The sequence below is a fragment of the Paraburkholderia sp. SIMBA_030 genome, from assembly GCF_046535245.1.
Lineage (GTDB): Bacteria > Pseudomonadota > Gammaproteobacteria > Burkholderiales > Burkholderiaceae > Paraburkholderia.
In genome coordinates, this window is the sequence record NZ_JAWRXB010000008.1 from 225,747 (window position 1) to 283,417 (window position 57,671).

Genomic DNA, 57,671 nt, shown 5'->3' on the forward strand with positions numbered 1-57,671 from the left:
CGCGCCTGTGCGGACAGATCCAGCAGACCGATGGTCGACGCGACCGCCGAGTTCTTGAAGATATTCAGAAACTCGGACGTGAGCGGCGGCACGATGATCCGGTACGCGACCGGCAGCAGCACATAACGGTACGTCTGCCATTGCGTGAAACCCATCGCCAGACCCGCGGCGCGCTGGCCGTGCGGCAACGCGTTGATGCCCGAGCGCACCTGCTCGCACACCCGCGCGGCGGTGAAGAACCCAAGACACACGATCGACGACGAGAAGAACTGCGCGCTCGGCGGCAATTGCTTGTACCAGCTGCCGATCGACACCGGCAGCAACTCCGGTATCACCAGATACCAGATGAAGAACTGCACGATCAGCGGAATGTTACGGAAAATCGCGACGTAGACCGTACCGATGCCCGACGCCCATTTGTTCGGCACCGTACGCAGCACACCGAAGAGCGATCCGACGATCAGCGCGATCACCCATGCCGACAGCGACACGGTAATCGTCACCCAGAAGCCGGACATCAGCCAGCCCAGATAGGTGGTCGGCTCGCCGGTGGAGACCGGACTCAGCAGAATGCCCCAGTTCCAGTGATATGACATGAGCAAGACTCCAGCAAAAAGAAACGGAAGAAGCGCGCGGCCCCTTCCGTTTCGTTCAGCGTTTCAAAATAAACAGCTAAGGTTTAGTCGATAGCCTTGTCATTCGGGCTCTTGTAGAGCGCCTTGATGTCGTCACTTTCCGGGAAGTTCAGGTTCAAGCCCTTCGGCGGAATCGGCGATTCGAACCACTTCTTGTAGATCTGATCGGCTTCGCCCGAGGTTTCGACCTTCGCGATCGCGTCGTCGACCACCTTCTTGAACTCCGGATCGTTCTTACGAATCATGCAGCCGTACGCTTCATGCGATTGCGGCGTGCCGACGATCACGAAATCGCCCGGGTTGTTCGACTTGGCACGCTCGCCGGCCAGCAGCGCATCGTCCATCATGAACGCGGCAGCGCGGCCGGTGGAAAGCGTCAGGAACGACTCGCCGTGGTCCTTCGCGCTGATGATGTTCATGCCCATGCTTTTGTCCTGGTTCATCTTGCGCAGGATACGCTCGGACGTGGTGCCGGCAGTCGTCACGACCGTCTTGCCCTTCAGGTCGGCCCAGTCCTTGACGCCCGAATCCTTCTTGGTCATCAAGCGCGTGCCGATCACGAAGATCGTGTTCGAGAACGCAGCTTGTTGCTGGCGTTCAGCGTTGTTGGTGGTCGAGCCGCATTCCATGTCGACGGTGCCGTTCTGCACCAGCGGAATACGGTTTTGCGACGTGACAGGCGTGAGCTTGACCTTCAGGTTAGGCATATTCAGCTTGGCCTTGACCGCGTCCACCACCTTCAGCGCGAATTCCTGCGAGTAACCGATGACGTTCTGCCTGTCGTCGTAATACGAAAACGGGATCGACGATTCGCGATGACCCAGCGAAATCACGCCCGTGTCCTTGATCTTTTTCAGCGTACCGGCGTCTTGCGCATGCGCGCCAACCGTAAACAGTCCGAGAGTCGCGAGCAGCAGTGCAGCCTTTTTAACCTTCATTGTGATCTCCTTGGCAAGAACCGGCGCCAGTTTAGCAAAGTAATTATTCTGAAAGTATGGCTATAAACCATGTTTGTTGCGCGCAAGCCGCTACAGGTTTACAGCGCTTCCGGCCGGTCAGTCAACCTTTTACGAATATGCAAAGGCGGGCGGCATCGATACGATGCCGCCCGCCGGTCGTACACGCAGTCTTGTGAACCGCGTCAAAGCAAGGATTCGAGCGACCCGCAGGGTGGCGGACCAGCCGTTTCACGCAAACAGGTCAGGGATACAGGCCACGCATTTCGCGGGCTTGCAGGATGCGCTTACAGGCCACGATAAACGCCGCGGTCCGCACCGACACATTCTGCTCGCTCGACACTTGCCACACGGCGGCAAATGCTTCACGCATCACGCGCTCGAGGCGCTGGTTGATCTCGTCTTCGGTCCAGAAGAAGCTCGAGAAGTCCTGCACCCATTCGAAGTACGACACCGTCACGCCGCCCGCGTTGGCGACCACGTCCGGAATCACGAGGATGCCGCGGTCGTGCAGAATGTCGTCCGCTGCCGTGGTGGTCGGGCCGTTGGCGCCTTCCACGATGATCTTCGTCTTGATCTTGCCGGCGTTCTTTTCGGTGATCTGGTTTTCCAGCGCGGCCGGAATCAGGATGTCCGATTCGACGGTCCAGAATTCTTCGTTCGTCACCGCGTCGGCTTCCGGGAAACCGCCGACACCGCCCGTCTTCGCGACGTGCTCGAGCAATGCGCCCGCGTCGATACCGGTCGACTTGTACAGCGAACCGGTGTGATCCTGCACGGCGACCACTTTGGCGCCCGCCTCCTGGAACAGACGCGCGGCAATCCCGCCGACGTTACCGAAGCCTTGCACCGCGATGCGCGCACCTTCGATGTCGAAGCCGATGCGGCGCGCCGCTTCGCAACCGACCACGAACACGCCGCGGCCCGTCGCTTCGCGGCGGCCCAGCGAACCGCCGAGCGTGATCGGCTTGCCGGTCACGACGCCCGTGGCCGTTTGGCCCTGGTTCATCGAGTACGTGTCCATCATCCACGCCATGATCTGGTCGTTCGTGTTCACGTCCGGCGCGGGAATGTCGGTGTTCGGTCCGATGATGATGCCGATTTCGCTCGTGTAGCGGCGCGTCATGCGCTCCAGCTCGCCACGCGACAGCGTGCGCGGATCGACGCGGATCCCGCCCTTCGCGCCGCCGTACGGCACGTTCACCGCCGCGTTCTTGACCGACATCCACGCCGACAGCGCCATCACTTCCGACAGCGTCACGTCCTGGTGATAGCGCACGCCGCCCTTGCCCGGACCACGCGACACGTTGTGCTGCACGCGATAGCCTTCGAAGTGCGCGACCGTGCCGTTATCGAGTTCGATAGGCACGTCGACGATCAGAATGCGCTTCGGGCGCTTCAGGGTTTCGAGCCAGCGGGACAGCGAGCCGAGGTACGGCGCGACGCGGTCGACCTGGCGCAGGTAGTTGCCCCACGGGCCGAGGTCTTCGCTATTGAGGTAGGACGGGACGGACTGCAACGATGATGCGGATTGTGCGACTGGCTGCTGGGAAGACATGAACGCTCCGGCGTTGATCGAATGCCGCCATTGTCGAAAAACGCCGATTTGAAATCCAATGCCGTTTCCTTATCCGATTATGTTTTTTTTGCATAACCGTCAAGAACTCGCAATTTGACGTCGTACGCGGGCAGTTTCAGACAGCACGCTGCGCCAGTTCCTCCGACACCAGGTCCCACAACTGACGCACGAGTATCTGCCGCGCATCATCGCTTTTCGCCGCCAGCTTGTCGCGATACAGGCGGATCTCCATGGTCAGCGTGAACTGTCCTTCCGGCGTGCAGCGTGTCGCGCGATCCAGCCGGATCAGCTTGCCATCGGCGACCGCGTCTTCCACCGCGCTGTGCGGCAGGAACGCGATACCGTGGCCGGCCAGCGCCATCGCCTTGAGCCCTTCGGCCATGTCGGTTTCGTACAGCCGGTCGAGATAAAGGCGCTCGGGCGCGTTGGTGAGGATCACCTCGGTCATGCGGCCGAGGTACGCGTTCGGCGTGTACGACAGATACGGCGTCGGCGCGTCGGCGCTGCCGGGCAGCGTGTGACGCGGCCGGCCCGCGCGGCCCGGCGCCGAGAACGGGCTGATCGGCTCGTTGCCGAGCGTCAGCATGTCGTAGCGCGCCGGATCGAGCGCGACCGGGTGGCTGGGATGGTGATAGCCCATCATCAGGTCGCAGCCGCCTTCCACCAGCGACAAAGCCGCGTCATGCACGTTCAGCGCGCGCAGCCGCGTGTGGATCGGCCCCATCTGCGCTTCGATGCGCTGCAGCCAGCGCGGAAAATAAGTCAGCGACAACGTGTGCGGCACCGCGAACTCGATGGTCGCCTGCGGCGTCGCCGTGTGTCCGCGCAGCAGCGCGCGCGCCTCGTGGAACTGCGACAGCATCGCGAGCGCCTGCTCGTTGAACACCTGGCCGGCTGCGGTCAGCCGCGTCGGGTAGACCGAACGGTCGATCAATTCAGTGCCGAGCCATGCTTCCAGCGCCTGGATGCGCCGCGAAAATGCCGGCTGCGTGACGTGCCGCAATTCGGCCGAGCGGCTGAAACTGCGCGTCTCCGCGAGTGAAACGAAGTCCTCGAGCCATTTCAGTTCCATGCGAAAGCCTGCTGCCAGCGGGGAGAGGAGAAGTCAGCATTCTAGCGGCGCGGCCAGGGCGCCGTGGCGTCGCTGGAGCATTAGCGCAACATTGGCGCAACATTGGCGCGACATTGGCGGGGCATTAGCGCGGCATTGGCGCGGCATTAACGCGGGCTCGCAGCAGATCTCGCGCGGAGCGCGCGCAGGCCGGGTTCGTCGCCGGATCGATCCCGAGATCGGGCAAACAGCCGCTCGGTGGTAAAATTCGCGGTTCCCTCCGTTCCCGATCCGCTCACTGAGCGCTCAACGCCCCGACCCGCCTCCATCATGTCCGACACCCGCCCCGACACCCTGTTCGCGCTGACCGCGCTCTCCCCGCTCGACGGCCGCTATGCGTCGAAAACCGAAGCCCTGCGCGACTGGCTCTCGGAAGCCGCGTTCATGCGCCATCGCGTGACGGTTGAAATCCACTGGCTGATCGCCTTGTCGCGCGCCGGTTTCGCCGAAGTGCCGCGCTTTTCCGACGCGTCCGAACAGTTCCTGCTGCAACTGGCCGAGCGTTTCACCGCGCACGACGCCGCGCGCATCAAGGACATCGAACGCGTGACGAATCACGACGTGAAGGCGGTCGAGTACTGGCTGAAGGAATCGGTGAAGGGTCAGCAAGAACTGGACCGCGCAAGCGAGTTCATCCACTTCGCGTGCACCTCGGAAGACATCAACAACACGTCGCACGGCCTGATGCTGGCCGGCGCACGCAAGCACGTCATTCTGCCGGCGCTGCGCGCGGTGCATCAGCGCCTCGTCGCGCTGGCGCACGCGCATGCCGAACAGCCGATGCTGTCGCGCACGCACGGCCAACCGGCCAGCCCGACCACGCTCGGCAAGGAAATCGCCAACGTCGCCGCGCGTCTGGAACGCGCGATCGACCGCGTCGCGAAGGTGGAACTGCTGGGCAAGATGAACGGCGCGGTCGGCAACTTCAACGCGCATCTGTCCGCGTATCCGGAGTTCGACTGGGAAGCGTTCTCGCGTGAAGTGGTCGAACAGCGCCTGAAGCTCACGTTCAATCCGTACACGATCCAGATCGAGCCGCACGATTACATGGCCGAACTGTTCGACGCCGTATCGCGCGCCAACACGATCCTGCTCGACCTCGATCGCGACGTGTGGGGCTACATCTCGGTCGGTTACTTCAGACAGCGGACCAAGGCAGGCGAAATCGGTTCGTCGACGATGCCGCACAAGGTCAATCCGATCGACTTCGAAAACTCGGAAGGCAACCTCGGCCTCGCCAACGCAACGCTGCGCCATCTGGCCGACAAGCTGCCGGTGTCGCGCTGGCAGCGCGACCTGACCGATTCGACGGTGCTGCGCAATATGGGCGTCGCGTTCGGCTACTCGCTGCTCGCGTACGACTCGCTAATTCGTGGTCTCGACAAGCTTGAAGTCAACGCGCAGCGTCTGAACGAAGATCTCGACAACTGCTGGGAAGTGCTGGCCGAGCCGGTGCAAACGGTGATGCGCCGTTACGGCATCGAGAACCCGTATGAGCAGTTGAAGGAACTGACGCGCGGCAAGGGCATCACGCGCGAAGCGTTGCAGACCTTCGTTACCGGCCTGGCTATTCCGCAGGACGCGAAGGATCGCTTGCTCGCGATGACGCCGGCGTCGTATATCGGCAAGGCGGTGGAACTGGCGAAGCGGATCGCTTAAGCTCAGTCGTTGCCTCGTTGCCTCAGGCATCGTTCAGGCAAGCACGAAAAAGGCGCTCCGGGGAGCGCCTTTTTTCATCCTGCCGCGTGAGCGACGAAAACGCTCAACGCGTCTTCATCTGCTTCAAGACCTCGTCGACGATCTCTTCCGGCGACAATTCGACGCTCACCGTAATCGCCTCATCGGCGCCCGGTTCTTCGAGCGTGTCGAGCTGGCTTTGCAGCAGCGACGGATCGAAGAAATGGCCGGTACGCGTGGTCAACCGGTCGCGCAGCACCTCGTACGAACCCTTCAGATAGACGAAGCACACGTCCTTGTCACCGTTGCCGCCGCCACGCAGAACGTCGCGGTACGAGCGCTTGAGCGACGAACACGTGAACACCGCCTTCTCGCCAGCCTTCTGCTTCTCTTCAATCGCTGCACGGATGGTTTGCAACCACGGCCAGCGGTCTTCGTCGGTGAGCGGAATGCCGTGGTGCATTTTCTCTTTGTTAGCGGCGCTGTGAAACGCGTCGCCGTCGGTGAATGCGCAGTGCAGGCGCTCAGCCAGCATTTCGCCAATCCTCGTTTTGCCGGCGCCCGACACGCCCATTGCGATCAGAATCATCAACTACTCCTTACACGACCGTCGCGAGCGCGAAAGTCAAAGCCAAACCCAACACGGAAATGATGGTTTCGCAGAGCGACCACGTCTTGAACGTCTGCCCCACCGTCATTCCAAAGTACTCCTTGATCAGCCAGAAGCCGCCGTCGTTGACGTGCGAGAAGATCAGCGAACCCGAACCCGTGGCGAGCACCAGCAATTCCGGCGTCACCTGCACGCCACTGGCCGAGGCGATCGGCGCGACGATGCCGCATGCCGTCGTCATAGCGACCGTAGCCGAGCCGGTCGCGAGACGGATCATCGCCGCGACGATCCAACCGAGCAGCAGCGGCGACAGATGCGCCGAGGTCGCCGCACCGACGATCTCCTTCGAGATGCCGCTATCCATCAGCACGCGCCCGAAGCCGCCGCCGGCACCGACGATCAGCGTGATACCCGCGATCGGCGCAAGACACTCGCCGCAGAACTTCTGGATCTGCTCACGATTGAAGCCGCGCTTCGCCCCGAAGGTCCAGAAGCTGACCAGCACCGCAATCAGCAGCGCCACGTCCGAGTTGCCGACAAAATGCAGCAGATCGTTCGGCAGGGTTTTCGGCGTGAACACCAGATCGGCCCAACTGCCGACCAGCATCAGGATGACCGGCAGCAGGATCGTGAAAAGCGTAATGCCGAACCCGGGCAGCTCACGCTTCACCCCTTCCGTGTGAGACTCGACGAATTGCGCGGCGAGCGGATTGTTCGCCGGCAGCTTGATCTGGCGATGAATCAGCAGTGCGAAAAGCGGACCGGCGACGATCGCGGTCGGCACGCCGACCAGCAATCCATACGCAATCGTCTTGCCGATGTCGGCGTGATATGCCTGCACCGCGAGCATCGCGGCCGGGTGCGGCGGAATCAGCCCGTGCACGACGGACAGCCCCGCGACCATCGGCAAGCCGATCAGCAGCAGCGATTTGCCGGTGCGCTTGGCGACGTTGAACGCGATCGGAATCAGCAGCACGAAACCGACTTCGAAGAACACCGGCAAACCGACGATGATCGCGACGAACATCATCGCCCAGTGAATGTTCTTCTCGCCGAACCAGTCGATCAGCGTGGTGGCGACGCGCTCCGCGCCGCCCGATTCGGCCATCATCTTGCCGAGCATCGTGCCGAGACCGACCACCACCGCGATGTGGCCGAGCGTATTGCCGTTGCCGGTTTCGAACGATTTGACGATCGTGCTCATCGGCATGCCGGCCGCAAGCCCAAGCAGTAGCGAGACGATGATCAGAACGAGAAACGGATAAACCTTGAAGCGCGTGATGAGCAGGATCAGCGCTGCGATGGCGATCACCCCGTAAACCAGCAGCATGCTGCCGTGGACAGCTTCCATGAAGCTCCTCCTTTGTGTTGTTGATTCTCGGCGCCAATGAAACTGGCACTGTGTCTCGCGGCCTGTGACGCTGCCGGTGCCAGGCAGTCGCGCGGACGCTGAATTTTACTGTCTGTTTTGTTTCAAGGCGCGCCAAAAGGGCAGCGCCGCATATTAAAAGGAGCCTCGCCGCGACAGCCTGACGGGCTGCTTCGACGAGGCTCCTCGGCCTGAACCTGGTGACCTGGCGAACGTACGCGCTGCGTCAGCTCAATGCGCGGACGCGGCTAGCTCGCTGGCGGCGCGTGCAAGACGCGTCACTTCATCCCAATTCTGCGCGGCAAGCGCAGCCTTCGGCGTCAACCACGATCCACCCACGCACACGACGTTCGGTTGTGCGAGAAAATTGATGGCGCTTTCGGCCGTAATGCCGCCGGTCGGGCAGAACTTCAACGTCGGGAACGGACCATAGAAGGCTTGCAGCATCGGCACGCCGCCGGCCTGTTGGGCCGGGAAAAACTTGACGATTTCGTAGCCGAGTTCCAGCGCAGCGATGATGTCGCTCGGCGTCATCACGCCCGGCAGCAGCGGCAAACCCGCATCTTGCGCGGCCTTGTGCATGTCTCTCGTCAGACCTGGCGACACGCCGAACTGCGCGCCCGCCTTCTTCGCCTGAGCGCAATGCTCGGGTTTCGTGATCGTGCCGACGCCGACCACGATGTCGTCGGCCAACTGGCTCGCGCGTTCGATCGCTTCCAGACCGGCCGCCGTGCGCAGCGTGATTTCCAGCACCTTCACGCCACCCGCATGCAGCGCGCGCGACACATGTTCGCCCTGTTCGGCCGAGTCGAATGCGAGCACCGGAATCACCGGGCCGAGGCGCACGATATCGCTTACTGTTTTCGACGTCATAGTCAGACTCCTTGTTTCTGCAGCCCGTGGCTGGCTTGAGTGGTGCTTGTGTGTGCTTTGCCGTGCTCGCCGTGGTGCGCGTGGCGCTCGCCGACCATCGGGCCGAACACCGAGGCGCCCTGCTCCGCGGGCGCGGCCGCCGCACGGAACACGCCGAACAATTCGCGGCCGAAGCCGACTTCGTTTTCCGCCTGATGCTGCGGCGCCGCTTCCGGGCGCGCCGCCCATTCGGCTGCATCGATTTCAATGTCCAGCACGCCGGCGTCCGCATCGATCATCAGCATGTCGCCGCTGCGGACTTTCCCGATCGGGCCTTGCAGCAACGCTTCCGGCGACAGGTGAATCACCGCCGGCACCTTGCCCGAGGCGCCGGACATGCGGCCATCGGTGACCAGTGCAACGTGGAAACCATGATCCTGCAACACACCGAGCAACGGCGTCAAACGATGCAGCTCGGGCATGCCGTTTGCGCGGGCGCCCTGGAAGCGCACCACGGCGATGAAGTCGCGTTTCAGTTCGCCGTTGTCGAATGCTTCCTGAACCGCTTCCTGCGAATCGAACACGATCGCCGGCGCCTTCACCTTGCGATGCTGCGCCGCCACCGCTGAAATCTTGATCACGCCGCGGCCGAGCTTGCCTTGCATCAGACGCAAGCCGCCGTCCGGCTGGAACGGCTCCTCGATGCCGCGCAGCACCGCGGTGTCTTCGCTGACCTGCGCGCCCGGCACCCATTGCAGCTTGCCGTCGAGCAGCTTCGGCTCTTCCGTGTAGTGCTTGAGCCCCTTGCCCGCGACGGTGTTCACGTCTTCATGCAGCAAGCCGCCTTCGAGCAGATTGCGAACGAGAAACGCCACCCCGCCAGCCGCGTGGAAGTGGTTCACGTCAGCCTTGCCGTTCGGGTAAATCTTCGCGAGCAGCGGTACGGCTTGCGACAACGTGTCGAAGTCATCCCAATCGATCACGATGCCGGCCGCCCGCGCAATCGCGACCAGATGCAGCGTGTGATTGGTCGAACCGCCCGTGGCCAGCAACGCGACGATGCCGTTGACGATGGCTTTCTCGTCGACCACATGGCCGATTGGCATGTAGTTGCCGCGCTCGACCGTCAGATCGAGCACGCGGCGCGCGGCCTGCGCGGTCAGCGCGTCGCGCAGCGGCGTGTGCGGATGCACGAAGGCCGAGCCCGGCAGATGCAGGCCCATGACTTCCATCAGCATCTGATTGCTGTTCGCGGTGCCGTAGAACGTGCAGGTGCCGTGGCTGTGATACGCGGCGGCTTCCGCTTCGAGCAGCGCGTCGCGGCCGCATTGACCAGTGGCGAACAGCTGCCGGGTCTTGGCTTTGTCGTCGTTCGAGAGGCCGCTTCCCATCGGGCCGGCCGGCACGAAAATCGTCGGCAGATGGCCGAATTGCAACGCGCCGATCAGCAAACCCGGCACGATCTTGTCGCAGATGCCGAGGCACAGCGCCGCGTCGAACATGTTGTGCGTCAGGGCGACCGCGGTGCTCATCGCGATCACTTCGCGCGAGAACAACGACAGTTCCATGCCCGCGTTGCCTTGCGTGACGCCGTCGCACATGGCCGGCACGCCGCCGGCGAATTGCGCGACGCCGCCGTTTTCACGCGCGGCTTCCTTGATGATATCCGGGTAGTTTTTGTACGGCGCGTGCGCGGACAGCATCTCGTTATACGCCGAAACGATGCCGATGTTCGGCTGGCGGATCTGCTTGATGACGAGCTTGTCGTTGCCTTCGAGGCCGGCAAAGCCGTGGGCCAGATTGGCGCACGAGAGCGCGCCGCGCGCCGGGAATTTGCCCTGCGCGTGCTCGATGCGGGCCAGATACGCCTCGCGAGTGGGCTTGCTGCGCTCGACCACGCGTTGCGTGACCTTCAACAATTGCGAATGCGGGGAAACCATCGGAGCTCCTTCGTCGCTGGCGTGAGGCGTACGCGCACTATGCCAGGCAGGTATCGCGGGGATGTCGAAACAGTCGACGTCGCAATCTTAGTAGAAAAACTACACGATCGCAACGACGACTCCTGCTGCACCGCCGCATCCAAGAACTGCCTGCATCGCTTTACTGGCGGCCAATCAGCGATGAACGCACGAAACCTAGGGATTACACCTACAGCACTAAATGTAGTTTTTGTACCTTCGTTAGCAATCAGATATAGTCCACGCATTCTTCAGCATAGTGCGAGTTTTCCGATGATGCTGTCTCAAGTGCAAGAGATGCGCGAGCAGTTGCGCCCGTCCGAGCGCAAGCTGGCCGATTACGTGATCGAAGCGCCGCGCGAGGTGCTCGACCTGTCGATGACCGAGGTGGCCGCGCGCGCCGGCGTCAGCCAGCCGACCATCGCGCGGTTCTGTCATGCGCTCGGCTTTTCGGGCTTTCGCGAGTTCAAGATCCGGCTGGCGCAAGGCATTGCTGCGGAAGTGCCCGCCGTCTACCGCGACGTGCGGCCAGACGAGCCGACGCCGGGCGTCGCCGCGAAGGTATTTGACCGGACCATCGGCGCGCTGATACAGGTGCGCAACAATCTGTCGTCGGACAGCGTGGCGGCGGCGATCGCGCTGTTGGCCCAGGCGCGGCGCATCGAGTTCTACGGCGCGGGAGGTTCGGGGATTGCCGCGCTGGATGTGCAGCACAAGTTTTTTCGCCTGGGTATGCCGAGCGTCGCGTATTCGGATCCGCATACGTTTTTGATGTCTGCGGCGCTGCTGGGTGAAGGCGATGTGGTGGTGGCGATTTCGAATACCGGACGCACGCGCGATATCGTCGACGCAGTGAAGTCCGCTCTGGCGGCGGGCGCGAAAGTGATTGCAATCACGCACGGCAATTCGCCGCTCGCCCGGCTCGCGACGGTGGGCCTGTTCGCGAACGTCGACGAAGACACGGATATCTTTTCGCCGATGACCTCGCGCGTCTCGCATCTGGCGATCGGCGATATTCTCGCGGTGGGCGTGGCGCTCAGCCGGGGACCGGAACTGGTCGAGAAACTGGCGCAGGCGAAGGAAGTATTGTTGCGGCGCCGGATTCAGGGTCCGGCCACGGGTCCGTAGCGCATCGAGCGGACGCTACGAAGATGACGTGACACGCGGACCGGGGCCGGTCCGCGTTTCGTCTCAGAACGGCTTCAAAACAACCAATGCCACGGCCGCCAGCATCCCCAGCACGGGCAGTTCGTTGAACATCCGATACCACTTTTCCGTGCGGCGGTTCTCGCCACGCTCGAAAGTCCGCAGCAGCACGCCGCAGTACGCGTGATAGATGATCAACAACACCACCACGCCCACCTTCGCGTGAATCCAGCCCTGCCCGCGTCCGATACCGACCGCGAGCCACAGCCACAGACCGCATGCGAGCGCCGGCACCGCGATAAACGTCATGAAGCGGAACAGCTTACGCGCCATCGTCAAGAGCCGCGCCGTGGCGGCGGGTTCCGTCTCCATCGCCAGATTGACGAAGATGCGCGGCAAATAGAACAGGCCGGCAAACCAGGAAGCAATCAGAACGATGTGAAACGTTTTTACCCAAAGCATCAGCGGTCCTTGTACTGCTTGTCAGCGTGGAAACGAGCGGGGGCCGCCAGCGCAGTGGACGGACAGCGCTGGACGACCCCAGTGATGGCGATAGCGCGCCGGAAGCAAACTGCTATTGCCGGCCTTCGCCGTGCCCCAGCACAATGTATTTCAGCGACGTCAGCCCTTCCAGCCCCACCGGCCCACGCGCATGCAGCTTGTCGTTCGAGATGCCGATTTCCGCGCCGAGACCGAACTCGAAGCCGTCGGCAAAGCGCGTCGACGCGTTGACCATCACGCTCGCCGAATCGACTTCGCGCAGGAAACGCATCGCGCGGTCGTGGTCTTCGGTGACGATCGCGTCCGTGTGCGCGGAGCTGTAGGTGTTGATGTGCTCGATGGCCGCATCGAGGCCGTCGACCACCTTGATCGCCAGCACCGGCGCGAGATATTCGGTGCACCAGTCTTCCTCGGTTGCATCGACTAGCGGGCCGACGCCGGCCGCCGACAGCACCGCACGCGCGGCAGCGTCCACACGCAGTTCGACTTCCTTGCCGCGGTACAGCTTGCCCAACGGCGGCAGCACTTCAGCCGCAATGCCGCGCGCCACCAGCAGCGTTTCCATCGTGTTGCAGGTGCCGTAGCGGTGCGTCTTGGCGTTATCGCAGACAGTCAGCGCCTTCGCCACATCCGCGCGATCGTCGACATACACATGGCAAATGCCGTCGAGATGCTTGATCATCGGCACGCGCGCTTCGTTCATCAACCGCTCGATCAGGCTCTTGCCGCCGCGCGGCACGATCACGTCGACGTATTCGGTCATCGTGATCAGCTTGCCGACCGCGGCGCGGTCCGAAGTGGCCACCACTTGCACCGCGTCCTGCGGCAAACCGGCGGCATCCAGCCCTTCGCCGATCAGCTTCGCCAGCGCCGTGTTGCATTCCAGCGCTTCGGACCCGCCGCGCAGAATCGTCGCATTGCCGGACTTCAGGCACAGCGCGGCGGCATCGATCGTCACGTTCGGGCGCGACTCGTAGATGATGCCGATCACACCGAGCGGCACACGCATTTGACCGACCTGAATGCCGCTCGGCCGGTACTTCAGATTGCTGATCTCGCCAATCGGATCGGCCAGCGCGGCGACTTGCCGCAAGCCTTCGAGCATCGTCTTCAGCGCCTTGTCCGACAGCGTCAGGCGATCGATGAACGCAATGTCGAGACCTTTGTCGCGTGCCCGCGCGACGTCGCGCGCATTGGCTTCCTTCAGCAGCACGGCATCGCGTTCGATTGCCTGGGCAACGGCCGCGAGCGCGGCATTCTTCGCCGCCGTCGACGCACGCGCCATCGCACGCGAAGCGTGGCGGGCGCGGCGGCCGAGGTCGGTCATGTACTGGTCGATATCCATGTTGATTCTCGTGGTGCCGCGCACGTTCAGGTGCGGCGGACAGGCAGAATGAGCAAAAGATGAAACGATTGTAAGTCGGGTGGCAGCGCTTTGCTCGCGGCGGCGGCTGGAGCGCGCGAGGGGTTTGATCCTCTGGATACTGAACGTCGGTGGTGCGAGACGTCTTCGAGACACTGGCAGTGCGGCTCACGCCTTATCACTCTTGCGCATCGAGCCGCGCCAGGCCGCCGCATCTACCAGGCTCAACCAGGCAGATCAGACTGGCCTTCGCGCCGGTGCAGTCGCCGCTGAGCGAGGTCGCGGTGGCGGCACGGACGCCGCTTTTGCGGGCGAGGCCACCGTCATCGCCAGTTCGAACAGGCCGTCCCACGGATCAGGCGGCGGATCGTTGCGATGATTGCCCGGCGTGCCGCCGGACAATCCCTTCACCTGCCGATCCAGCCGCGCCGCCAAAGCGAGCGCCTTCTCCAGCGCGCCCTCGGTGACGCGCGACAGCGCCGGCCCGATCAGCCGCTCACGCGGCCCCCACACGCGGTTCTCGCGCACCAGCATCGCAAGCGGCTTGCCTGCCGCCACGCCGCGCTTGATCCGCAATAGCGTGCGCACTTCTTCGACAACCGCCCACAGCACCAGCACTGCAGCTTCGCCTTCACCGCGCAGGCCGTCGAGCATGCGTGACAAACGGCCGACATCGCCTGCCAGCATCGCCTCGTTCAGCTTGAAAACGTCGTAACGGGCGACATTCAGCACCGCGTCCTGAACCTGCTCGAAGCTCAATGAACCGGCCGGATACAGCAGCCCGAGCTTCTGGATCTCCTGGTGCGCGGCGAGCAGATTGCCTTCCACGCGCTCGGCGATGAATGCCAACGCGCGCCGCCCTTCTTCACCGGCGGCGACCCGCTGCCCCTGGGCCGCAAGCCGTTGCCCGACCCAATTCGGCAACTGCGCGCGCTCGACCGGATCGATCTTCAACGCGACGCCCGCATCGGCCAGTGCGGTAAACCATGCGGCTTTCTGCGTGGCGGCGTCCAGCCTCGGCAACGTGATCAGCGTCAGCACTTCGTCATTGACGGCAGCGGCGAGCGCCTTCAGCGCGTCCGCGCCTTCTTTGCCCGGCTTACCCGACGGAATGCGCAACTCGACCAGTTGACGGTCGCCGAACAGCGACATCGACTGACTCGCGCCAAGCAGCGAACTCCAGTCGAAGCCGCGTTCGACGGTGAACACCGAGCGGTCGGTGAAGCCGGCCGCGCGCGCCGTCGCACGAATCCGGTCGCACGCCTCCTGCGCGAGCAGGTGCTCGTCGCCGTACACGACGTACAGTCCGGCGAGTCCCTTGGCGAGATGCGCTTCGAGCGCGTCAAGTCGTAGTTGCATGGCTACCGATCAGCGAGGTTGAACAAGTGCGGCAAAAGAAACAAGGTAAGCAAAGCACATCGCTCACAGCGGCGGCGGCGGCAAAGGGGCGCGCGGCGCGACCGCCGGCACTTCCTGGCCCGGCGCCGGATGCAGCGACTTCACGATAGACAGACGGCGCGTGAGCTGATCGATCGCATCGTTTTCCATGTCGGCGAACAGGATCTCGGATTCCGCGCTCTTGGCCTGCGAGTACTGGTCGCTATAGGTCATCGCGCGGTTCAACGCGATCACACTCGGCGGAATCAGCACAGTGCCGTCCTTACCGACCAGCGTGTAGTTCATCGAAAGATTTATTTGATACTCCTCGACGACGCCGAGCGAGTTCAAAGTCAGCGTACTGAGGCCGCGGCCTTCGGTAATCTGCAACGTCGCGTCGGCATTCGAGACCGAACTGACCACCACCGTATCGCTGCCGCCTTGCACCAGACGCGTCAGGCGCGCACCGGCCGCTGCCGAGCCGCCGGAGATATAGAGGCGTTTGAATGCATAGTCCTGCTGGCCGCGCAGCTGGAAGCCGCACGCGGACAACATCAGCACGCTGCAAGCCAGCGTCAAAAACGATCTGCGAGTCACATTGGCTCCTGGTTCGCAGTAGATTGCGCAGCGCAGACAAGCGCCGCCGCATGCGGCGGCGTCCTGCCCGCTGCCATGTTTTCGTGCGCCGTCAAACGACCACGTTCACGAGGCGGCCCGGCACCACGACGATCTTCTTCGGCGCCTTGCCTTCGCTGAACTTCGCGACCATTTCGTGAGCGGCCGCGATCTGTTCGATCGCTTCACGCGACGCGTCCTTCGCCACCGTCAGCGCGCCGCGCACCTTGCCGTTCACCTGCAGCACGAGTTCGATTTCGGCCTGTTCCAGCGCCTGTTCGTCGACCTTCGGCCACGCGGCGTCGAGCAGCGAGCCGAATTCGTCGGCATAACCGAGTTCCTGCCACAACTGGAAGGTCTGATGCGGCACGACCGGGTACAACACGCGCAGCATCACGCTATACGTTTCGCGCAGCACGACCGGTTGTGCGCCCTTCGCGCTGTCGAGCGCGTTGAGCATCTTCATGGCCGCCGACACCACCGTGTTGTACTGCAAACGCTGATAGTCGAAGTCAGCCTGCTTCAGCACGCTGTGGATCTCGCGGCGCAGCACCTTGTCGGCCTCGCCGAACGTCGCGGCGTCCAGCTTGCCGCCCGCGCGCAGCGCTGCTTCGTTCGCGTGACCGAAGCTCCACACGCGGCGCAGGAAGCGGCTTGCGCCTTCCACGCCCGAACCTGACCACTCGAGCTGTTGCTCTGGCGGTGCGGCGAACATCACGAACAGACGTGCGGTATCCGCGCCGTACTGATCGATCAGCAATTGCGGATCGACGCCGTTGTTCTTCGACTTCGACATCTTCTCGACGCCGCCGAGCACCACCGGCTGGCCGTCCGCGTTCAGCACGGCGCCGACCGGGCGGCCCTTGTCGTCGAACGTGACGGTCACGTCGGCCGGGTTGTACCAGGTCTTCTTGCCCGCTTCGTTTTCACGATAGTAGGTTTCGTTGAGCACCATGCCCTGCGTGAGCAGGTTCCTGGCCGGCTCGCCGAACTTGACCAGACCCATGTCGCGCATCACCTTCGCCCAGAAGCGCGAGTACAACAAGTGCAGAATCGCGTGCTCGATGCCGCCGATGTACTGATCCATCGGCGCCCAGTAATCGGTGCGCTCGTCGACCATGGTCTTCGCATCCGGCGCCGCATAGCGGTAGAAATACCACGACGAATCGACGAATGTATCCATCGTGTCGGTTTCGCGCCTGGCCGCGCCGCCGCACGTCGGGCAGGTGCAGTTCACGAACGCTTCGGACTTCGCGAGCGGGTTGCCGGTGCCGTCCGGCACGAGGTCTTCCGGCAGCACAACCGGCAGATCCTGTTCCGGCACCGGCACGTCGCCGCATGTCGGACAGTGGATGATCGGAATCGGCGTGCCCCAGTAACGCTGGCGCGACACGCCCCAGTCACGCAGACGCCACGTGACCTGCTTGTCGCCGAGACCGAGTTCCTTCAGGTCGGCGGCGATCGCGTCGACCGCCTGGGTGTAGTTCAGACCGTCGTACTTGCCGCTGTTGATGCAGACGCCGCCTTCCTTGTCGCCATACCATTCTGCCCAAGCCTCGGTCGAGAATGCCTTGCCTTCGACCGCGACCACCTGCTTGATCGGCAGACCATATTTCTTCACGAACGCGAAGTCGCGCTCGTCGTGCGCCGGCACGCCCATCACCGCGCCTTCGCCGTAGCTCATCAGCACGTAGTTGCCGATCCACACTTCGACCTGTTCCCGCGTCAGAGGATGCGTGACGTAGAAGCCGGTGCCCATGCCCTTCTTTTCCATCGTCGCAACGTCGGCTTCGGCGACGCCGCCGCGCTTGCATTCCTCGATGAACGCTTGCAGTTCCGGCTTGTCCTTCGCCAGACGCGTGGCGAGCGGATGCTCGGCGGCGACCGCGCAGAAGGTCACGCCCATGATCGTGTCGGCGCGCGTGGTGAATACGCGCAACAGCTTCTGCTCGCCGTCGATTTCGTACGGGAAACCGAAGTTCACGCCGAAGCTCTTGCCGATCCAGTTTTGCTGCATGATCTTGACGCGCTCAGGCCAGCCGAGGCCTTCGAGGTCGCTCAGCAGCTCGTCCGCGTACTGCGTGATACGCATGTAGTACATCGGGATTTCGCGCTTTTCGACCAGCGCGCCCGAACGCCAGCCGCGGCCGTCGATCACCTGCTCGTTGGCGAGCACGGTCTGATCGACCGGATCCCAGTTGACGGTGCCGGTTTTCTTGTACGCGATGCCCTTTTCGAGCATCTTCAGGAACAGCCACTGGTTCCACTTGTAGTAATCGGGGTTGCAGGTCGCGACTTCGCGCGACCAGTCGATCGCGAGGCCCATCGACTGCATCTGCTTCTTCATGTAGTCGATGTTGTCGTAGGTCCACTTCGCCGGCGGCACGTTGTTGGCCATAGCGGCGTTTTCCGCCGGCATGCCGAACGCGTCCCAACCCATCGGCATCAGCACGTTGTAGCCGTTCATCCGCAAATAGCGGTACATCACGTCGTTGATCGTGTAGTTGCGCACGTGCCCCATGTGCAGCTTGCCCGACGGGTACGGCAGCATCGAGACGCAATAGAACTTGGGCTTGTCGGTGGTTTCCGTCGTCTTGTACGCGTCGATGGCGCGCCATTGCCCTTGCGCGGCGGATTCGACGTCGGAGGGAACGTATTTTTCGTGCATGGTGTGATGGGATCGCTGGGTTCGGTGCTTTCGCACCGGCCGCTTGGTGCTCTGCTTGATGAAATGGCGTCGTTTCCCCTTCGGCGGGGGAAAGGGCTGATTATACCGTTCGCGGACGGGTGCGCCGCGTGGCGTGGTGCGCGGGTGGGATGGGATCGGGCCATTCCCGGCGGGACCGGGGCCGGGTGCAGCGCAACGGGCTCGGGGGTTCCGGGTAGCGCGGCCGGTTCGGGACTGGCGCGGTGTTGCTATTGGCTCGCGCCCGGCGGCGGCGGATCGGTCACGAAGCCGATCCGTTCCAGCCCCGCCTGCTGCGCCGCGCCCATTACCTGGGCAATCACCTCGTAACGCGTCGAGCGCTCGGCGCGCAGGTGGATCTCGGGCTGCTCGGTCTCTTTGCCTGCTTGCGCGAACCGCGCGCGCATCTGCTCAAGCGTGATGACGTTGCCGTTCCAGTACAGCTTGCCGGCGGCATCGATTGAAAGGGAAATGGTTTGCGGCGTTTGCCGCGCCGCCGCTGAAGCGACCTTCGGCAGATCGAGCCGGATCGCGTGCGTGAATAAAGGCGCGGTAATGATGAAGATCACCAGCAGCACCAGCATCACGTCGATCAACGGCGTCATGTTGATCTCGGCCATCGGCGCGGCCGTCTGCTTTTTTTCCAGTCCGCCGAATGCCATATCGCCTCCTTCTGCCTTGAGCGGCGCGCTTAACGGGCCCGGACCGGGGCTGGCGCCGGTTCCTGGGTTTTGGTCTGGTGCTGATCGGCCGGCGCGCACACGTAGGCGTGCAGATCGTGCGCGAAGCCGTCGAGTTCTTCCGTCAACTGCCGCACCAGACGCCCAAGTACGTTATAGGCAAGCACCGCCGGAATCGCGACCACGAGACCGAAGGCCGTCATGATGAGCGCCTCGCCGACCGGGCCGGCGACATTCTCGATCATCGCCTCACCGCTCGCCGCGATGCTGCTGAGCGCGTGATAGATGCCCCAAACGGTGCCGAGCAAGCCGACGAACGGCGCCGTGCTGCCCACCGAGGCCAGCAGAACCTGGCCGAACTCAAGCCGCCGCTGCGACGCGCCGAGCGCCTGACGCAGCGCCCGCAGCACCCGTTCGCTGCGCTCGACGCGCGCGAGCAGCGCGCCCGGGATGTCCACTTCGACCGCGTGCAGCGCGGCCTCGGCGAGCGGCGTGAAGACGCGCTCGCGATCCACACGCTTGAGCGCCGCGACGCCCTCGGAAAGCGTGGGCGCCTGCCAGAACTGCGCGATCGCGCGCGTGGCCTGATGTTTCGCGCGCCCCAAAATCCAGCTTTTGACGATCAGAAAGCACCAGCTCGCAATCGACATAGCCAGCAGCACATAGGCGACGGCATGCGTGATCGCGTCGCTGGTTTGCAGGTAATGGGTAATGCCGCTGCCTGCCATCTGAGCTCGCCTTCGGAAGTGATTCAGGGGCACAAACGGAGTCTGCAAGAGACCCCGCGACACGCTCAGCGCAGGCCGAGCACGTCCTGCATGTCGAACAGGCCGTTTGCGTGGCCTTCGAGGAAACGCACCGCGCGCAGCGCGCCTTGCGCGTACGACAGGCGGCTCGCCGATTTGTGCGTGATTTCGATGCGCTCGCCGATGCCCGCGAACAGCACCGTATGGTCGCCGACGATATCGCCGCCGCGAATCGCCGAAAAACCGATGGTGGACGGATCGCGTTCGCCGGTCACGCCTTCGCGGCTGTAGACCGCGCAATCGTCGAGATTGCGGCCAAGCGCGTTGGCGATCACTTCACCCATCGTCAGCGCGGTGCCGGACGGAGCGTCGACCTTGTGACGGTGATGCGCCTCGATGATTTCGATGTCGTAGCCGGTCGCGAAGTGCTTCGCGGCGAATTCGAGCAGCTTCAGCGTCACGTTGACGCCGACGCTCATGTTCGACGAGAACATGATGGCGATCTTGTCCGCGGCGGCGTGCAGTCGCGCTTTCTGCTCGTTGTCGAAACCGGTCGTGCCGATCACCATTTTCACGTTGTGGCGCTGTGCGGCTTCCAGATGCATCAGCGTGCCTTCGGGGCGCGTGAAGTCGATCAGGTAGTCCGACTCGGCGAACACGCGCTCGATGTCGTCGGTCAGCGCGACGCCCGTTTGTTTGCCGAGAAACGCACCGGCGTCCTGGCCGAGTTGCGGAGAGCCCGCACGGTCGAGCGCGCCGGACAACGTGGCGCCGGAATCGTTAAGGACGGTTTCGATGAGCATCCGGCCCATACGGCCCGATGCGCCAGCAATGGCAATTTTCATGGCTACGAGGCTTGGCGAAAGCAAAAAGCCGGCAAAAACCGGGCAAAAGCGGCGACGGCGGAAATCTTGCGCAAGCGCCGCACGTAACAGGAAAGGCAGAAAGTCCGACGGGCGCCGCGCACGGCGCGTCGCCCGTGTGCAGTGCCCGTTCGCAGTGCCCTTCTTAAGACACGGACAGCTCGATTAGCCGCCCGTTCCCGACGTTGCGGAAGAAGAAGTCAGCGGCGCGTTATGCGTCGGGCCGCCGTTGCTGCTTTGCGGGCCCGTCGGTCCCACCGGATTTTCCTGCGTGCCCGGAACCTGCGGCGGCGGCGGACGATGGAACTGGAACTGCGGCTGACCCGCGGACGTTGGGCCTTGCGGCGGTATTCCGCCACCGTTGGCGGTCGGCGCGGTCGAGCGCACCGATGACTGCGTTCTGCCCGACGGCGCCTGCACTGCATTGGTCGCACGATTGGCGGCCTGGGCAGCTTCGGCGTTGGCGTCCGTGGACGGTATAGCCGCTGCTGCAGCAGCGTCGGCGGACGGCGAGCGCGTGGTGTCCACCGTAACCGGCGCCGTGGCCACCGGCGCGCTGGCGCCACTTGCGCCGCTCGCCGCGACCGGCACGGCGGCCTTGGCCTTCTTGCCGCGCTTATCGCCGTCGATTTCGGCCAGCAGTTCGAGGTTGGACGGCAGATCGTCGCCGCCCGACCAACTGGCGACGCGGTCGCCCGCGAACATCACCACGAAGTCGCGTTGTTGCACGACGCTAGTCGAGCCGCGCTTGAAATAGAACACATAGTCCCAGCGATCCGCGTGGAACATGTCGGTGAGCAGCGGCGTGCCGAGCAGCTGGCGCACTTGCGCGCGCGACAGGCCGACCTGCATCTGCGCAGCCGCTTCTTTCGAGACGAAATTGCCTTGCACCACGGTGATCCGGTACGGCGTGATGCTTTGTGCAACGCGCTGCGTCAGGCTGTCGTAGGTGGAACATCCGGCAAGAACCGCGACAGTCACAGCAGCGATCAAGGTACCCCGCATGCGGCTCCCCCGGTAGATCAATTGAGATTTTGAAATCATTTCACTCACCGTGCGGGCCCGAGGACGAGCCGCGCGAGTTTCATTCCATCGAAGATGACCAGAACGGCAAAAACACATTACTATGAGAGCCCAGCATTGTACTCTAGGGATCCCTTGTCATGACCAATCCAACCGATCTCAAGAATATCGGGCTCAAGGCGACCCTACCGCGCCTCAAAATCCTTGAGATTTTCCAGCATAGCCCGGTGCGCCACCTGACCGCAGAAGACGTCTACCGCAACCTGCTGCATGAAGAACTCGATATCGGCCTGGCAACCGTGTATCGCGTGCTGACGCAGTTCGAGCAGGCCGGCCTGCTGTCGCGCAGCAACTTCGAATCAGGCAAGGCGGTATTCGAGCTGAACGAAGGGTCGCATCACGATCACCTCGTCTGCCTCGATTGCGGGCTCGTCGAAGAGTTTTTCGACTCCGAAATCGAAAGCCGCCAGCAGTCCATCGCGAGGGAACGCGGCTTCAAGCTGCAGGAGCACGCGCTGGCGCTGTACGGCGCCTGCACCAAGGAGAATTGCCCGCATCGCAAGCATTGACGTGATGCAGGCCGCGTCGGGGTACGCGGTCCAACAGGCAAACGCAAAAAGACCCGGCCGATGAACATCGGCCGGGTCTTTTTTTACACACGATTACAGCATGCTCAGTGCTGCAGCCGTGCTGCGGCTCTGATGCGGTTGCGGCCCTATTCCGCCATTTCGAGGCTCGCTTCGAACCCGAGCCGGTACGGCTCGGACAACGACAATTCGTTGCAGTTGGGTTGTTCGCCGCCGCGATCCACCACGACAAAATCGCTCACCTGCTCGAGCGCGAGCAGCGGATGGTGCCAGACACCTTTCGCATAGTTCACGCCCTGCCAACCGTCGCTCCAGAAGCCCCGCATCTGTGCCGGATCGAACTCGCCCGCCGGGGCGACCACCACCAGATATCGACGTGCCGTTAAGGGAATGAACGCCTGGCTGCCCAGCGGATGCCGCTCCATCATCGCAATGTCGACCGGCAGCGTCCGGGGCTGCGCGCGGAATACGCTGATCAGCGGCCGCCCGCCGTTTTCCGCGACGTCGACCCCGGCGAGGTCGTGATAGCGCTCGGTCGTGCCACCGTTGATCGCGAAATGGCGCGCGCCGTCCAGTTCGATTACGTCGCCGAACGGCGCGAAGGCCGCGCGCGTCAGCCGCTCCATCTGCAAAGTCTTCATCGACGCCACTCCGTTACGCGATCTCGCCCCACAACCGCAGGCGCGACACGCCGCCATCAGGGAAGATATTGAAACGCACATGCGTCACCGGCCCGTGCGACGCGAGTTCCGCGGCGAACGTATGCACGTGGTCCATCTGCAGTTTCTGTTCGTCGAGGAGCACCGGCCAGAACATCGCCTGCGTGACCAGCGAATCGTCGGTGCCGCCGGTGACCGAGGCTGCCTGCAGCGAGCAGCGATCGGGGAAATTGCCCTTGAAGTGCGCCGTATCCACTTCGATCTTGCGAATCACGCCCGGCCGCGCGAGCGCGACGATCGCCCAGTCGTTGCCGGGCTCGCGACGGCGCCGGGTTTCCCAGCCGTCGCCCATGTTGACCCCGCGCCCCGGCATCAGCATCTGCGAGGCCGGGCCGAAATGCTGGTTGTTCGCGGCGACGAGGTACGCGCCGTTTTCGATCGCGGCGAGGTCCAGCAGCGTGCCGCGTTCGACCCGCGCCCAGTCGCGCTGCGGCTGGCCGTACACGCGAAGGCGCGCGAGACCGCCGTCCGGATACAGATTCACGCGCAGATGCGTGAAGGCGCGCGCGTCGTTCACCTCAACGTAGTGGTGCTGGTTGCCCTGCAGCGTGGTCGCCGGCACGAGGGTTTGCCAGGCGGCGTCGTCCGGCGGGACGTCGCCGTCCACGTGACATGCGTCGATCGAGGCGGCCGGCGGGAAATTGCCGGTGAAGTGGCTCGTGTCCAGATCGACGCCGTGCACGACGCCCGGCCGCGCGAGCTTGATCACGCAATAGTCGTGGCCGGTGGTGCGCTTGCGGCGGGTCTCCCAGCCGTCCATCCACTTGCCGTGGTCGTCGTACTTGCCGGGGATGAACACCGCCGGTTGCGGCTCGAGCATGCGTTCCTTCGGCGCGAAGAATTCATCGCTGGCATAGAGCGCCTTCGCACCCAGACGCGGGTCGGCGAGGTTCATGTAACGACGGGTGAAAGCGGGAGCGTTGGGGTCGAGGATCGGATTAGCCATAGTCTCGGTCAGGCAACAGTGAGTTATATACGTGACAACCAGCGGATTCACGGCATCCGCCGGCCGGAAAGCGCAGAGCGTCGGCTCGCGCGAAATCGGCTGAAATCAGATCGCGGGCGCGTGATCGCCGGCGGCGGACTCGATACCTGCTTCTTCGCCGGCAGGCACGTATCGCAGCGCAGCGTCGCGGTTCAGCACGCGATGGGCGCGGCTCCGGTCGATATCGTTTTCCCACACCGCGACCACCACCGTCGCGACGCAGTTGCCGATCAGGTTAGTGAGCGCGCGGGCGATGCCGACGAACCAGTCGACCGGCAGGATCAGCACGAGACCGAGCACGGGAATCGCCGGAATCGCGGACAGCGTCGCGGCCAGAATCACGATCGCCGAGCCGGGAATGCCGTGTGCGCCCTTCGACGTCACCAGCGACACCAGCACCACCACGATCAGATCGTGCATCGACAACGGCGTATTGGTGGCCTGCGCGATGAAGATCACCGCGAGCGTCAGATAGATCGAGAAGCCGTCGAGATTGAAGGAATAGCCGGTCGGAATCACCAGCCCGACGGTCGAATCCTTGACGCCCATCCATTCGAGCTTGCGCATGATCTGCGGCAGCACCGCGTCGGACGAAGCCGTGCCGAGCACGATCGACAGTTCTTCGCGCAGGTATCGAATCAGTTTGAAGATGCTGAAGCCGGCCAGCCGCATCACGACGCCGAGCACAACCACTACGAACACGATGCAGCTCGCGTAGAACACCAGCACCAGCATGCCGAGTTGCTTGAGCGATTCCACGCCGTAGGTGCCGGTGGTGAAAGCGATCGCGCCGAGCACGCCGAGCGGCGCGAGTTTGATGATGAAACTCATCACGCGGAAGAACACCTGTGCCAACTCGTCGATCAGGCTGCTGACACGCTGCGCCTTATTGCCGAGCAACGACAGCGCCGAGCCGAACAGCACCGAAAACACAAGGATTTGCAGGATGTCGCCGGTCGCGAACGCGTTGATCGCCGTCTCGGGAATGATCTTCAGCAGAAAGCCGGCCGTATCCTTCAGGCTCTTCGCGTGCTCGGTGTACGTGGACAGCGAAGCGGGGTCGAGCGAATGCAGGTCGATATTCATGCCGACGCCGGGCCGCGTCGCATAGGCCAGCACCGCGCCGATCACGAGCGCAATCGTGGTCATGATTTCGAAGTAGACCACGGCCTTCAAGCCGACACGCCCTACTTTGCGCAGATCGCCGGCATGCGCCATGCCGCTCACGACCACGCAAAAGACGATCGGGCCGATCACCATCTTGATCAGCTTGAGAAAGCCGTCGCCGAGCGGGCGCAGCGATTGGGCGAAATGCGGGAACACGGCGCCGATCACGATGCCCGCCACCAGCGCTATGACGACCCGGCCAAACAGTGAATTGAAAAACTTCAACACGGCTTTCTCCTAGGTTACGATTCGCATCTGTTCAGACTGGTCCGACCAGTTCTGTTATCTCGAATAGTAGGAAGCCGATATACTGGCGTCAAGGATTCAAAACACGGTGTTTACCCGTTCTTTTCTTCGTGTTTCAGGGCCGGGTTCACATATTGACCGGCTTTCCATACGAGTGTTGAGAACGCGTACTACAATGCTGGTCAGACCACGCCACACAAGCGAGCCAGGATGAAAAACGTTCCGCATACCGTTACCGATGCCGCCATCGCGACCATACGCGAACGGATCGAAGCGGGCGCCTATCCGGTGGGCAGTCTGCTGCCAGCGCAGCGCCAGCTTTCCGAAGAACTGGCGATCAGCCGCGCGTCGCTGCGCGAGGCGCTGTCCACCCTCGAAGCGCTCGGTTTGCTGGTGATACGCCCCGGTAAGGGCGTGTATGTGGAAAGTGCACAGGCTACGGCGGCGAAATCGTGGCGCTTCGCTGAACAGTCGTCGCTGCCGGATACGTATCAGATGCGTTTCGCGCTTGAGGGCTTTGCCGCGCGAATGGCGGCGCAGGCTGTCAGCGACGCCGACCTCGTATGGTTCGAAAACAATATCGCGGCGATGCAGGCGGCGCTCACCTGCGAAGAACTCGACGAAGCCGCCCAACTCGACTACGACTTCCACATGCGGATCGTGAGCATTGCCGGCAATGCGGCGATCGAATCGATTTTGAGCAGCAGCGCGGACATCATGAAGGAAAGCCAACGGCTGCCGTTCTACCGGCGCGAGCTGGTGCTGTCCACCTATCACGAGCATCGCGCGATTCTCGACGCGCTCACGGCGCGAGATTCCGCCGCGGCCGGCAAAGCGATCGAAATGCACATCTCCAATGCCGCGCAGCGCGCCGGCGTCTACTTCCCGATCCCGCAGGCGTGAAAAAGCCGCTCACGAAGAGCGGCTTTTTTTCTCTCCGACCAGGCCGGAGGAACCCCGAAGCAGACAGCTTACTTCGCGTTAGCGAGCGCCACAGCCGTGTCCAGCATGCGGTTCGAGAAGCCCCACTCGTTGTCGTACCAGCTCGACACCTTCACCAGACGACCCGATACCTTGGTCAGCGTTGCATCGAACGTCGATGAAGCCGGGTTGTGGTTGAAGTCGATCGAGACCAGCGGCGCGTCGTTGTAGCCGAGGATGCCCTTCAGCGCGCCTTCCGATGCTTCCTTCATGATCGCGTTCACTTCTTCGACCGTCGTGTCGCGCGCGGCGATGAACGACAGGTCGACGACCGACACGTTGATCGTCGGGACGCGAATCGCGTAGCCGTCCAGCTTGCCGTTCAGTTCCGGCAGCACCAGGCCGACTGCCGATGCAGCACCCGTCTTGGTCGGGATCTGGCTGTGTGTGGCCGAGCGCGCGCGGCGCAGATCTTCGTGGTACACGTCCGTCAGAACCTGGTCGTTCGTGTACGCGTGAATCGTCGTCATCAGGCCGTTGACCAGACCGATCTTGTCGTTCAGCGGCTTGACGAGCGGCGCCAGGCAGTTGGTCGTGCACGATGCGTTCGAGATCACCGTGTCCGATGCCTTCAGCACGTTGTGGTTCACGCCGTAGACGATCGTTGCGTCGACGTCTTTGCCGCCCGGCGCCGAGATGATCACCTTCTTCGCGCCGCCCTTGATGTGCGCGCTGGCCTTTTCCTTGGTCGTGAAAAAGCCCGTGCATTCCATCACGACGTCGACGTTCAGCTCGCCCCACGGCAGTTCTGCCGGGTTGCGGTTAGCCAGCACGCGGATCTTGTCGCCGTTGACGACGAGGTAGTCGCCGTCCACCGACACTTCGCCCGGGAACTTGCCGTGCGCGGTGTCGTATTGCGTCAGGTGAGCGTTGGTCCTGGCATCGCCAAGATCGTTGATGGCGACGATTTCGATATCGTGCTTCTTGCCGTTTTCATAGAAGGCGCGCAGCGTGTTGCGGCCGATCCGGCCGTAGCCGTTGATTGCGACGCGAATCGTCATGGTCTATCTCCTGATGGCTGAAAAAATACGTCCGTGTTCGTCTGACCGGCAACGCTGCCGCGCGTTCGCACGCATGCGGCAACGCCTGCCGAAGATCAGCCGAGCGCGGCTTTAGCCGTCTCTACGACGTGCTCGACGGTGAAGCCGAAATGCTTGAACAGCACGCCAGCCGGGGCCGATTCGCCGAACGTGTCGATCCCGACCACGCCGCCTTCCAGACCCACATACTTGCGCCAGAAATCCGTGACGCCCGCCTCGATCGCGACGCGGCGCACACCGTGCGGCAACACGCGTTCGCGGTACGCGGCGTCCTGCTTGTCGAACACGGTGGTCGACGGCATCGACACGACACGCGCTGCAATGCCTTCGCGCGCCAACGGTTCGACCGCCTTCAACGCCAGTTCGATTTCCGAACCGGTAGCGATCAGGATGATTTTGCGCGCAACGATCTCGTCGTTCCAGTCGCGCAGCACGTAACCGCCCTTCTCGATGTTGGCGATCTGCGCGTCGGTGCGCTCCGAGAACGGCAGATTCTGACGGCTGAAGATCAGGCACGACGGGCCGTGATGCTCGACCGCATGGGTCCAGGCCACCGCCGTTTCGACCGTATCGGCCGGGCGCCACACTTGCAGATTCGGGATCAGACGCAGGCTCGCGACGTGTTCGATCGACTGGTGAGTCGGACCGTCTTCGCCGAGGCCGATCGAGTCGTGCGTGAACACGAAGATCGACGGCGCTTTCATCAGCGCGGCCACGCGCAGCGCGTTGCGGCTGTAGTCGGAGAACGTCAGGAACGTGCCGCCGAACGCCTTGAAGCCGCCGTGCAGCGCGACGCCGTTGATCGCGGCGCTCATGCCGAACTCGCGCACGCCGTAATTCACGTAGTTACCGGCTGCTTTGCCTTCCGCGTTCACGCGCACTGGCTTGGCGGCCTTCCAGTTGGTCAGGTTCGAACCGGTCAGGTCAGCGGAGCCGCCGAGCAGTTCCGGCAGCACGGCCGACAAACCTTCGATCGCCTGCTGCGATGCCTTACGCGTAGCGACGGTTTCCGCGCGTTCGTTCGCGCCGGCGATGATCGCCTGCGCCTTTTCCTTCCAGTCGGCGGGCAGTTGCTTGGCATTGCGGCGCGTGAATTCAGCCGCTTCCTGCGGGTATTTCGCCGCGTATTGCGCGAATGCCTTGTCCCAGTCGGACTCGAGGCGCGCGCCGCCTTCCTTCGCGTCCCACGCTGCGTAGACTTCCTGCGGAATCACGAACGGTTCCCACTTCCAGCCGATGGCCGCGCGGGTCGCCGCGATTTCCTTGTCGCCGAGCGGCGAGCCGTGCGAATCGTGGCTGCCGGCCTTGGTCGGCGCGCCTTCACCGATCACCGTCTTGCAGCAGATCAGCGTCGGCTTGTCCGATTGCTTTGCTTGCCTGATCGCCGCGTCCACCGCGTCGACGTCATGGCCGACCACGTTCGGAATCACGTTCCAGCCGTACGCTTCGAAGCGCTTCGGCGTGTCGTCGTGGAACCAGTGGACCACTTCGCCGTCGATCGAGATGCCGTTGTCGTCGTAGAACGCGATCAGCTTGTTCAGCTTCAGCACGCCGGCGAGCGAGCAGGCCTCGTGCGAGATGCCTTCCATCAGGCAGCCGTCGCCGACGAACACATACGTGTGGTGGTCGACGATCTTCGCTTCGGGCTTGTTGAATTCGGTGGCGAGGAGCGACTCGGCGAGCGCCATGCCGACTGCATTGGCCAGACCCTGGCCGAGCGGGCCCGTGGTGGTTTCGACACCCGGCGTGATGTCGTATTCCGGGTGACCCGGCGTTTTGGAATGCATCTGGCGGAAGTTCTTCAGCTCTTCCATCGGCAGATCGTAGCCGGTCAGGTGCAGCAGCGAATACAGCAGCATCGAGCCGTGGCCGTTCGACAGGACGAAACGGTCGCGATCGGCCCAGTGCGGGTTCTTCGGGTTGTGACGCAGATGGCGCGACCACAAAGCCACGCCGATTTCGGCCATGCCCATCGGCATGCCGGGGTGACCGGAATTCGCTTGTTGAACGGCATCCATGGACAACGCACGGATTGCGTTGGCCATCAGGGAGGTGGTTGCGGGAGACGAGGTCGTCATGTCGAGTCCGGAGACAGAGTCCAAAAAGCGGTGCGCGCTTGAGGCCCGGAAGCTCGGCGGCCAGTCCACTTCGGCGCACGGTGCGGCGCCAGAAGACGCGAGACGGGCAGAGCAAACGGACAAGGCTGAAAGCGTGACATTCTAACAGAACGTTGACCCGCTCCCGCCCGGAAAGCCGCCTGGCTGTCCGGGCGCGCGCGACCTGAAGCCGCGCCGCGGCGGCGCCTTTACAATTGGGCAACCTCAAACCATCGTGTTCCGTACCGAGCCCTGCCATCCGTGAGCGCACCTCTGCTGTTTCGTCCCTGCACCGACGCCGTCTACGGCTTTCCGAACGCGCGCCGGCTCGCGAGCGTCGATTCGCGTTATCAGCGCATCGAGGTATGGGATACCCCGCAGCTCGGGCGCCTGTTCACGCTCGACGGCCGCCCGATGACCTCCACCGGCGACGAGTTCATCTATCACGAGTGCATGGTGCATCCAGCCGCTTTGGCCCATCCGTCGCCTAAAGCTGCGCTGGTGCTGGGCGGCGGCGATGGCGGCGCGGCGCGGCAACTGCTGAGGCATCCGGGCATCGAACGAATCGTAGTGGCGGAGCTCGATGCCGACGTCGTGCGTCTGACGCGCGAGCATTTGCCGGACGTGCACGGCGGCGCCTTCGACGATCCACGCGTCGAACTGGTGATCGGCGATGCCGCACATTACGTCGCTGCGACGGCAGCGGCCGCAGCGACGACAGCGGCGGCGCAGTTCGATCTCGTCGTGTTCGACCTGACGCCACCGGATTCGCCGGCGGCCGGCCTCTACACACCGGCGTTCTACGCGCAGCTCAAGCAGGCGATGAGCCCGGCCTCCGCGGTCTCCCTGCACCTCGGCTCGCCGTATTTTCATGCCAAACGCGTCGCCGGCCTGCTCGACGATCTGCGCCAGGCGTTCGCCGTCGTACGCACGATGAGCACTTTCATCCCGCTATACGGCTCGCTCTGGATGATGGCGACCGCCAGCGACACGCTCGACCCCGCGGCTCTCACCGCCGACGACCTCGCCAGCCGCCTCGCCGCACGCCGAATCGACGCGCTGAAGCATTACGACGCGGCCACGCATGCCGGACTGTTCTCGGCTTCTCAGGCGGTGCGCGATAAACTAAGTCAATTCTTAAAGCCATCACGGTAACGCAGGGGCAACACGTACGGTTCGGTCGGCGCGCGCTATCGGTATATCGATACGTCCGCCACCCGCCCGGCTTCGTCGCATGCGTCCCGCGAAACCCAATAGATCCGGAGAAATCCATGACCGCCCCCCGCCCAGCCGGTGTGCCCTGGTTGACCCCATATCTGACGGTACGCGACGCGCGTGCCACGACCTCGTTTTTCGAAGCGGCATTCGGCTTTGAAGTACGTGACAGTGTCCAGGACGACGGTGTTGTCATGCACGTCGAGATGACCTATCAAGGCCAGTTAATCGTGATGTTCGCGCCGGAAGGCGCGTTCGGCTCAGCTGCGAAGACACCCAAAAGCGCGGACGCGATAGCGCCGCAATCGTTCTATATCTATGTCGACGATGTCGACGCGGTTTACACGCGGGCGCTGGCCGCCGGCGCAAAATCGCTCAGCGAGCCACAGGATCAATTCTGGGGCGACCGGTTTGCCCAGGTCGAAGATCTGGACGGCTATCGCTGGGCGCTCGCCCGCCACCTTTCCTGAACCAATGAGTACTATTCTGATGCCTCGCTTCTTCGTCGGTACGCCTCTCCAGCCCGACGACCTCATGCAGCTTCCCGATGACGTCACGCGCCACATTCTCGTACTGCGATTGCAGCCCGGCGATTCGATCGTGCTTTTCAATGGCGAAGGCGGCGAGTACAGCGCCGAGCTCGTCGAGGTCGAACGCCGCTCGGCCAAGGTCAGGATTCGCGAATTCCGCAATATCGAAGTCGAAGCGCCGTATCACCTGACACTCGCTCAAGGGATTGCGGGCGGCGACAAGATGGACTGGCTGATCGAGAAGGCGGTCGAACTGGGCGCGTCCGGTTTCGTGCCGCTCACCACCACGCGCAGCGTCGTGCGTCTTTCCGGCGACCGCGCGCAACGGCGGCATCTGCACTGGCAAGGCATCGTGCGCGCGTCGTGCGAACAGTGCGGGCGCAACCGCTTGCCGGAAGTCATGCCGGTGTGCGAGATCGCCACCTGGCTCGGCGCGCTGCCGCGCGCGCCTGAAGATGGCGAACTGCGACTCCTGCTGTCGCCGCGCGCCAGCATCAGCTTTTCAGCTTTGCCCGCTAATCCGCCGTACGGCCGCGTGACCGTGCTGGTCGGCCCGGAAGGCGGCTTTTCGACCGCTGAAGAAGCAGTTGCGACCGATCACGGATTTACCGCCGTCGGCCTCGGCCCTCGGGTATTGCGCACGGAAACAGCCGGCATCGCGGTGCTCTCGGCGCTGGCGGCTCGCTGGGGCGGCTGGTAAGCAATGCTGACGCACCGCGCCCGACAGCCGATTTAGCCCGACCGGCCGCCCCCAAAAAGTCAGCGCAAAGAAAACGAGCACCAAAGCAAAGGCCCGCCAATCGGCGGGCCTTTCTCTTTCTTGTGCCGCGACAAGCGGCGTTCAGGCAAACGAATAAAACACCCGGAATGCAACCTTGCGCTCGGCCCAGAATTCGGCCGCTTCGCGGAACACATCCAATAGCGTCTCGCGCCCTTCCTTGTCGAATTTCTGTGCGACCGGCAGTTGCTCGAGCACGATCACGAAGCCTGGCTGTGAGCCCGCTTTCTGAACCAGATCGGTCAGGCAATCGTAGAGTGCATCGTAATTCTTGCCGAAATGTTTCGGAAAAAGGAACGATGTAGCGATAGTCTCGAGCACTTCCTGTTTGCTCTGCGCATTCGCGCAGTACGCATACAGAAAATGCTGCCCGAGCTGATTGGCTTCGTCAGCTAGATCCTGCACGCGAAATGCGCGGATCGACTGTACGATGTTCGGTCGTACGGTCTTGAAAAGACTCATGGGCTCCTCGTTCGATGAAAGCACAGTGCTAGCTTCGATCTGGTTATCCCGGCCTTGACCGCCGGCGCGCATCTTCATGACGCGCTGGAACAAATTGCCGTCGCCGGCCGCGAAAAAATCAGTCGCGACTCCGGAGTCGTGCGCGTAGACGTTGTCGCTCATGCCGTTCATCCCGATGTCATTCAACAATACGATTAAAACTGGTGTAGTGGTCGTCCGAGTAGTAACAGTTATCGGTTCGCTGTAGCGGACCTCCGCAGACGATGCGACGCGCGCCGCGATTATGTGCGCGAGGCGTAGGAACGGTGTATTCGTGGTAATAGCCGCGTCGATGCGGCGGCAGCAACCGTTCGTGATTGCCGAATACGATGCCGTCCTTCTCATACGGGTAAGGCCCGCCTGCGGCAATCAAGTTCAATGTATTGACCGCTTCGCGCGGCAACCGCGCCGCGGCGACGGTGCCTTGCACCTGTGCGCCTGTATCGGCGGGTGCCGTGTAGTCGCGTGCAAACGCGCCAGGCACGGAGCCGAACAATCCGCCGAGCATCAAAGCACCGATCAGCACGCCTTTCATGCGCTGCCACTTGCGTGCCATGAATCAGGGTTCCCCGCTGTTAGATCACGAGTTTGACGACCAGGAAAGTCGTAAGGGTATCGCTAATGCCCCCCGGAATCAACGTTCGTTCGGCAGGCAAAAGGTTCCAATCGCGCGGTAAAGCGCTCCGGAACAGGCTTTGACGACTTTTGACAGAATATTTGGCCTGAACAGGCTAAAATTAGCCCGCTAGTGCAATGAAGGATGCCGCTGGGAACCGGCCTGCTATGGCTCGGCCTTCCTCAATCTCTCTTATCTTTGCGATCTCTGAGAGGCTGAATGGCTTCATTCAGTTTTTTTGGGTGGCTATCCCCTGTTCACCCAGAGGCGTGCCCATTGCGGGCACGCTTTTTTTTCGTCTGAAGGCCGATGCGCTCGAGTCCTCAACTTCAGTCCCGGCTCAACTTCCCGATTAACGGGCAGCGATCACGTCAGCAACCAGCAGCGCCGTCATGTTGACGATGCGGCGAACCGTGGCCGATGCGGTCAGCACATGCACCGGCCTGGCCGCACCCAGCAGCATCGGGCCGATTGCGATGTTGTTGCCCGCAGCGGTCTTCAGGAGGTTGTACGAGATGTTGGCCGCGTCGATATTCGGCAGCACCAGCAGGTTCGCATCGCCCTCCAGCGTCGAGTCGGGCAGCACTTCGCGGCGCAGATTCGCGTCGAGCGCGACGTCGCCATGCATTTCGCCGTCCACTTGCAGGTCCGGGGCGCGCTCGCGCAGGATCTCCAGTGTGTCGCGCATTTTCTGCGCGGTCGGCGCGTTGCTCGAGCCGAAGTTCGAATGCGACACCAGCGCGATCTTCGGTTCGATACCGAAGCGGCGCACTTCTTCGGCTGCCATGATCGTGATCTCGGCGAGCTGTTCCGGCGTCGGATCGACGTTCACGTGCGTATCGACCAGGAAAATCTGCCGGTTCGGCAACACCAGCGCGTTCATTGCCGCGTAGACAGCGCAGCCTTCGCGCTTGCCGATCACCTGATCGATGAAGTGCAGATGACGATGCGTCGTGCTGATCGTGCCGCAGATCATGCCGTCGGCCTCGCCCTTCTTCACCAGCATCGCGCCGATCAGCGTGGTGCGGCGGCGCATTTCGAGCTTCGCCATCTGCGCGGTGATGCCCTTGCGCGACATCATCTTGTGATATTCCTGCCAGAAGTCGCGGTAGCGCTCGTCGTGGTCGGTGTTCACGACCGTGTAGTCCTGACCCGCGACCAGACGCAGGCCGTAGCGCGCGATGCGCTGCTCGATCACCGCCGGACGACCGATCAGGATCGGCTTGGCGAGCTTTTCGTCGACGATGATCTGCATCGCGCGCAGCACGCGCTCTTCTTCGCCTTCCGCAAACACGATGCGCTTCCTCTCCGGCTCGACACTGCGCGCCAGCTGGAAGATCGGTTTCATCGTCGTGCCGCTGTGATAGACGAATTGCTGCAGATGCTGTTCGTACGCGTCCATGTCCTCGATAGGACGGGTCGCGACACCCGAATCCATCGCCGCCTTCGCCACTGCCGGCGCGACCTTGACGATCAGGCGCGGGTCGAACGGCTTCGGAATCAGGTATGCCGGACCAAACGACAGATCCTGGATGCCATAAGCGGCTGCGACGATGTCGCTCTGCTCCTGACGCGCCAGTTCGGCGATTGCATTGACCGCCGCGATTTCCATTTCACGCGTCACCGTCGTTGCGCCCGCATCCAGCGCGCCGCGGAACAGAAACGGGAACACCAGAACGTTGTTCACCTGGTTCGGGTAGTCGGTGCGGCCCGTGCAGAGCACCGCGTCCGGGCGCACTTCGAGCGCCAGCTCCGGCAGGATTTCCGGCGTCGGGTTGGCCAGCGCCAGAATCAGCGGCTTATCGGCCATCTGCTTGACCATGTCCTGCTTGAGCACGCCGCCGGCCGACAGACCCAGGAAAACGTCCGCGCCGCCAATCGCTTCGGCGAGCGTGCGGGCTTCGGTTTCGCGTGCGAAGCGTTCCTTGTCCGGGTCCATCAGTTCGACGCGGCCCTTGTAGACCACGCCGGCCAGGTCGGTGACAGTGATGTTTTCGAGCGGCAAACCGAGGTCGACCAGCAGATCCAGACAGGCCAGCGCCGCCGCGCCCGCGCCGGACGACACCAGCTTGACCTCCTTGATGTCCTTGCCGACCACCTTCAAACCGTTGGTGATCGCCGCCGCGACGACGATGGCCGTGCCGTGCTGGTCGTCGTGGAAGACCGGAATCTTCATGCGCTTGCGGCATTCGCGTTCGACGATGAAGCAATCCGGCGCCTTGATGTCTTCAAGGTTGATGCCGCCGAAGGTCGGCTCCAGCGCCGCGATCACCTCGACCAGCTTGTGCGGATCGGACTCGTTCAGCTCGATATCGAACACGTCGATGCCGGCGAACTTCTTGAACAGGACGGCCTTGCCTTCCATGACCGGCTTCGACGCGAGCGGCCCGATGTTGCCCAGACCCAGCACCGCCGTGCCGTTCGTGACGACGCCGACAAGGTTGCTGCGCGCGGTGAAACGCGCCGCGTTCAGCGGATTTTCGACGATTTCCTCGCACGCGAACGCAACGCCTGGCGAGTACGCCAACGCGAGGTCGCGCTGGTTGATCATCTGCTTGGTCGGGGCGATCGCGATCTTCCCGGGGGTCGGGAACTCGTGATAATCGAGAGCGGCTTCGCGGAGTTTGCTATTGACGGGAGTCGACATAAGGCGGGCTTCGAAGTGCGGATTAGAATAGATGTTCGACGGCATTGTAGCCCCAATCGCCGCCCCAATTCCTTCAATACGGGTACAAGTGCCGCGACTGAAATACAGCGAAAGGTACGCGAGGCGCGCTTCGGGCGGAGCGCGAAGCGGATGCGGGTTGAGTGCGGATCAGGTGTTTACCCGCCTCCTTCTCCATACAATGCGCGCCGTTAGCGGCTTTTCACCGCCCTTACCCGTTCACTCATCGCCACCATGCTCTCCGAGTTTTCACTGATCGATCGTTTCTTCGCGCGCCGCGCCGCCGCTGTGCCGCACAATCGCGTCGACGGCGCGCTCGGCATCGGTGACGACTGCGCGCTGCTCGCGCCGCGCGCCGGCGAGATGCTGGCGATATCGACGGACATGCTGGTCGAAGGCCGCCACTTCCTTGCCGATATCGATCCCGAAGCGCTCGGTCACAAGGCGCTCGCGGTGAATCTGTCGGACCTCGCCGCGATGGGCGCGCAGCCGCAGGCGTTCACGCTGGCGTTCTCCTTGCCGAAAGCAGACGAAGCATGGCTCACCGCATTCAGCGAGGGGCTCTTCGCGATTGCCGGGCGCTACGGCTGCGAGTTGATCGGCGGCGATACGACCGGCGGCCCGCTGAATCTCTGCATCACCGTATTCGGCAGCGTGCCGCCGCGGATGGCGCTGCGCCGCGATGCCGCGCAACCGGGCGACGACATCTGGATCTCCGGCACACTCGGCGACGCACGCGCCGGACTCGGCGTGCAACGCGGCGAGTGGTCGGCGGACCTGGCGGACACCGCGACGTTTCGTCGCGCCCTCGAACGCCCGGAGCCGCGCGTCGCGCTGGGTCTAGCGTTGCGCGGCATTGCGCATGCGGCGCTCGATCTGTCGGACGGGCTTGCCGGCGACCTGCTGCACATCCTCGAACGCTCGAACATGCAGGCGAGCGTCGATGTCGACGCCGTGCCGCGTTCGGCCGCCTTACGCCACTTATCGCCCGAGATCCAGCGACGCTGCACGCTTGCCGGCGGCGACGACTACGAGCTGTGTTTCACCGCGCCGGTCACCGCGCGCGCATCGGTCGAAGCGGTCGGCCGCGAGGTGAATCTGCCGGTCACGCGCATCGGTACAATAAACGCTCTTCAAACGGCGGCCGACCGCCCGGCGATCGACTGGCGCGATGCCGCCGGCGCGCCGCTCACTCTGACGTTGCAAGGCTTCGACCATTTCCATGCAGACTGATCCCTCGCTCGGCCCCGCCGACGATCTCATCGGCAACCCGCCGCCCAAAGCGCCCGACCCGCGCCCACCGCGCCGCGCCACCGCGCGCTTCATGCTGTCGCATCCGCTGCACATCCTGTCGCTGGGATTCGGCAGCGGCTTGTCGCCGGTTGCGCCGGGCACGGTCGGCACGCTGTTCGCGTGGGCGTCGTTCGCGGTATTGAGCCGTTATCTGACGGTGATCGAGTGGGGCCTGCTGATCGCCGTCGGGTTTGTCGGCGGTATCGCGATCTGCGGCTTCACCGCGAAGAAGCTCGGCATCGACGATCCGTCGCCGGTCGTGTGGGATGAAATCATCGCGTTCTGGCTGGTGTTGCTGATGGTCACGCCGGTCACGCTAACCGGGCAATTCGCCGCGTTCATCGTGTTCCGCTTCTTCGACATGGTGAAACCGCCGCCGATTGGCTACTTCGACCGCAGACTGAAAGGTGGCTTTGGCATCATGTTCGATGACCTGGTCGCCGCGTTTTTCACGCTGCTCGTGATTGCGCTCTGGCGCATGTCGGTTTAACCGCCACCGGCGGCCAGCTGGCCGCCTGTTGCCCGCCGCCGGTCGCCCGTTTCCGGATTGACGCCATGCCTACCGATTCCGTGGTTCACCAGCTCGCCATTCGCGTGAGCAACCGCCTGCGCGACGAACGCCTGATGCTCGTGACCGCCGAATCCTGCACGGGCGGCATGGTGGCGACGGCGATCACCGATATTTCCGGCAGTAGCGGCTGGTTCGAACGCGGCTTCGTCACGTATTCGAACCAGGCGAAGTGCGAAATGATCGGCGTGCCGGCCGAACTGATCGACAAGCACGGCGCGGTGAGCGAGCAAGTGGCGCGTGCGATGGCCGAGGGCGCGCTGCGCAACAGCCGCGCGCAGGTGTCGCTGTCGATCACCGGCGTCGCCGGCCCGGGCGGCGGCACTCAGACCAAGCCGGTCGGAACGGTGTCGTTCGGCTGGAGCAACCGGCTGCGTACGTCGGTGGAAACGAAGGTGTTCAAGGGCGATCGCGAGCAGATCCGCGTGCAGGCCGCCGCCCATGCATTGCGCGGCATGCTGGCGTTGCTCGACGAGCGCGAACACTAACTTCCGGTTGAATGCCCACGATGCCCGAATCGCACGCAGCCAAAGACGAGTTGATCCAGCGCTTCGATCTGAAGCCGCATCCGGAAGGTGGTTTTTTTAGCGAGACGTACCGGTCGGCCGGGCGGGTGAGCCGCGACGACGGTTCAACCGAAACACGCTCGGCGTCCACCGCGATCTATTACCTGCTCTGCGATGGCGCGCATTCGGCATGGCATCGGATCAAGTCCGACGAGGTCTGGCATTTTTATGCAGGCGAGCCGTTGAATGTGCACGTGCTCGACGAAGCGGGCCATCTGGTCACGCACCGGTTGGGCAATGCGCTGATGCATTCCGATGCCGTGTTTCAGGCGGTTGTGCCCGCGGGGCTGTGGTTCGCCGCCGAATGCGCCGACCCGGCCACATTCGCGCTGGTGGGTTGCACGGTGGCGCCGGGGTTCGAATTCAGCGAATTCGAGCTCGCGGATGTCGACGCGTTGAAGGCGAAGCATCCGCAGCATGCGGCGTTTATCGAGCGGCTGGGGCCGGCTGCTTAACCAGGCACCGACGCAGCCCCAACGCCGCCCAACGCAGCCTGTTCAGAAGCGAATTACGAGGCTGTCCTTTCAAACGACAGCCGTCCATCACCGAAACGCATTAATCCGATCGCGTGTTTCAATCGCGGCCTTGGCGGCGGCGCCGGCGAAATCGTCCCCCTTACCCGCGTAGATAATCGCGCGCGACGAGTTGATCAGCATCCCCGTGCCCTTCGCCGTACGGCCGGCATTCACCGTCGCTTGAACATCGCCGCCTTGCGCGCCGATGCCCGGAATCAGCAACGGCATGTCGCCGACAATCCCGCGCACCACTTCGATTTCCTTCGGGAAGGTCGCGCCGACCACCAGCCCCAGCTGTCCACTCGCGTTCCACTTGTCGGCCGCCAGTTGCGCGACCACCTGATACAGCGGACGCCCACCCGTCTCCAGAAACTGCAGATCAGAGCCGCCGGGATTCGAAGTCCGGCACAACACGATCACGCCCTTGCCTTCGTGCTCCAGATACGGCTCGATCGAATCGAAACCCATATACGGATTCACCGTCACCGCGTCCGCCCGATAGCGCTCGAAAGCCTCGCGCGCGTACTGTTCGGCGGTGCTGCCGATGTCGCCGCGCTTGGCGTCCAGAATCACCGGCAGGCCCGGGTGGTGCGCATGAATGTGCGCGATCAGCTGCTCGAGCTGGTCTTCCGCGCGATGAGCGGCGAAGTACGCGATCTGCGGCTTGAACGACGAGGCATACGGCGCCGTCGCGTCGACGATCGCGCGGCAGAAATCGAAAATCGCTTCGGGACGGCCGGCGAGCGCGCCCGGGAATTTGCTGGGCTCGGGATCGAGGCCGACGCACAGCAGCGAGTTCGTGCGCTGCCAGGCGTCGTTGAGTGTCTGGATGAAATTGGACATGGTGAGTCTCGCGGCGAGCCGATAACGGAAGAGGCGCGTATTTTACCCGTCCCGCGCGGCGGGCCACGCGCGCGTCATTGCGCGTCGTGCAGTGCCGCCCCGCGCGCCTACTGCCGCCGCCGCGAACCGCGCGCCCCGGGCATCGAACGCAAACCGGTACGTTCGACGGTAAAGCGGAACGAGCGCGTCAGCCGCTCGCCGCGTCCCAACATCGTCATGCCGTTCTCGCACGCGCCGCCCGCCAGATTCATCGCATTGATCGGATGATCGACCGGCTCGAAGCAGAAGAAGTCCTCGCCGGGCGGCGTGTACAGCACGTAGTAGTCGGTATCGGCGGCGATCGTCAGCGACAGGCGGCGCTTCGGCCACACCACCGCCGCCTGCCCGCTCCAGCCGGTGAAAGCATGATTGACGATGGCCTCGGGCAACGGATACGCCACGCCGAATTGCCACGCGGGTGGCGTCGGCACGTGGCGCACCGGCAGCCAGTCGTCGCCGGCAAGCCACAGGCCGCCGGCCGCCGCCGAGAGTTCGGTATCCGCGTCGCGGACGAAAAACGGATGGACGCCCAGCCCGAAAGGCAGCGCCTCACGGCCGGCGTTCTCGATCTCCAGCGTGACGACGAGCGTGGGCCCATCCAGCGTGTAGGTTTGGGTGGCGCGAAACGCGTACGGTTTGCCCTCGCGGCGATCGAGCGTCAGACGCACGTTTTCGCGATCCGCATCGGCGACCTGCCACGCCGACTGCCAGCCGTCGCCGTGAATCGGCAACGGCTCTTCAGCGCGGTTGCGCGGCACGTCGACACGCCGTCCCGCGACATTGAAATGGCCGCCGCCGATCCGGTTCGAATACGGCAGCAACGGATAGCAGGCAAGCTGGTTCGGCTGGGTATCGGCGCCGACGTGGCGGCAGCGGCGAAAGATCGGCGTGAGCGCGCCGTCGTTGCGCCAGTCGAAACGGGTGACGCCGCCGCCGAGCGTCGGCGCGACGTCGAGCCGCAGATGCGCGTTGGCGAGCGTGATGCAGGCGAGTTCCCCGCCGCTCGTTTCGCCAACCGCGACCGCGGAGGTACTGGGACCCGGAAGCACCGGATTGGCCGCTGCGGCGAGTCGCGCGCGTCGGCTTTGAGCAGGTGTGGAAACAAGATTCGCAACAGTCATATCTGGCTCCATCGAGAGGCGTGGGACGTTGCCGTCATCGCTGACGGATGCTGTTGGGCGATTTTTTGAACCGGTCGCCTCTGGGTCCGAACTGCATGCTGCCGATTTACTGCCACCGAGTTTGCGACATCAACGCTTGATTCACCGTCGAATTCATTGCTATCTGCGATACACCGCTACCTCATCGAACGAGGCAGCGTCATTCTGCGCTATGCGGGCGCGCCTTGGAACACCGGTTCGGGCAAACCCCGCCGCCCAGGTGTTGCGATAAACACACCACCCGCACGTGAGTCGCCGGCGAGTGCAGTGGCATCGAGGTCGATGCGCGCGCTCGTGATATACAGCGTGCCCAACTGCGCGCGCCCCGGAGGAAGTCCCCTTGGGGGGCGCCCCGAAGGAAGTCCCCTTGAGGGACCGCCGAATGCGACGCAGCTCGGCTGCACCGTCGGCACGTCGACGCGTTCCGTTTCGACGCCGTCGGGGCCATAACGCACGACCCGGTTTCCGCCCCATTGCGCGTTCCATAACCCGCCGTCGCGATCGACCGTCGAGCCATCGGGCTCGCCGGTGGCGTCCGTCAGCGTGGTGAAGACGCGGTCGTTGGCGACGCTGCCGTCCACGCGATAGTCGCAGGCACGGATTTCGCGGGCCGGCGAATCGCAGTAGTACATCGTCGCGCCATCCGGACTGAACGCGATGCTGTTCGAGATGGCCGGCGCGGGCAGCGGCAAGCGCTCCAGCGACAAATCGCGATTCAGGCGGTAAAACCCGCCGACCGGTTTCAGCGGCGAGCCTTCGTCTTTCGTACCGAACACAAAACGTCCCTGACGATCGCAGCGGCCATCGTTCACGCGCGTGTTCAGACCTGGCTCGACATCGGCGATACGCCGCGTCTGGCCGGTCGCGAGATCGAAAAACGCCAGGTGCGTGGCCAAACCGAGCAACAGGTAATGCGGATCGGCGCACAGCGCGAAGGTCGCGAGGCGCTCGGGCATCCGCCAGAACGTGCTGCGACCGTCGCTCGGGTCATAGCGCCACAGCCGCGCGCCCTCGATATCGGTCCAGTAGAAGCGGCCGGTTTTTGCGCACCACGTCGCGCCTTCGCCGAGCGTGCATTTCGCATCGATCAGCAACGCCGCGCGATGCGAGCGCAACGTCGTGCTCACGCCCAGCCTCCGTCCACGACGATGTCCTGCGCAGTGATCATCCTGCTGTCGTCGGCGGCGAGAAACAGCGCCATGCGCGCAAGGTCGGCGGGCTGCAATTCGGCATCGATGCACTGGCCTTCCTTGATCGAGCGCCGGCCGGCGTCGTCGAGCCATAGCCGCTTCTGCTTCTCCGTCATCACCCAGCCCGGCACCAGCGTATTGACACGGATGTTGAACGGACCGAGGTCGCGCGCCAAACCGCGCGTCAAACCCTGCACCGCCGATTTCGACATCACGTACACCGGATAACCGCCGTTCTTCAGCATCCAGCTGATCGAACCGAGGTTGATGATCGACCCCGCATTGACCGCTTTCATGTCCTCCATCACCGCTTGCGCCGCGAAAAACTGATGGCGGATATTCACTGCGATACCCGCATCGAAAAACTCGGGCGTCACTTCGCCGATCGAATGACGGCGATCGTTTGCCGCGTTATTCACCAGCACCTGGATCGGGCCGATTGCGGCTTTCACATCGGCGACCGCTTTGCGCAGCGCGTCGATATCGGTCAGATCGCACGGTAAGAACAGTGGCTTGTGTTTCGAATCGCCGAGTTCATCGGCGAGCGCTTCGCCCGCGGTCGCATCGATATCGAAGAACGCGACGCGCGCGCCTTGCGCTGCGAAATGCTCGACGAACGATGCACCGATACCGGTCGCGCCGCCCGTGATCAACACCGTGCGGTCGACGAGACTCGGATAGCGCGCGAACGCGTTATCCGCGAGGCGGGCGTTTGCATTGGCCGGAGACGACATTGTTCGATTCCTCTTAAAGCAAAGTTTTGGTCGCCAATCGATCGCAGTTTTGCGCCCGGGTTTAGTCCCGCGATCCGCGGTTCTTCAACTGATCGAGCAGCACGGCCGCAAGCAGGATCGCGCCACGCACGAGGTACTGATAGAACGCGTCGATGTTCATCAGGTTCATCACGTTCTCGACCGTGCCCATGATCAGCACGCCGATCACCACACCCGAGATCGTCGCGCGGCCGCCGAGCAGCGACACGCCGCCCAACACACACGCCGAAATCACGTTCAATTCGAAGCCTTCGGCAGCGTTCGGCTGACCCGACGTAATCCGCGACGCAAGAATCACACCGGCGAGCGCGGTGACCGCGCCTTGAATCAGGAAGATATAAACACGTGTGCGCTCGACGTTGATACCGGCCAGACGCGACGCCTCCGGATTACCGCCGATCGCCAGCGTATTGCGGCCGTACACCGTCTGATTGAGCATCACGCCGAACACGATGAAGCACAGCAGCGTGACCCAGATCGGCAGCGACACGCCGAAGAAGCTCAGGCCGCCCAACGCGATAAACGTATCCGACGACACGCCGACGGCCTGTCCGTGCGAGACGATAAAGCCGAGACCGCGGACGATTTCCATCGTCGCCAGCGTCGTAATCAGCGCGTTGATGCGCAGATACGCAATCACCGCGCCGTTGACGAAACCGATCACCGCGCCCGCGAACACCGCAGCGACGATGGCGATGAACGTATTGCCGGTCGCGTTCAGCACCATCGCGCACAGCACGCCGGCGAACGCGACCGTCGAACCCACCGACAAGTCGAAATCGCGCGACGCCAGACAGAACATCATCGTGCACGCGACCATGCCGATCTGCGAGATCGACAGCGCGAGGCCGAGCATGTTCTCGATCGAGAAGAAGTGATCGACGGTCAGCGACATCGTGATGAACATCAGCACGAAGATCACGATCAGACTGTATTCGGTGATCTGCTGCCACCATTTCGCCTTGTCGTTACTTTGCGGAATCAGCGCTTCGGCGGCGCTTTTGGCGGCCTGTTGCGCGAGGTTTTCTCTGGCTTGCATGTTGAAGACTCCTCCCGTTCCCCACGGGTTGCGGACTTTCGTCCAGATAATGTTCAGGCCGCTTGCTGGGTCGCGGGCAGCGCGGTGGAGCTTTGCGGCAATGCGAGGCTCAGCACCGTTTGTTCAGTGGCTTGCTTGCGCGACAATTCGCCGGAAATCCGGCCCTGGCGCATCACGACGATCCGGTCGGACACGCCGAGCACTTCCGGCAATTCCGACGAAATCATCACGATCGCGCAGCCGCGTTCGGCAAGCTGATAGATCACGTTATAGATCTCATGCTTCGCACCGACATCGATACCGCGCGTCGGCTCGTCGAGAATCACCACTTTCAGATCCGGCTCGGCCAGCCAGCGCGACAGAATCGCCTTCTGCTGGTTGCCGCCCGACAGAAAACGAATCTTCTGGCGGCGGCTCGGCGTCTTGATCTTCAGCAGCTTGATGAAACGGTCCGCGGTTTCCGCCTCTTTCTTGCGGTCGAGGAACATCCCGGCGCGCAGATAGTGACGGCGGCAACTGATATTGATGTTCTCCGACACGCTCGCCATCGCGACGATGCCTTCTTCCTTGCGATCTTCCGGACACAACACGATGCCGTGTTTAATGGCTTCGCCCGCGCTGCGCACCTTGATCGGCTTGCCGTCGAGCAGCAATTCGCCGCCCTTCCTGTGATCCGCGCCGTACACCAGGTGCATCAGCTCGCTGCGTCCCGCGCCCACCAATCCGAAAAAGCCGACGATCTCGCCGCGCCGCACTTCGAAGCTGGCCGGCTGCGCGAGCGCATGCCCTTCGATCGCCTTCGCGGCGAAACGCACTTCGCCGAGCGGCCGTGCCGAATAGCTGTAGATGTCGGCGATTTCACGCCCGACCATTTCACTGACGATCGTCTCGCGCTTCACGCCTTCGAGCGTCGGATGCGAGGCGATCTTGCGGCCGTCGCGGAAGATCGTGCACGCGTCGCACAGCTCGTAAATCTCGTCCATCCGGTGCGAGATGTAGATCATCGCGCGGTTGTCCGCACGCAGATCGCGCACCAGCTTGAACAGCACTTCGGTCTCGCGATGCGACAGCGAGCTAGTCGGTTCGTCCAGTGCAATCACGCGCGCGTTGCGCAGCAGCGCCTTGCAGATTTCAACCATCTGCCGTTGCGCGATCGACAGCTTCCTCAGCTTCGCATTCGGATCGAGCGCCACGCCCATCGCTTCGAGGCGTTCGCGCACGAAGCGTTTTGCCTCGCGCTTGTTGACCCAGCCGAGCGAATTCGGCAGCTGGCCAAGCAGCAGATTTTCCGCGACCGTCAGATCGGGCACGTATTGCAGTTCCTGGTGAATCACCGCGATCCCCGCCGCGATCGACGAAGCTGCGCTCGTGAAGCGCACCTCGTTGCCGTCGATCATCACGCGACCCGAGTCCGGCTGGTATTCACCGCCGAGAATCTTCAGCAGGGTCGATTTCCCTGCGCCGTTTTCGCCCATCAGGCCGTGCACCTGGCCGACGTTGACGTCGAAGGACACACCGTCGAGCGCGCGCACGCCTGGAAAGACTTTGCCGATATTGTCAAAACGTAGCGTCGCTGACACTTCGCCTCCTGTGTCGACGGGAGTTAGCGCTTTAGCGCTTACTCCCGTCCCATACAAAGTTGTCGACCGGAGTTAGCGCTTTAGCGCTTACTCCGGTCCCATAGTGCGTTACTCTGGTCCCATGCAAAGCGCTTACTCCGGTCCCATGCAAGTTAGTTGCTGCTTCATGTGAACCGTGCCCGGTGTGCCTCATAGACCTTGCGGGCACAAGTACGGTCTGTCTCAACAGCTTCTTCTGTTGCTGCTGCCGGTGCGCGCCTTCTTTGGTGAAGAAAACACCCGCACCGGCAGTTCATCTCACGGCAAAACTACTTACTTCGACGCGAGGCCCATCTTCTCGCGCACTTCGCCGACGTTCTCACGCGTGGCCAGCATGCCGCTGGTCAGCGTCAGAGCCGGCGGTTCCTTGCCTTGCGTGATCCAGTCGTACATCAGCGTCGAGGTTTCTTCGCCGTGACGCTTCGGGCTGATGATCACGGTGCCGAAAAAGCCCGTGGGCGACGGCTTCTTGAACTCGTTGAGCGCCGACTCCGAACCACCGATGCCGATACCGATCATGTTGTCCGCCTTGAAGCCGCGGCCTTCCGCTGCGCGCACCGCGCCGAGCACGCCTTCGTCGTTCAGCGCGTAAGCGATCCAGTGCTTGAACTGCGGGTTTTTGGTCAGTGCGATGTTGGCGGCGTTGAAAGCGTTTTCCGTATCGGTCTTCGCTTGCGGCGCGGCGATGATGTTGGCCTTCGGGAAGCCGGCGGCGACCAGTGCGTCGGTGGCGCCCGTGGTGCGGTCATGCGCGGTCGGCAGTTGCTCGTAGGTCACGTCGATCGCGCCCACATCCTTCATGTCCCAGCCGCGCTTCTTGATTTCCGCGGCCAGACCGTCGCCGACCTGCTTGCCGATGTTGTACGCCGAGATGCCCATGTGCGGCACGGAGGCGATCGGCTTGCCCGCGCCGTCCACCAGACGGTCGTCGACCGTCATCATCTTCAGGCCGTCGGCCTTCGCCTTCGCGACGATGCCCGGTCCGAGCTTGACGTCGGGCGTGCAGATCACGAAGCCTTGCGCTTTCTGAGCAGAGAGGTTGTCGATAGCGCTCATCACCTTCTCGCCCGACGGCGCGCCGATCTTCACGAGCGTGAAGCCCTTCTCCTTGGCGGCGATTTCGGCAAACTTCCACTCGTCCTGGAACCACGGTTCTTCCGGCTGCTTCACGAGGAAGCCGATCTTCACCGGATCGGCGGCTTGCGCGACCGGTGCGTTGAAGAGCACACCCGCCGCTGCGGCTGCCAGCGTAAGGAAAATTCTTCGTTTCATGATGCGTGTCTCCTGACTAATTGATAACGAGAAGGTATTGGCCGCGTTTTCTTGTACCGGTTGTGACACACGCGGCCAGCGCGTCGCCCGGCGAACTCACTCTTTTTATTGCGTACTGCTTTGCTACGGTCAGTCGTGATACAGCGCCGAGCGGCCGCCATCCACGGTGATGCAGGCGGCGTTGATAAACGGCGCTTCGTCCGAGGCGAGGAACACCGCCGTCATCGCCACTTCTTCAGGGCGGCCGATGCGCTTCATCGGCTGCAAGTCGAGCGTCGCTTGCCGGGCCGCCGCCGGATCGGCTTGTTCGTTCCACCAGTCATGCGTCAACTGCGTTTCGATGTAACCGGGTGCGATCGCGTTGACCCGCACGTTGCGCGGCGCGTATTCGATGCCGAGCGCGCGCGTGAGGCCAATGACGCCGTGCTTCGCGACCGGGTACGGAAAGCAGCCCGGAATGATCTTGAACGCATGCGTCGACGCGATATTCACGATGCTGCCCGCGCCGCGTTTCACCATCCCCGGCAACACCGCGCGGCAACCGTTCCAGACGCCATCCAGATCGACTGCGAAACAGCGGCGCCAGTCGTCGTCGGTCATCGTCAGCGGATCGCAGAACACGTTGATGCCGGCATTGTTCACCAGCACGTCGAGTGCGCCGAACGCAGCTTCGGCCTCGCTCACCGCATGCTGAACCGACGCCGCTTGCGTGACGTCGGTGTGCACCGCCAACACGCGCGCGCCGGTTTGCGCCTCGATCTGCTCCGCCGTTTGCCGCGCGGTTTCGATATCCAGTTCAGCCAGCACGACCGTCGCGCCTTCGCGCGCAAACGCGAGCGCAATCGCCGCGCCGATGCCGCGCCCGGCGCCCGTGATCAACGCGACCTTGTCGGCGAGCCGTTTCATTTCTTCGCGCCAGACTTGGCGATACGCAAACCGTTGATGAACGCCTTCGCGTGCGAGGCCGTCACCGCCGCGCTCTGACCCGGCTTGTACAGCGCCGAGCCGAGACCGAAACCGTTTGCGCCGGCGCTCAGAAACGGCCCCATGTTGTCCGGCGTGATCCCTCCGACCGGCACCAGCGGCACTTGCGCCGCGATCACCGCGCGCCATGCCTTCACGACCTGGCAGCCGAGTTGTTCCGCGGGGAACATCTTCAGCACGTCGGCGCCGTTTTTCAGCGCGATGAATGCTTCATTCGGCGTCGCGACGCCCGGCGCGCACGCCAGACCTTGTGCCTTCGCGGCGCTCACCACGTCCGGATCGCTATGCGGCATCACGATCAATTCGCCGCCTGCCGACTTCACATCGGTGACGAAACTCGGATGCAGCACCGTGCCTGCGCCGACGATCGCATCGGCCGGCAACGCCTTGCGGATCGCCGCGATGCTGTCGAACGGCTGGGGCGAATTCAAGGGCACTTCGACGATCCGAAAACCCGCTTCGTACAGCGCCTGGCCGTGATCGGCCGCATCGGCTGGCGTGACGCCGCGCATGATCGCGATCAGCGGACACACCTCGAACGCCGCGATCAGGCCCGCGTGCGGCATGTACGGAGCGGGCAGATTGATGTGAGGTTGCATGTCGTTTCCTTGTTCCATGTGCGGCGGCGCTGCCGGTTAGCCCGTATGCACCGCATGGGCGGCCGGGCTGACGAGCCCCGCCTGGGTGGCGACGCGCCACAAGCCGCGCTCGGTGGCATGCTTCACCAGTTCCGCCTGAGTGCAGCCGAATTGCGTCAGCGCGAGGCGATAACGCTCGCACAGTGCTTCGTTGCCGATCAGACGCAAGGCCTGCCCCTTGAGCGGGTTTTGCTGTTGCGCGAGTTCGGCGTCGAGGCCGGCGAGCTCGTGACCGATCAGCAATCCCGACAAATAGTCCGGCTGCTGTTCACGCGACAGTTGTCCTGTCAGGCCGAGCGCGCGGGCGCTGAATACGGTCGCGAGCAGACCTGCCTGGCCTTTCTCGCGCGCGATGTTCACGCCGTGCAGGAATGCAGCGTTATCCGGACGATCCGGCGTGGTCATCGTGCGGCCGAGGATCGTGTGTTCACGCAATGCCGCGAACACCTCACCGGTCATGAAGGTATGAAAGCGTTCGATGCGGCCTGCTTGTACAACGACCCATTTCGCGTGCGTGCCCGGCAAGCCGATCAGTGCGCGTTTGCCGCTATCCGCGGAGGCCGGGTCTTCACCGAGCGCGCCGAAAACCTGCGTTTCCTCGCCGCGCATCACGTTCGGCAGTTCGCCGCATTGCAGCACGCCCGGCACGATATGCAGCGTCGCGCCGCACGCCGCCGTCACGCGGACGATGCCGGCAACCAGCGTGTCGGTATCCGCCGGCGCTTCGACGTAGGGCGCTTCGACCCAGCCTTGCGCGCTGCCGACCATGCCTGCCGCGATCACCGGCAGACCGGGTGCATGTTCGAGCCAGCTGCGGCACGCTTCGTCGAAGGCCGCGTCGAAGCCGCCTTGCTCGGCGCTGCGCGGCAGATTCATGATGCCGGCCGTCGATGCACGCGACGCCAGCAGCTTGCCCGCGGCGTCGAACAGATACGCGCGCAGCGACGTCGTGCCCCAATCGAGCCCGATCAGCACTGCGCGCTCGAGGTTGGCGTTCGCGTCGACGTTGGCGGTGCCGGCGGCAACGGCGTGATCGACTGCCGGCGTGAGAGAGCCCCCTTGGTTCATCGTTTGATCCTGCGGGTCGCCGGTTGGGGCGCGCGCCAACCGAGTTCTTCCGAGATCGCGCGCGCTTCGCGCTGCACCACCGGAATCAGTTCATCCATGCGTTCGAGCGACATGTACGGGATCGTGCTCGCCACCGACAGCGCCGCCACCACGGCACCCGACGCATCGCGCACGGGCGCGGCGACGCAACGGATTGACGCTTCGTTTTCTTCGAGGTCGAAGGTATAGCCACCGGCGGCGTAGTTGGTCATGCGCTGCATGAAGGTCTGCGCGTCGGGGCGGTTATCCGGCTTGAAGCTGACGCCGGCGAGCGCGCGCCGCGAGGCTTCGAAGAGCGACTGCCAGACGTCCGGCGTGAGGTCGAGCATCATGGCTTTGCCGATGCCGGTCGACGCGAGCGGCATCCGGTGACCGACGCGCGAGCGCATTTCCAGACCACGGGTGCCGGGGATCTTGTCGATATACAGCACGTCGTCGCCATCGCGCACGCCGAGATGGATCGTATCGAGCGTCTGTTCCGCGAGCGATTCGAGGTGCGGACGCGCGACGGCGGTAAGCGGCATCTGTTCGAGCGCGATGGTGCCGAGTTCGATCAGCTTCGGGCCAAGCAGATAGCCGCCTTGCACCTGCCGCAGGTAGCGCGCCTGTACGAGGCTGCTCACCAGCCGATGCGTGGTGCTGCGGGTGGTGCCGAGCGCGGCGCCGAAGGTCCGCAGGTCGCGCACGCCGGCGGCGGCGGCTTCGAGAATCGCCAGACCGCGCAAAAGTGTTTGTGTGCCGGCTTGTTGCGGGGTGATGTCCAGCAGCGTGCTGGGGAGGGCGATTTCGTCGACCACGGTGGGCTGAGCGCTGGCGCGCGGGGTTGTGTCCGCGCTGCGCGCGTGATCCGCCGCCGGCGCGAAGTCGGGCTCGGGCGCGCTTGCTGCGTGAGTAGGCATCGCTTTGTTCATGGCGATTCGCTATGGAGTTGGTTTTTTGCGCTTACAGCGCGGGACCGGAGAGGTGGCCTTGGGGTTTGCCGCTGCGCGCGGCGTGGCAGTGCTGCCTTTGGGTCTTAGGCATGGTTTGGCTTTGTCTCCGGTTTTTTTGCAGTCGCTGTCGCAGGCGTGGGTCTGACTCTTTCTGCTCTTTCCCACTCGCGGCGCGTGTTGGGTTGGATTGTAGGGCGGTTTTTTAGAAATCTCCAATATGTGAGTGTTTGATTCATATAATGGGATTTTTTCCTTGCCGGGGGCCGGGGTTGGGTGTTTGCTTGTGGCGGTGGCCTTTCCTTGTTCTGATTGCCTTCGCGGCGCTTGTCTCCGTGTGCCTGCGGCGTTGGCCTTTCCTTGTTTTGTTATTGGTCTATTAGCGTTCCCCCTGTGCGGGGGGGCACCTACCTTTCTTTGCCGGCCGCAAAGAAAAGTAGGCAAAAGAAAGCGGCTCAAACCGCTAATTCTTAAGCGGGTTCCCCGGCTTGGAGGAGGCAGTGGCACATCTGGAATCAGTGTTCCCGCACACTCCACGCTGGTGACAAGGCAGTCATACTTCCGGCGGCGCTGCGCGCGCCGTAGCGGTGCTTCACAAAACCGTCTGGTCGTTTCCGCGACTCGTTAAGGCGACCGCCGTGGTACTTCTCAAGTCGTAGCTATATTCTGCGTCCCGCCGAATTAACAGGCGGGCGTTACGTATCCCGCAAATCGTCTATCGCTTTTAGCGCCGACGTGTCACCCGGCGGAGTGGTCACAATTGAAACTTCGGCACATCAAAAACACAGATCAATTTCAGCGCCTCGCCGAGGCGAAGCCGATGGCCCTCAATGCGCACAAACGACGCCACTGATTTCCCATGCAGACCCGTCCGCGGCGCACGCAGTGCGGAGTGGGAGGAATGATGCCGGACGCGTGCATCCGCGATCGGTGTTGAGAAGTACCACCACGGCGCGCGCAGCGCCGCCGGAAGTATGACTGCCTTGTCACCAGCGTGGAGTGTGCGGGAACACTGATTCCAGATGTGCCACTGCCTCCTCCAAGCCGGGGGACCCGCTTAAAAGTTAGCGGTTTGAGCCGCTTTCTTTTGCCTACTTTTCTTTGCGGCAGGCAAAGAAAAGTAGGTGCTCCCCCGCACAGGGGGAACGCTAATAGACCAATAACAAAACAAGGAAAGGCCAACACCGCAGGCACACAGAGATAAGCGCCACGAAGGCAAACAAGTTCAAGGAAAAGCCAACGCCGTAGGCAAACACCCCAATCAACCGCTACGCGCAAAAAAACCTAATCCGGCAACTCAGCGGCCCCCATCCGCCGCGCAATCACGCGCGATCGCTGAGCGAGATACCCCGAGCCCCTGTGCTCGTCAAAATACTTGGGCCGCGGCAACATCACGGCCAACCGGGCCGACTGCGCAGCAGTCAACTTATCGGCCGAAGTCTTATAGTAATAATGAGCCGCCGCCTCGGCGCCATAAACGCCATTTCCCCACTCAACGGAGTTGAGATAAATCTCAAAGATCCGTTGCTTGTCCATCAGGGTCTCGAGCATCCAGGTAATGATCAGCTCCTGCCCCTTGCGGATATAACTCTTCTCCCGGGACAAAAACAGATTCCGCGCCAGCTGCTGGGTAATCGTCGAGCCGCCTCGAACAATCCTGCCTTTGGCCTTATTCCGCTCCCACGCCTGCAAAATGGCGTCCGTCTCATACCCGTTGTTATTAACAAAATTCGCGTCTTCGGAAGCGATAATCGCCCGCTTCAGATTGTGCGAAATCTGTTCGTACGGCACCCACGCATGCTGCACCGACAAATCAGGCCGATCTTCGGACAAGCGCCACGCATCCGAGCGCATAAACGCGGTCGATTGAGGATTGATGTAATTCCACACCGCAATCTGCGCGAAATAGAAGAGCTGCGTCGCGAACCACGCAATCGCCACCACCGCGCCCAGGTAAACAATCCATCGCACCGGACCTCGCCGGCTCGCGCGCCGCGTTGCAGTCATCGTGGTCACAGTCCTCGCGTCGGTGAGTTCTGAAGCGTAAAGCGCTCGCCTACGCGCGCAGCGGCGCAGTCAGCAGCGCTCGCAATTCGGCCAGCACCGGCGCGCCGTCAGGCCGCACGCCGCGCCATACAAAAAATGACTCGGCGGCCTGTTCGACCAGCATGCCAAGACCATCGGCACCGCGTGCGCCCAGTGTGCGCGCGTGCTCCATAAACACCGTCGGCTGCGCGCCGTACATCATGTCGTAGGCCAGCGTGCCCGCGCCGAACGCGCGGTCGTCGCATTCCGGCAGCGACGCGTCGAGACTGCCCGCGGTCGCGTTGACGATCACGTCGTACTCACCCGCTTCGATGGCCCGCGCGCTGCCGCCCGTCAGGCAGCATGCCGTGTCGCGCGCGGCTTGCGCGAACTGCTCGACCAGCGCTTCCGCCTTCGCGGCCGTGCGGTTGACGATCGTCAGCGTGTGCGGCATACGCTCGAGCATCGGCAGCACCACGCCACGCGCCGCGCCGCCCGCGCCCAGCAGCAGGATGCGCGCGCCCTTCAGCGGCACGCCGAGATTCACTTCGATGTCGCGCACGAGACCGAAGCCATCCGTGTTGTCGCCGTAAATGCCGGTCGCATCGACGCGCAACGTGTTCACCGCGCCAGCCGCCGCCGCGCGCGGCGACAGCGTGTCGGCGAAGGCGTGCGCGTCCAGCTTGAACGGCACGGTTACGTTGAGGCCGCGACCGCCCGCTTCGACGAAAGCACGCACGTGCGGCGCGAAGGCGTCGACCGGCGCGAGCAAGTGACCATACTCGATCGGCTCGCCAGTCTGCACGGCAAAACGTCCATGTATGAACGGCGATTTGCTGTGAGCGACCGGATTGCCGATTACCGCGTAGCGATCACGTACCTGGTTGGCGCTCATCGTCCCGGCTCCGCTACGTGCTGATCGTTCGCCGCATCGCTGGCGCCTTCGCCGTTCTCGGCGTCGCCCTGTGCAGCCGCACCGCCATCGAGGTCCGCTTCGGCTTGTGCCTCGGCTTCGCCTTCGGCGCTTTCGTCGCCGGCGTCGACGATCTCTTCTTCGCCTTCATCCGCCTCGTCGGCTTCTTCAGCCTCGGCGCCGCTCGTCACAGTCGGCGCATCCAGCACATGCAGCAAGCGCACGGACGCTTCGACGGTCAATTCGTCGATCGACATCACTTCCATCTGCAAACGCGTACCGCGTGCGTGCACGCCGAGGCCCGGCACGTGCAACAGCAACGGAATCTCTTCGAGGCGCACCAGATCGCCCTTCACCACCGACGCCACCACCTGCTTCCGGTTCTCCTGCTTCAGCCAACGCAGGCACCAGAAGTACTCCATGCGGCGCTGGTGGTCGGCATAGGCGGTGTACGTGTCGTCAAAGCCTTGCACGACGGCGAACAGATCGGCGTCCTTCGGCTTGAACGGCGCGGCCAGCTTCGCGGTCACGCCGTGCTGCACGCATGCGAGCAGTTGCCACTGGTTCACCAGGTCGACATAGCGGCGCAACGGCGACGTGCTCCACGCGTACTGCGTGACGCCCAAACCTTCGTGCGGCGCGGCGTTGGTCTGCATGCGGGTGCGCTTCGGACCGCTCGGCACGCCGAACGCGCGCTGCGTACGGTAGATGCCCGGCACGCCGTGGTCGTGCAGGAACGCCCCCCACGACGAGTTGGCCAGAATCGCCAGCTCAGCCACGATCGTATCGAGCGGCGAACCGCGCCGGCGCGGCGTGATCGTGATGTGCTCGCCTTCGACGTAGAAATTGAAATCGGTGTTGCGTTGCACTTCGCGGCGCAAACCGTAACCGGCACGCGCGGTCTGACGTTTTTCGAACAGCGCCTGCGCGAACGGCCACAGCACGGCGATGTCGTCCTTGTGCGGATAGTCGCCGCTGCCGGCGGCGAGCGCCTCTTCGGTCACCAGTTCGTCGAGCGTATTGTGGCGCAGATTGTTCTTGATGAACACGCGTTCGGCTCGCGTTTCGCTCGCCACGATCTCCTGCGTCTCGCGATTGACAATCACATACAGCGACAAGGCGGGCCGCAAGCCGCCTTCAGCCAGCGTGAACGCTTCGACGATGCTATCGGGCAGCATCGTGATCTTGTCCCCCGGCATATAGACAGTCGACAAACGCGTGCGTGCGATCGCATCGACGTCGTCGCCACGCTCGATGCCGAGCGCCGGCGCGGCGATGTGCACGCCGATCCGCACGCGGCCGTCGGCCAGATGCTCGACGGAAAACGCATCGTCGATTTCAGTGGTGGTGACGTCGTCGATCGAGAACGCCTCTACAAGGGCTTCCGGCAGATCTTCCGGCAAGGTGCCGACGCTGACCGGCGGGAAACCGGTGCCGTGCGGGAAAAACTCCGAAAGGAATTTCGCCTCATGCAGCGCGCGCGCTGACGGAATGCCGCCGCATTCGAGCATCAGGCGCGCCTGCGAAATGCCGCGCGCCGCGGCCGCGCCTTCGAGCGCCTTGTATTCGATCGTGTTCTTGTCGGGCTTCGTCAGCAACGCCAGCGCTTTGGCGCCGGCGAACGCCTCGGGCAGACGGCCGGCTTTCAGTTCTTCCTCATAGCCGGCCTGCACCAGCGCCTGCTGGCGTTTGCGTTCCAGCCCGGCGAGCGCCATTTTCAGTTGCTCCTGCGGCGCGCGTTGATACATGCCGCGGCCCTTGCGGCGGAAGTACACCGGCGCGCCGTGCATGCGCAACACCAGCGCCGCGCGTTCGATCGGACCAAAGCCCTCGCCGAAGTACTCGGCGCCCAGCGTGGCGAACGGGAATTCGTCTTCAGGCGCGCATTCCCACAGGAAGTCCAGATCGATGTCCTGTGCGGCGGCGTCGGCTTGCTGCATCAACTCGGCCGCGGTCGGTTTCTCGAATTCGATCAGCACATCTTTCGCGCGCACCTTGGCGCGCCGGCCGCCCGGCAACTCGACTTGAAACGCGTCGCCTTGGCGCGACAGCACGCTGCCCGCCTTGAAACTGCCCGATTCCTCAAAGAAAACGTTCACTCAATACTCTCGTTCTGACTTGCATCTGCCGGCGCGCCCGACTTTGTTCGATTGTCGGTCACTGCGTGCGCGGCACGGCAACGTGTTCGTGGTAGTGGGGCCGCAGCGCGATATTCGCGCGCCGGCGGCATGAATCTCGTGAGATATAAGCCTTGGCCTCGGTTGTCAGGCAGCCTCGCGTGGTGCCGGCGGTTCGACATCTTCCGCATCGCAAAAGGCCAGCACCTCGTCGACGTATTGCTCGAACTCGCTGATCGCGTGGTCGCCGCCTTCGATCAGCGTAGTGCGGGCGCCGGGATAGTGCGCGAGCATTTCGCGGTAATCGAGCACTTCGTCGCCGGTGGCCGCCATCAAATAATAGCGTTCGGGCCGCGTGATCGACGCGACGCTGAGCGCGCGCAACTCGTCCAGATGGTGCGGCTCGACGACGATGCTGCCGCCGCCATGCCACAACGGCTGCTCGCCGAGGTACGCGCTCAGGTCGCGCTGCGGCACGACCGCCGGGTTCAGCAGCACTGCCGGCCAGCCGTGCTTCTCCGCCAGCCAGGTAGCGAAATAGCCGCCGAGCGAACTGCCGATCAGTGTCACGCGCTCGGCGCCCGCGGCAGCCACCAGCGATTCGGCGAGCGCCACCGTCTCGAACGGCGAAACCGGCAGCATCGGACAACACCACTCGCCACCGCGGCCTAGTTCGGCAAGTCGCGCCGCCAGCACGCGCGCCTTGAACGAGTTCGGCGACGAGCGGAAACCGTGCAGATAAAGGATCACGACGTGCCTCGCGCGGAAAGCGCGTCGAGCAGCTTCTGATGCACGCCGCCGAAGCCGCCGTTACTCATCACCAGAATCTGATCGCCGGGGCGCGCGGCGTGCACCACCGCTTTGACCAGCGCATCGAGATTGTCGAACGCCTGCGCCTTGCCGCCGAGCGGCGCGAGCGCTTCGCCGAGATTCCAGCCGAGCGCGTCGCGGCCGCTCGGCGCGCCGTAACCGAACACGAGCTCGGCGTCGGCCAGACTTTCCGGCAGCTGCGCTTTCATCACGCCGAGCTTCATGGTGTTCGAGCGCGGCTCGAGCACCGCGAGAATCCGCGTGCGTTCGCGGCCCACGCGCGCGCGCAGCCCGGCCACCGTGGTTTCGATCGCGGTCGGATGATGGGCGAAGTCGTCGTAGACGGTCACGCCGTCGACACTGCCGCGCACTTCCATGCGACGCTTGACGTTGCGGAAGCTGCCCAGCGACTTGGCGGCCTGCGCCGGCGGCACGCCGACATGACGCGCGGCGGCGATCGCGGCAATCGCGTTCATCCGGTTGTGCTCACCCTGGACCTGCCACTCGACCACGCCGACGCGCTCGCCGTTGTGATACACGGCGAAACGTTCGTCGACCGGCACGCCGTCTTCCGCCGGCAAGGTCTCCCAGCCGCCCTGCACGCCGAATCGCTCCACTTCGCTCCAGCACCCGCGCGTCAGCACGCGCTCCAACGCGTCCTCGCGACCGTTCGTCACGATGCGGCCGAGGCCCGGCACCGTGCGGATCAGATGATGGAATTGCGTTTCGATCGCGGCCAGATCCGGAAAAATGTCGGCATGATCGAATTCGAGGTTGTTCAGGACCGCGGTCTTGGGACGGTAATGGACGAACTTGGAACGCTTGTCGAAGAAGGCCGTGTCGTACTCGTCGGCCTCGATCACGAAGAAGCTGGAATCGGTCAGCCGCGCCGACACGCCGAAATTCAGCGGCACGCCGCCGATCAGGAAGCCCGGATTCAACCCGGCGTCTTCGAGCAGCCAGGTGAGCATCGAGCTGGTGGTCGTTTTGCCGTGCGTGCCGGCCACCGCCAGCACCCATTTGCCGTTCAGCACATGCTCGCCGAGCCATTGCGGGCCGGACACATACGGCAGGCCACGGTCGAGAATCGCTTCCATCAGCGGATTGCCGCGCGAGACCACATTGCCGATCACAAAAAGGTCCGCTTGCAGGCCGTTCAACTGCTCGGCGTCGTAACCTTCGATCAGACGAATGCCTTGCGCCTCGAGTTGCGTGCTCATCGGCGGATAAACGCCGGCGTCGCAGCCCGTTACGGTGTGACCCGCGCCGCGCGCGAGCACCGCGAGACCGCCCATGAACGTGCCGCAGATGCCGAGGATGTGGATGTGCATAAGCCTGTCGTGCCGCGCGGGCGTTTCTTCGTGTCGTGGGATGGGAGAGCGCAGGAACGGATGAAAC

At 63.4% G+C, this 57,671-nt stretch carries 52 protein-coding genes (1 of these 52 only partly in view); 11 read left to right on the top strand and 41 right to left on the bottom strand.

Annotated features, from left to right (window positions below; translation table 11 throughout):
• The 4 genes from SB772_RS16020 to SB772_RS16035 all read right to left on the bottom strand — a co-directional run.
• Window positions 1–596, bottom strand: partial view of an amino acid ABC transporter permease gene (locus SB772_RS16020; protein ID WP_410834209.1) — the 5' portion only. Its footprint begins 145 nt before the window's first position; the window shows 596 of its 741 coding nt (coding positions 1–596); the start codon lies at window positions 594–596; the stop codon falls past the left edge of the window.
• 83 nt (window positions 597–679) lie between these two features.
• On the bottom strand, window positions 680–1,573 hold the full coding sequence (locus SB772_RS16025; RefSeq protein WP_410834210.1) for a glutamate/aspartate ABC transporter substrate-binding protein: 894 nt from the start codon (window positions 1,571–1,573) through the stop codon (window positions 680–682).
• 262 nt (window positions 1,574–1,835) lie between these two features.
• Window positions 1,836–3,149, bottom strand: coding sequence for a Glu/Leu/Phe/Val family dehydrogenase (locus SB772_RS16030; RefSeq protein ID WP_410834211.1), 1,314 nt, complete (start codon window positions 3,147–3,149; stop codon window positions 1,836–1,838).
• 136 nt (window positions 3,150–3,285) lie between these two features.
• Window positions 3,286–4,242, bottom strand: a complete 957-nt coding sequence (locus SB772_RS16035; RefSeq protein ID WP_410834212.1) for a LysR family transcriptional regulator — start codon at window positions 4,240–4,242, stop codon at window positions 3,286–3,288.
• A 309-nt stretch (window positions 4,243–4,551) separates the two neighbouring features.
• Here SB772_RS16035 and purB point away from each other — a divergent pair, with 309 nt between their 5' ends.
• On the top strand, window positions 4,552–5,940 hold the full coding sequence (gene purB / locus SB772_RS16040) for an adenylosuccinate lyase (protein WP_410834213.1): 1,389 nt from the start codon (window positions 4,552–4,554) through the stop codon (window positions 5,938–5,940).
• Between the two features lie 103 nt (window positions 5,941–6,043).
• On the opposite strand, the gene SB772_RS16045 is transcribed toward purB, so the two are convergent.
• From SB772_RS16045 to edd, 4 genes are all read right to left on the bottom strand, one after another.
• Window positions 6,044–6,547 (bottom strand): gluconokinase, encoded by a 504-nt coding sequence (locus SB772_RS16045; RefSeq protein ID WP_410834214.1) that lies wholly within the window; start codon window positions 6,545–6,547, stop codon window positions 6,044–6,046.
• 10 nt (window positions 6,548–6,557) lie between these two features.
• Window positions 6,558–7,919 (bottom strand): gluconate:H+ symporter, encoded by a 1,362-nt coding sequence (locus tag SB772_RS16050; protein WP_410834215.1) that lies wholly within the window; start codon window positions 7,917–7,919, stop codon window positions 6,558–6,560.
• Window positions 7,920–8,168: 249 nt separating this feature from the next.
• Window positions 8,169–8,810, bottom strand: coding sequence for a bifunctional 4-hydroxy-2-oxoglutarate aldolase/2-dehydro-3-deoxy-phosphogluconate aldolase (gene eda, locus SB772_RS16055; RefSeq protein ID WP_410834216.1), 642 nt, complete (start codon window positions 8,808–8,810; stop codon window positions 8,169–8,171).
• A 2-nt stretch (window positions 8,811–8,812) separates the two neighbouring features.
• Window positions 8,813–10,729, bottom strand: coding sequence for a phosphogluconate dehydratase (edd, locus tag SB772_RS16060; protein WP_410834217.1), 1,917 nt, complete (start codon window positions 10,727–10,729; stop codon window positions 8,813–8,815).
• Between the two features lie 291 nt (window positions 10,730–11,020).
• On the opposite strand from edd, the gene SB772_RS16065 reads away from it, so the two are divergent.
• Window positions 11,021–11,875 (top strand): MurR/RpiR family transcriptional regulator, encoded by an 855-nt coding sequence (locus SB772_RS16065; protein ID WP_410834218.1) that lies wholly within the window; start codon window positions 11,021–11,023, stop codon window positions 11,873–11,875.
• Window positions 11,876–11,938: 63 nt separating this feature from the next.
• Here the strand turns inward: SB772_RS16065 and SB772_RS16070 are convergent, their stop codons facing one another.
• The 9 genes from SB772_RS16070 to bamE form a co-directional block, all read right to left on the bottom strand.
• Window positions 11,939–12,355 carry a CopD family protein gene (locus tag SB772_RS16070; protein WP_410834219.1) on the bottom strand — a complete coding sequence of 139 codons (417 nt, stop codon included), beginning with the start codon at window positions 12,353–12,355 and terminating at the stop codon, window positions 11,939–11,941.
• A 112-nt stretch (window positions 12,356–12,467) separates the two neighbouring features.
• On the bottom strand, window positions 12,468–13,739 hold the full coding sequence (locus SB772_RS16075; RefSeq protein ID WP_410834220.1) for a glutamate-5-semialdehyde dehydrogenase: 1,272 nt from the start codon (window positions 13,737–13,739) through the stop codon (window positions 12,468–12,470).
• Between the two features lie 255 nt (window positions 13,740–13,994).
• Window positions 13,995–15,116, bottom strand: a complete 1,122-nt coding sequence (gene holA / locus SB772_RS16080) for a DNA polymerase III subunit delta (RefSeq protein ID WP_410834221.1) — start codon at window positions 15,114–15,116, stop codon at window positions 13,995–13,997.
• A gap of 63 nt (window positions 15,117–15,179) precedes the next feature.
• Complete coding sequence (lptE, locus tag SB772_RS16085) at window positions 15,180–15,731, bottom strand: LPS assembly lipoprotein LptE (protein ID WP_410834222.1); 552 nt, start codon at window positions 15,729–15,731, stop codon at window positions 15,180–15,182.
• 91 nt (window positions 15,732–15,822) lie between these two features.
• Window positions 15,823–18,417: a leucine--tRNA ligase gene (leuS, locus tag SB772_RS16090; RefSeq protein WP_410834223.1), complete on the bottom strand. Its 2,595-nt coding sequence runs from the start codon at window positions 18,415–18,417 to the stop codon at window positions 15,823–15,825.
• A gap of 248 nt (window positions 18,418–18,665) precedes the next feature.
• Window positions 18,666–19,097, bottom strand: a complete 432-nt coding sequence (locus SB772_RS16095) for an ExbD/TolR family protein (protein WP_410834224.1) — start codon at window positions 19,095–19,097, stop codon at window positions 18,666–18,668.
• Window positions 19,098–19,126: 29 nt separating this feature from the next.
• Entirely contained in the window at window positions 19,127–19,843 is a 717-nt protein-coding gene (locus tag SB772_RS16100; RefSeq protein ID WP_410834225.1) for a MotA/TolQ/ExbB proton channel family protein, read from the bottom strand.
• A 65-nt stretch (window positions 19,844–19,908) separates the two neighbouring features.
• Window positions 19,909–20,706, bottom strand: a complete 798-nt coding sequence (dapB, locus tag SB772_RS16105) for a 4-hydroxy-tetrahydrodipicolinate reductase (protein ID WP_410834226.1) — start codon at window positions 20,704–20,706, stop codon at window positions 19,909–19,911.
• Between the two features lie 183 nt (window positions 20,707–20,889).
• Window positions 20,890–21,729 carry an outer membrane protein assembly factor BamE gene (gene bamE / locus SB772_RS16110; protein ID WP_410834227.1) on the bottom strand — a complete coding sequence of 280 codons (840 nt, stop codon included), beginning with the start codon at window positions 21,727–21,729 and terminating at the stop codon, window positions 20,890–20,892.
• 158 nt (window positions 21,730–21,887) lie between these two features.
• Here bamE and fur point away from each other — a divergent pair, with 158 nt between their 5' ends.
• A complete protein-coding gene (gene fur, locus SB772_RS16115; RefSeq protein ID WP_410834228.1) occupies window positions 21,888–22,316 on the top strand; it encodes a ferric iron uptake transcriptional regulator in 429 nt (142 codons plus the stop codon).
• Window positions 22,317–22,462: 146 nt separating this feature from the next.
• Here the strand turns inward: fur and SB772_RS16120 are convergent, their stop codons facing one another.
• From SB772_RS16120 to SB772_RS16130, 3 genes are all read right to left on the bottom strand, one after another.
• Window positions 22,463–22,975: an ureidoglycolate lyase gene (locus SB772_RS16120; RefSeq protein ID WP_410834229.1), complete on the bottom strand. Its 513-nt coding sequence runs from the start codon at window positions 22,973–22,975 to the stop codon at window positions 22,463–22,465.
• 13 nt (window positions 22,976–22,988) lie between these two features.
• On the bottom strand, window positions 22,989–23,999 hold the full coding sequence (gene alc / locus SB772_RS16125; protein WP_410834230.1) for an allantoicase: 1,011 nt from the start codon (window positions 23,997–23,999) through the stop codon (window positions 22,989–22,991).
• Between the two features lie 105 nt (window positions 24,000–24,104).
• Window positions 24,105–25,433 (bottom strand): C4-dicarboxylate transporter DctA, encoded by a 1,329-nt coding sequence (locus SB772_RS16130; protein ID WP_410834231.1) that lies wholly within the window; start codon window positions 25,431–25,433, stop codon window positions 24,105–24,107.
• A gap of 228 nt (window positions 25,434–25,661) precedes the next feature.
• On the opposite strand from SB772_RS16130, the gene SB772_RS16135 reads away from it, so the two are divergent.
• The gene (locus SB772_RS16135; protein ID WP_410834232.1) at window positions 25,662–26,354 is read left to right on the top strand and encodes a FadR/GntR family transcriptional regulator; all 693 of its coding nucleotides are present in this window, start codon (window positions 25,662–25,664) and stop codon (window positions 26,352–26,354) included.
• A gap of 68 nt (window positions 26,355–26,422) precedes the next feature.
• Here SB772_RS16135 and gap read toward each other — a convergent pair whose 3' ends face one another.
• Both gap and tkt read right to left on the bottom strand, forming a co-directional pair.
• Window positions 26,423–27,433 carry a type I glyceraldehyde-3-phosphate dehydrogenase gene (gap, locus tag SB772_RS16140; RefSeq protein WP_341314287.1) on the bottom strand — a complete coding sequence of 337 codons (1,011 nt, stop codon included), beginning with the start codon at window positions 27,431–27,433 and terminating at the stop codon, window positions 26,423–26,425.
• Window positions 27,434–27,528: 95 nt separating this feature from the next.
• A complete protein-coding gene (gene tkt, locus SB772_RS16145; protein ID WP_410834233.1) occupies window positions 27,529–29,550 on the bottom strand; it encodes a transketolase in 2,022 nt (673 codons plus the stop codon).
• A gap of 279 nt (window positions 29,551–29,829) precedes the next feature.
• On the opposite strand from tkt, the gene speE reads away from it, so the two are divergent.
• From speE to SB772_RS16160, 3 genes are all read left to right on the top strand, one after another.
• Window positions 29,830–30,723: a polyamine aminopropyltransferase gene (speE, locus tag SB772_RS16150; protein WP_410834234.1), complete on the top strand. Its 894-nt coding sequence runs from the start codon at window positions 29,830–29,832 to the stop codon at window positions 30,721–30,723.
• A gap of 116 nt (window positions 30,724–30,839) precedes the next feature.
• Window positions 30,840–31,253, top strand: coding sequence for a VOC family protein (locus SB772_RS16155; RefSeq protein ID WP_410834235.1), 414 nt, complete (start codon window positions 30,840–30,842; stop codon window positions 31,251–31,253).
• A gap of 19 nt (window positions 31,254–31,272) precedes the next feature.
• Window positions 31,273–32,013: a 16S rRNA (uracil(1498)-N(3))-methyltransferase gene (locus SB772_RS16160; protein WP_410834324.1), complete on the top strand. Its 741-nt coding sequence runs from the start codon at window positions 31,273–31,275 to the stop codon at window positions 32,011–32,013.
• 141 nt (window positions 32,014–32,154) lie between these two features.
• On the opposite strand, the gene SB772_RS16165 is transcribed toward SB772_RS16160, so the two are convergent.
• The 3 genes from SB772_RS16165 to SB772_RS16175 form a co-directional block, all read right to left on the bottom strand.
• Window positions 32,155–32,715: a barstar family protein gene (locus tag SB772_RS16165; RefSeq protein ID WP_410834236.1), complete on the bottom strand. Its 561-nt coding sequence runs from the start codon at window positions 32,713–32,715 to the stop codon at window positions 32,155–32,157.
• Between the two features lie 16 nt (window positions 32,716–32,731).
• Window positions 32,732–33,148, bottom strand: a complete 417-nt coding sequence (locus SB772_RS16170; RefSeq protein WP_410834237.1) for a ribonuclease — start codon at window positions 33,146–33,148, stop codon at window positions 32,732–32,734.
• Between the two features lie 412 nt (window positions 33,149–33,560).
• Window positions 33,561–35,900 carry an NADP-dependent malic enzyme gene (locus tag SB772_RS16175; protein WP_410834238.1) on the bottom strand — a complete coding sequence of 780 codons (2,340 nt, stop codon included), beginning with the start codon at window positions 35,898–35,900 and terminating at the stop codon, window positions 33,561–33,563.
• Between the two features lie 207 nt (window positions 35,901–36,107).
• On the opposite strand from SB772_RS16175, the gene thiL reads away from it, so the two are divergent.
• From thiL to SB772_RS16195, 4 genes are all read left to right on the top strand, one after another.
• Window positions 36,108–37,106 carry a thiamine-phosphate kinase gene (thiL, locus tag SB772_RS16180; protein WP_410834239.1) on the top strand — a complete coding sequence of 333 codons (999 nt, stop codon included), beginning with the start codon at window positions 36,108–36,110 and terminating at the stop codon, window positions 37,104–37,106.
• Window positions 37,096–37,656, top strand: coding sequence for a phosphatidylglycerophosphatase A (locus SB772_RS16185; protein WP_410834240.1), 561 nt, complete (start codon window positions 37,096–37,098; stop codon window positions 37,654–37,656). Before thiL ends, SB772_RS16185 begins: the two co-directional genes overlap by 11 nt.
• Window positions 37,657–37,721: 65 nt before the next feature.
• Entirely contained in the window at window positions 37,722–38,222 is a 501-nt protein-coding gene (locus tag SB772_RS16190) for a CinA family protein (protein WP_410834241.1), read from the top strand.
• Between the two features lie 20 nt (window positions 38,223–38,242).
• Window positions 38,243–38,755 (top strand): cupin domain-containing protein, encoded by a 513-nt coding sequence (locus tag SB772_RS16195; protein ID WP_410834242.1) that lies wholly within the window; start codon window positions 38,243–38,245, stop codon window positions 38,753–38,755.
• Between the two features lie 87 nt (window positions 38,756–38,842).
• On the opposite strand, the gene pyrF is transcribed toward SB772_RS16195, so the two are convergent.
• The 16 genes from pyrF to mpl form a co-directional block, all read right to left on the bottom strand.
• Window positions 38,843–39,658, bottom strand: coding sequence for an orotidine-5'-phosphate decarboxylase (gene pyrF / locus SB772_RS16200; RefSeq protein ID WP_410834243.1), 816 nt, complete (start codon window positions 39,656–39,658; stop codon window positions 38,843–38,845).
• Window positions 39,659–39,765: 107 nt separating this feature from the next.
• Complete coding sequence (locus tag SB772_RS16205) at window positions 39,766–40,818, bottom strand: aldose 1-epimerase (RefSeq protein ID WP_410834244.1); 1,053 nt, start codon at window positions 40,816–40,818, stop codon at window positions 39,766–39,768.
• Between the two features lie 209 nt (window positions 40,819–41,027).
• On the bottom strand, window positions 41,028–41,984 hold the full coding sequence (locus tag SB772_RS16210; protein ID WP_410834245.1) for an SMP-30/gluconolactonase/LRE family protein: 957 nt from the start codon (window positions 41,982–41,984) through the stop codon (window positions 41,028–41,030).
• Entirely contained in the window at window positions 41,981–42,781 is an 801-nt protein-coding gene (locus SB772_RS16215; protein WP_410834246.1) for an SDR family NAD(P)-dependent oxidoreductase, read from the bottom strand. The genes SB772_RS16210 and SB772_RS16215 overlap by 4 nt, the downstream gene beginning before the upstream one ends.
• Before the next feature lie 61 nt (window positions 42,782–42,842).
• Entirely contained in the window at window positions 42,843–43,859 is a 1,017-nt protein-coding gene (gene araH, locus SB772_RS16220; RefSeq protein WP_410834247.1) for an L-arabinose ABC transporter permease AraH, read from the bottom strand.
• Between the two features lie 53 nt (window positions 43,860–43,912).
• Window positions 43,913–45,439, bottom strand: a complete 1,527-nt coding sequence (gene araG, locus SB772_RS16225) for an L-arabinose ABC transporter ATP-binding protein AraG (protein ID WP_410834248.1) — start codon at window positions 45,437–45,439, stop codon at window positions 43,913–43,915.
• A 312-nt stretch (window positions 45,440–45,751) separates the two neighbouring features.
• Window positions 45,752–46,750: an arabinose ABC transporter substrate-binding protein gene (locus SB772_RS16230; protein WP_410834249.1), complete on the bottom strand. Its 999-nt coding sequence runs from the start codon at window positions 46,748–46,750 to the stop codon at window positions 45,752–45,754.
• A gap of 129 nt (window positions 46,751–46,879) precedes the next feature.
• Complete coding sequence (locus SB772_RS16235; protein WP_410834250.1) at window positions 46,880–47,656, bottom strand: SDR family oxidoreductase; 777 nt, start codon at window positions 47,654–47,656, stop codon at window positions 46,880–46,882.
• Window positions 47,653–48,333, bottom strand: coding sequence for a 2-dehydro-3-deoxy-6-phosphogalactonate aldolase (locus SB772_RS16240; protein WP_410834251.1), 681 nt, complete (start codon window positions 48,331–48,333; stop codon window positions 47,653–47,655). Before SB772_RS16240 ends, SB772_RS16235 begins: the two co-directional genes overlap by 4 nt.
• 36 nt (window positions 48,334–48,369) lie before the next feature.
• A complete protein-coding gene (locus SB772_RS16245) occupies window positions 48,370–49,440 on the bottom strand; it encodes a 2-dehydro-3-deoxygalactonokinase (protein ID WP_410834252.1) in 1,071 nt (356 codons plus the stop codon).
• Window positions 49,437–50,390 (bottom strand): IclR family transcriptional regulator, encoded by a 954-nt coding sequence (locus SB772_RS16250; RefSeq protein ID WP_410834253.1) that lies wholly within the window; start codon window positions 50,388–50,390, stop codon window positions 49,437–49,439. Before SB772_RS16250 ends, SB772_RS16245 begins: the two co-directional genes overlap by 4 nt.
• A 1,302-nt stretch (window positions 50,391–51,692) precedes the next feature.
• On the bottom strand, window positions 51,693–52,415 hold the full coding sequence (gene mtgA, locus SB772_RS16255) for a monofunctional biosynthetic peptidoglycan transglycosylase (protein WP_410834325.1): 723 nt from the start codon (window positions 52,413–52,415) through the stop codon (window positions 51,693–51,695).
• Window positions 52,416–52,464: 49 nt separating this feature from the next.
• Window positions 52,465–53,328 (bottom strand): shikimate dehydrogenase, encoded by an 864-nt coding sequence (gene aroE / locus SB772_RS16260; protein ID WP_410834254.1) that lies wholly within the window; start codon window positions 53,326–53,328, stop codon window positions 52,465–52,467.
• Window positions 53,325–55,445: a ribonuclease catalytic domain-containing protein gene (locus tag SB772_RS16265; protein ID WP_410834255.1), complete on the bottom strand. Its 2,121-nt coding sequence runs from the start codon at window positions 55,443–55,445 to the stop codon at window positions 53,325–53,327. Before SB772_RS16265 ends, aroE begins: the two co-directional genes overlap by 4 nt.
• Before the next feature lie 165 nt (window positions 55,446–55,610).
• Complete coding sequence (locus SB772_RS16270) at window positions 55,611–56,213, bottom strand: YqiA/YcfP family alpha/beta fold hydrolase (RefSeq protein ID WP_410834256.1); 603 nt, start codon at window positions 56,211–56,213, stop codon at window positions 55,611–55,613.
• The gene (mpl, locus tag SB772_RS16275; RefSeq protein WP_410834257.1) at window positions 56,210–57,604 is read right to left on the bottom strand and encodes a UDP-N-acetylmuramate:L-alanyl-gamma-D-glutamyl-meso-diaminopimelate ligase; all 1,395 of its coding nucleotides are present in this window, start codon (window positions 57,602–57,604) and stop codon (window positions 56,210–56,212) included. Before mpl ends, SB772_RS16270 begins: the two co-directional genes overlap by 4 nt.
• Window positions 57,605–57,671 lie beyond the last annotated feature (67 nt).

Bases quoted from the DNA above. Each gene is read 5' to 3' on its own strand.
- SB772_RS16025 (WP_410834210.1), bottom strand. From the start codon at position 1,573: ATGAAGGTTAAAAAGGCTGCACTGCTGCTCGCGACTCTCGGACTGTTT.
- SB772_RS16030 (WP_410834211.1), bottom strand. From the start codon at position 3,149: ATGTCTTCCCAGCAGCCAGTCGCACAATCCGCATCATCGTTGCAGTCC.
- SB772_RS16035 (WP_410834212.1), bottom strand. From the start codon at position 4,242: ATGGAACTGAAATGGCTCGAGGACTTCGTTTCACTCGCGGAGACGCGC.
- purB (WP_410834213.1), top strand. From the start codon at position 4,552: ATGTCCGACACCCGCCCCGACACCCTGTTCGCGCTGACCGCGCTCTCC.
- SB772_RS16045 (WP_410834214.1), bottom strand. From the start codon at position 6,547: ATGATTCTGATCGCAATGGGCGTGTCGGGCGCCGGCAAAACGAGGATT.
- SB772_RS16050 (WP_410834215.1), bottom strand. From the start codon at position 7,919: ATGGAAGCTGTCCACGGCAGCATGCTGCTGGTTTACGGGGTGATCGCC.
- eda (WP_410834216.1), bottom strand. From the start codon at position 8,810: ATGACGTCGAAAACAGTAAGCGATATCGTGCGCCTCGGCCCGGTGATT.
- edd (WP_410834217.1), bottom strand. From the start codon at position 10,729: ATGGTTTCCCCGCATTCGCAATTGTTGAAGGTCACGCAACGCGTGGTC.
- SB772_RS16065 (WP_410834218.1), top strand. From the start codon at position 11,021: ATGATGCTGTCTCAAGTGCAAGAGATGCGCGAGCAGTTGCGCCCGTCC.
- SB772_RS16070 (WP_410834219.1), bottom strand. From the start codon at position 12,355: ATGCTTTGGGTAAAAACGTTTCACATCGTTCTGATTGCTTCCTGGTTT.
- SB772_RS16075 (WP_410834220.1), bottom strand. From the start codon at position 13,739: ATGGATATCGACCAGTACATGACCGACCTCGGCCGCCGCGCCCGCCAC.
- holA (WP_410834221.1), bottom strand. From the start codon at position 15,116: ATGCAACTACGACTTGACGCGCTCGAAGCGCATCTCGCCAAGGGACTC.
- leuS (WP_410834223.1), bottom strand. From the start codon at position 18,417: ATGCACGAAAAATACGTTCCCTCCGACGTCGAATCCGCCGCGCAAGGG.
- SB772_RS16095 (WP_410834224.1), bottom strand. From the start codon at position 19,097: ATGGCATTCGGCGGACTGGAAAAAAAGCAGACGGCCGCGCCGATGGCC.
- SB772_RS16100 (WP_410834225.1), bottom strand. From the start codon at position 19,843: ATGGCAGGCAGCGGCATTACCCATTACCTGCAAACCAGCGACGCGATC.
- dapB (WP_410834226.1), bottom strand. From the start codon at position 20,706: ATGAAAATTGCCATTGCTGGCGCATCGGGCCGTATGGGCCGGATGCTC.
- bamE (WP_410834227.1), bottom strand. From the start codon at position 21,729: ATGCGGGGTACCTTGATCGCTGCTGTGACTGTCGCGGTTCTTGCCGGA.
- fur (WP_410834228.1), top strand. From the start codon at position 21,888: ATGACCAATCCAACCGATCTCAAGAATATCGGGCTCAAGGCGACCCTA.
- SB772_RS16120 (WP_410834229.1), bottom strand. From the start codon at position 22,975: ATGAAGACTTTGCAGATGGAGCGGCTGACGCGCGCGGCCTTCGCGCCG.
- alc (WP_410834230.1), bottom strand. From the start codon at position 23,999: ATGGCTAATCCGATCCTCGACCCCAACGCTCCCGCTTTCACCCGTCGT.
- SB772_RS16135 (WP_410834232.1), top strand. From the start codon at position 25,662: ATGAAAAACGTTCCGCATACCGTTACCGATGCCGCCATCGCGACCATA.
- gap (WP_341314287.1), bottom strand. From the start codon at position 27,433: ATGACGATTCGCGTCGCAATCAACGGCTACGGCCGGATCGGCCGCAAC.
- tkt (WP_410834233.1), bottom strand. From the start codon at position 29,550: ATGACGACCTCGTCTCCCGCAACCACCTCCCTGATGGCCAACGCAATC.
- SB772_RS16155 (WP_410834235.1), top strand. From the start codon at position 30,840: ATGACCGCCCCCCGCCCAGCCGGTGTGCCCTGGTTGACCCCATATCTG.
- SB772_RS16160 (WP_410834324.1), top strand. From the start codon at position 31,273: ATGCCTCGCTTCTTCGTCGGTACGCCTCTCCAGCCCGACGACCTCATG.
- SB772_RS16165 (WP_410834236.1), bottom strand. From the start codon at position 32,715: ATGAGCGACAACGTCTACGCGCACGACTCCGGAGTCGCGACTGATTTT.
- SB772_RS16170 (WP_410834237.1), bottom strand. From the start codon at position 33,148: ATGGCACGCAAGTGGCAGCGCATGAAAGGCGTGCTGATCGGTGCTTTG.
- SB772_RS16175 (WP_410834238.1), bottom strand. From the start codon at position 35,900: ATGCCGTCGAACATCTATTCTAATCCGCACTTCGAAGCCCGCCTTATG.
- thiL (WP_410834239.1), top strand. From the start codon at position 36,108: ATGCTCTCCGAGTTTTCACTGATCGATCGTTTCTTCGCGCGCCGCGCC.
- SB772_RS16185 (WP_410834240.1), top strand. From the start codon at position 37,096: ATGCAGACTGATCCCTCGCTCGGCCCCGCCGACGATCTCATCGGCAAC.
- SB772_RS16190 (WP_410834241.1), top strand. From the start codon at position 37,722: ATGCCTACCGATTCCGTGGTTCACCAGCTCGCCATTCGCGTGAGCAAC.
- SB772_RS16195 (WP_410834242.1), top strand. From the start codon at position 38,243: ATGCCCGAATCGCACGCAGCCAAAGACGAGTTGATCCAGCGCTTCGAT.
- pyrF (WP_410834243.1), bottom strand. From the start codon at position 39,658: ATGTCCAATTTCATCCAGACACTCAACGACGCCTGGCAGCGCACGAAC.
- SB772_RS16205 (WP_410834244.1), bottom strand. From the start codon at position 40,818: ATGACTGTTGCGAATCTTGTTTCCACACCTGCTCAAAGCCGACGCGCG.
- SB772_RS16215 (WP_410834246.1), bottom strand. From the start codon at position 42,781: ATGTCGTCTCCGGCCAATGCAAACGCCCGCCTCGCGGATAACGCGTTC.
- araH (WP_410834247.1), bottom strand. From the start codon at position 43,859: ATGCAAGCCAGAGAAAACCTCGCGCAACAGGCCGCCAAAAGCGCCGCC.
- SB772_RS16230 (WP_410834249.1), bottom strand. From the start codon at position 46,750: ATGAAACGAAGAATTTTCCTTACGCTGGCAGCCGCAGCGGCGGGTGTG.
- SB772_RS16235 (WP_410834250.1), bottom strand. From the start codon at position 47,656: ATGAAACGGCTCGCCGACAAGGTCGCGTTGATCACGGGCGCCGGGCGC.
- SB772_RS16240 (WP_410834251.1), bottom strand. From the start codon at position 48,333: ATGCAACCTCACATCAATCTGCCCGCTCCGTACATGCCGCACGCGGGC.
- SB772_RS16245 (WP_410834252.1), bottom strand. From the start codon at position 49,440: ATGAACCAAGGGGGCTCTCTCACGCCGGCAGTCGATCACGCCGTTGCC.
- SB772_RS16250 (WP_410834253.1), bottom strand. From the start codon at position 50,390: ATGAACAAAGCGATGCCTACTCACGCAGCAAGCGCGCCCGAGCCCGAC.
- mtgA (WP_410834325.1), bottom strand. From the start codon at position 52,415: ATGACTGCAACGCGGCGCGCGAGCCGGCGAGGTCCGGTGCGATGGATT.
- aroE (WP_410834254.1), bottom strand. From the start codon at position 53,328: ATGAGCGCCAACCAGGTACGTGATCGCTACGCGGTAATCGGCAATCCG.
- mpl (WP_410834257.1), bottom strand. From the start codon at position 57,604: ATGCACATCCACATCCTCGGCATCTGCGGCACGTTCATGGGCGGTCTC.